The following is a 57,671-nucleotide window of genomic DNA, read 5'->3' as shown; positions in this document are numbered from 1 at the left end:
GGATAAAGCCCCCAAAAGGGCCCGATAATACATGATGTAGCCCTTACCTCCCCGACGCCAAGCCTCAATCGCTCCGTTCCTTAAAGTTTTTGTTTTATCGGGAATTATAAAATCAGGATCAAACTCTAATTTTATACCCAAACCATTACAGGTTGGGCAAGCTCCGTAAGGTGAGTTAAATGAAAACATTCGTGGTTCCATTTCTGGCAAAGAAATTCCGCAATGAACACAACTTAACTTACTATTAAAAAAAATCTCCTGTTTAGTCGTCTCATTGTAAACTAATAAATAGCCGCCGGAATATTTAAGAGCCACTTCCACTGAATCGGCAATTCGCTTTTTATACTTTTCCGATATTAAAACTCTATCCACAACGATCTCAACGTTGTGCAACTTATGTTTATTAACTACTATCTTATCGCTTAGCTCATAGATATTTCGATCAAGGCGTATCCTGGCAAAACCCTCCTTTAACAAACGGCTAAAAAGATTATGATGACTGCCCTTCTTACCCCTGACCACCGGCGAAAGAATAAAAACTTTATGATTCTTCGGTAAAGAAATGATTTTTTCGATTATTTCCTGAGAAGTTTGTTGGGTAATCACTCGGGAACATTTATAACAATGTGGCTTACCGATTCGGGCAAAAAGTAATCTTAAATAATCATAAATTTCAGTCTGGGTAGCTACGATTGAACGCGGTGATCCTCCGGCCGTCCTTTGTTCAATAGCAATTGACGGAGATAAGCCTTCGACATGTTCAACATCGGGCTTCTGAAGTTGCTCAAGAAACTGACGAGCATAACTCGATAAACTTTCCACATAACGCCGCTGACCTTCAGCATGAATAGTATCAAAAGCTAATGAAGACTTGCCAGAACCAGAAAGTCCAGTCACAACGACTAACTTATTTTTAGGTATCCGTAAGTTAATATTTTTAAGGTTATGCTCTCGGGCACCCTTTATAACTATATATTCATTCATAATATCTACCTGACCTTAATTTAGATCACTACTAGTGAATCTTATTATTTTTTAGCTTCCTATTTTGAAAGGAGAAAAAAGTTTCTTAAGAAGGTACTGTGTGGAAAGAATCGCTAAAGCGCTAGTTTTTGGATTTATTTTTGAAGGGGCATTTTGAATGCTCATATCTAGGTTTCCTTCCTCAGCCTCCACTCTTATGCAGTGAATGTTACGCTTCAATTTTGGATCGGCCTTTATGCAGACCTCAACATTTTTAAAAGCAGTTGAAATAAGTATCGTAGCGGCAACATTTATGTTCTTCGGAAAATGTTTAATTGCTTGACGAACATTACCTCTAAAGATCACTTTTTCCTTCTTTAGCTTCTTTAGATTAATATTTCTATCCTTTAAGTAATCCGCTCCAATAAGACCCTTCGGAGGCTTAGATGTTGTAAGTGTTACCTTTTTTATTTTTGCTAGGCTCAATGCCCCCAAGCCATCGACGCCAGAAATAGCACCAGATGAAAGATAAATATTAATTTTTGCCCGCTTAATCTTCTGCAGTAGAGAAAAATCTTTAATCAAAGCACCGACGCTTAAAATTACTACATCTTTTTTATATTTCAAAGCCTTAGATAGTACCAACCGAGCACCATCCACTGAGGCCGCTTCAATAATCAAATCAACTTTTTTAATCAAATTGTCAATATCACAAACTTGTGGGTTAGGTCGTAACTTTTTACTTAGTTTTTTTGCTTTAAGCTCGTCCATATCAGCTAAGGCTGAAAGTTTAGCTTGGTGCTTTAAAGTTTTGTTGATAAATAAAGCGACGCCTTCGCCAATAGCCCCGCAACCAACAATACCGATTTTTACCTTTTTTTTATTTAACATCTAAAATAATATTATCGATCAAACGAGTCCTTCCAATATACACTGCTAAAGCAATTAGAATTCTGCCTCTAATCTTATTGACTCGCTTTAAACTTTTAGTCTCAACTATCTCGACATAATCTATCTTGGCTGATCTTACTGAAGCAATTAATTTTCTTATACTCTGAGTCACTTGAGCTGAATTTCTTTGGCCTTCAACAATCTTCTTCTTAGCAAGCTTGAGAGCTCGATAAAGCACTACCGCATCCTTTCGTTCTTTAAAGGTTAGGAGTCGATTTCTTGAGCTTAAGGCTAGTCCGTCCTTATCTCTGATAATCGATAATACTTTAACTTTGGTTGAGAAATTTAAATCTCGAATCAGCCGCCGAATAATCTGAGCTTGCTGATAATCTTTTCGGCCTAAATACATTATATCTGGTTGGACAACATTAAGCAACTTAGAAATCACCGTACAAACTCCCTTAAAATGACCTGGACGCGAAAGCCCACAAAGATTATTACTTAAGTCGTGCTCTTCGACGACCGTAGAAAAACCATCCGGATAAATAGTTTTGATTGAAGGATTAAAAACTAAATCTACCCCTTGGGCCTGAAGTAACTTTTTATCGCCCCTGAAATTACGAGGATACTCCCTAAAATCATCTCCACTAGGAGAAAACTGAATTGGATTAACAAAAAGACTCACTACTAAGAATTCACACTGATTTCGGGCAGCCTTGACTAAAGACATATGTCCAGCATGTAATGCACCCATAGTAGGCACAAACCCTACAGTTCTTTTTTTTGTTTTGGCTAAATTTAGCGCTTTACGTACTTTTTTTATATCACCGCTTACAAACATCTTTAAATTTTTCTCTAAACTTTGGTTCGATTTCCAAAAGTGGATTTAAAACAAAATCCCGCTCCAACATTCTTGGATGAGGAATGATAAGTTCTGGACTGTCCACTATTCTGTTACCATACAAAAGAATATCTAAATCAATCGTCCGAGGAGCATTCTTAAACGGCCGTTGACGTCCTAAAAGCTGCTCGATTTTCAATAAAACGCCTAGAAGCACCTGAGGCTCTAAGTCAGTTTCTATCTTTGCTACTGCATTGAAATAATTAGGCCCACAAGCTTTCTGGGGCTGAGTTTCGCTAACTGACGACATCGCTACAACCCTAACTCCTGAAACTGAGCCCAAATTATCCAAAGCGCTATTTATATTCTTGGCCCGATTGCCTAAATTTGAACCAATTCCAATAAAAGCAACTACCATTTTATTGAGAAAACTTATTAGTAATTGGCATACGTCGATCTTTACCAAGAGCCCGCGGGGTAATCTTTATGCCTACCGGAGCCTGACGCCGCTTATATTCATTCGAATCAACCATAGTAATAACTCGCCGGACCACAGCCTTGTTGTAGCCTTTAGCAACTATTTCTTCCAAAGATAAATCATCCTCAACATAAAACTTTAATATCGCATCAAGTAATTTATAATCGGGAAGGCTGTCAGTATCTTTTTGATTGCTTTTAAGCTCAGCCGAGGGTGGTCTCTTGATTACCGAATCTGGAATAACTTTTTTTGAACTAATTTTATTAATTTGTTGCGCCAATTTATAAACTAAAAGTTTTGGCACATCCTTCAAAACACCAAATCCTCCAACCATATCTCCATAAAGAGTGCAATAACCACAAGAAACTTCACTCTTATTCCCAGTATTGAGAACAAGATAATCAAACTTATTCGAAAAGGCCATTAAAATATTACCACGAATCCTGGCCTGAAGGTTCTCCTCGGTAATGTCCGGCTTTTTCCCTTTAAAGTGAGCTGAAAGATCCTTAAAGTAAGCATTTAGAATGTCATTAATTTTGACAATATAGTATTTAATTCCTAAACTTTCGCATATTTTTTTAGCATCACGATAAGTAGCATCTGAGGTAAAAACCGAAGGCATAAGCAATGCTGAAACATTATCTTTACCCAAGGCTATCACCGCTAAACTAACCACCACTGCTGAGTCAATTCCGCCACTTACCCCAACAACAACTTTCTTAAAACCATTCTTATTAACATAATCATAAAGACCAAGCTTTAAGGCCGAGAACGCCTCCACCGCAGCTTCTTCCTTGATTTTTTTGGTTGGATAGTTTTTCTTACGGTTAAGATTAAAGACCAACAAGTCCTCTTGAAATCTTTTTGCACAAGCTATTAGTTTGCCCTGCGGGGATATAACCTTACTTGTGCCATCAAATACAATCTCATCTTGGCCTCCGATTAAATTAGCATAAAATATAAAACTCTTTAAGCGCCGGGCAGCCTGTGCTAAAACCTTTTCTCGCTGAGACATCTTGCCTAAATTAAACGGTGAAGCAGAAATATTAATAACAAAATCTAAATCACAGTTTTCTAATAAACTAACAGTCTCCTTCTGCCAAATATCTTCACATATAGTTACACTAAACTTATAGTTGCCGAAATTATATACAGACAAGGCAGTTCCGGGACTAAAATGCCTTTTTTCATCAAATACACCATAATTAGGAAGGATAACCTTACGGTAGACGTCACAAATCTTGCCATCCTGGATTAAGGCTGAGGCATTATAAAGATTTAACCCCTCTTGATCGACAAACCCAATAACTGCTATCAACCCTCGCGAGTTCCTTACGATTGAACTCAAAAACTGTTTGCTTTTTGAAATAAAATGGTTTTTTCGTAATAAATCTTCCGGGGGGTAGCCAATCAGGGATAATTCCGGAAAAACAACGATATCAGCACCTTTGGCTCTTGCCCGTTTTATATAGCTGATTATTTTTGCGCAATTTTCGGCTAAGGCCCCCACCGTAGGGTTAATTTGGGCTAAAACTACTTTAAGCATAGGCTTATTATACCTTCTTTTATTTACTAATCAATAATTCCGCCGCCAACGATAAAACAAGAAACCACTCAGCGATATCACTAAAAGAGAAATCAACTGCGAAGTTGAGAGAAAAATAATCTCACCGCGCGGATCTCCACGAAAAAACTCGACAACAAAACGAAAAATCCCATAAATAAAACCATAGGATAAAAATATCTCTCCGGAAAATCTTTTCTTTTTTGCAATTCGCAAAAGAATTAAAAAAATAATAACTAGCGAAACAACTGAAACTAATTGTATAGGGATAACTTTTAAACCACTTAAACCAGCCGGAGACTCTTTAGGAAACGATATTCCGCACCAAAGCTTAGTCGGCTTTCCATAGCAACAACCGTAAAAAAAGCATCCTAACCGCCCCAGGGCATGAGCTAAAGGAATGCCAATTACTATAGAATCAATTAATTTTAAAAACTTTATTTTATATCTTTTCGCTAAAAAATAAACTGTCGCTAAACCAGCAATGATCCCACCGTAAAAAATAAATCCACTTCGAATGAGTGCTAAAGGATTTTTTAAAAAATATCGCCATTCAATTAAGAGATAAAGCAATTTTGCTCCTAAAAAACTAAAAACAATTACCCAAAAGAAAATATCACTAAACTCGTCCTTAGCAATGCCCTCTTTTTTGGCCTGGGAGCTGCAAGCAAAATATCCACAAAGCACACCGAGAAAAACAAAAAAACCGTAAGTATATATCGTTAGTGGGCCAATTTTAAAAAGGATTGGAAACATATATTTTATTTTTTACTATCAAGCACTATATTCACTGGTCCGTCCAGCCCTAAATTTATATTCATATGAGCGCCGAAAACTCCTTCTTCAACCTCTAAACCATAAGTTTTGAGAACTAAAACAAAATCATCGAAAAACTTTTCAGCTAATTGATAAGGCATCGAATTATCAAAAGAAGGCCGACGACCCTTGTCAGCGCTGGCACAAAGGGTAAAGTTAGGTATCGCTAATATTGCATAGCCCTTATCTTTAGCTGAATAGGCTAACTTACCCTGATTATCCTCAAAAATGCGCAAATTAACAACTTTTTCAGCCATTGCCGATAAGTTTTCTTCAGTGTCACCATTCTCAAAGCCTACAAAAACAGAAATACCTTTTAAAATTGAACCAATCGGCTCATCGGCAACAACGATTTTACCTTCAGTAACTCTAGCTACAAACACTTTCATAACGATAGCCTTGCCTAGTCCCCCTATTTTCTAATTCTTTTCTTATCTGCTCTATCACAGCATGTTTATTATTAATCCAAGAAGGAGCAATCAAATAATCAGGATGAGCATTAGAAATAAGCCTTAAAACTACTAAAGAGGTCGGCATTAATTCTAAAAAGTCACAAATATTTTTTACATATTCATCTTGAGTTAAAAAATTAAAGTTATTTTTTTTGTGTAGTAGCTCTAGTTGAGTTCCCCGTAAAAGATGAAAAATGTGAAATTTTATTCCTTGAATATCCAACTTAGCAAGACGGTTTGCGTCTTCAATCACATTTTCATAACTAGATGTCGGTAAACCCATTATTAGATGTACACCGACATTAATTTCATAATCTCTGGCTAACTTATAAGCGCCGAGAAAATCTTCATAGCTGTGATTGCGATTTATTAACCGTAGAATAGGCTCTTGCGTAGTCTGCAGCCCATATTCGACCCAGACCAAATAATCCTTCTTGTAGCTAGCGATGAGCTTCATTTTCTCTTCATTAACACAATCAGGACGAGTAGAAATAAACAAACCGACTATCTGAGGAAATTTCCTTATAAGATCATATCGCTTACTTAACGTTTCTTGATCAGCATAAGTATTGGTGAAAGATTGAAAATAAGCAATAAATTTATTTGCTCCTAAACGCTTTTTATAAAACTCAACAGAATTTGCTATTTGGTCTTCTAAAGGTAAATTACTGCGAGCAAATTTAGAAAACCCCTTATTGTTGCAATAAATACAGCCCTGGGTACTTAGGGTCCCATCAATATTAGGGCATCCAAAACCAGCGTCGAGGCTTATCCGCTGAACTCGTTCACCAAAAATATTTTGCAGATAGCTATTGAATGAGTGGAATCTCTCTTTCATTCTTACTGTATACACACCCGCAGTAGCCTTGTCGATAAATACCTAATTTTTTAGCCTGACCAATAGTTCTCTTAAAACCATCTTTTTTCTTAAAATCAATAGCTAAAAATTTATCCTTACCGATATCACTACCAACCTTAAAAACAACACTACTCTTTTTATGCGGACTAATTGTTAAAGTTGTCGTAAAGTAATCGTAATTTTTATCACAGCATAAAGCCATTGTTTTCTCTAGGCGCATTCGATAGCAAGACTCACACCTGAGACCGCCCTCAACGTCTTCATGGTAAGGTTTATGAATTTTGAACCAATCAAAAATGCGATAATTTCCTTCCTGCATTAAAATACCGGAGTTTTCAGCTGCAATTTCAGCAGCCCGTCGACGCTTTAGATATTCAAAATAAGGGTGGATATTAGGATTAAAAAAGAAACCTTCTACCGAAAAACCATCTTTGCGCAACCTCTCGAAGCAATAAAGAGCGCAAACGCCACAACAAATGTGCAATAAGACCTTCTTCATTTATTAAGTCTAAGGCTTAAAATATTCTTTTATGGTAATAAAATCTACTTCTTCCTTTAGCGCCGCTACCCTTTGCTTAAGAAATTCTATTGTGCCTGCTCGCGGATGAGCAATGATGATTATTTTTCCCTTTTCTTTAGCTTTTTTTAACAATTGATCTATTTGCTTCTGCATATGATCCAAATCGTTAACAGCGTCTAGGAAACCTTCGTTATAACCACAAGGCAAACCGACACGATGAGCTATTTCGTAGGCAACTGAATCTAGCGAAGTACGACTATCAACAAAAATCAACCCCTTGTTCTTTACTGCCTGCACAAAAATACTCATTAACTCCCTATCCTCAGTAGCCATTGAGCCCATGTGATTGTTAACTCCAATCGCAATTCTTATCGAGTTCAGATAATTACGCAACAAAGATTTATTTTCACGTTGGCTCAAGCTACCGCTAATAAACCGATATTGGTCGGTTCTATAATTCTCACTTTTTTTTGGCTCCATTGGCAAATGGATAAAAACACTAAACCCGCAACGCGATGCGATATGGGCGATATTTTTTGAAAACTTCAAATTGGGTATAATCGAAACCGTAAGTGGAATATCTAAAGAATATATTTCCCGTAACTCAGTTAAGCTACCGCCTAAATCGTCAAAAATTAATGCTATTGACGGTTTGAGTGACGGTTGATCTTTGCCTAAATCAAGTAAAGACTTGGAGTGATCCCCACTTTTATTTAAAGAACTATAAAAGACTATTGGGATAATAATTAAAACAATAAAAATAAAAATTCGTAAAATTTTAGCCATAAGCTACGTTAACAAACTCCTCATATGCTTTTTTAGGAAAATCACTCTTTAAAATTGCACTTCCCACACAGATATCGTCAACACCAGCCTCTTTGGCCGCCTTAACATTGGATAATTTGATGCCTCCGTCAATTCCGATTTTAATATTCTGATTAGCAGACTTGAAACTTTTTACTTTTTCCAAAACTTCAGGAATAAAATTAGCTCCATAAAATCCGGGATTGACCGACATAAAAAGAACTGAATCAATATCAGATAATATCGGTTTAAGTTCATCTATATTTGTTGGTGGATTAAGCGCAACCCCTACTTTAAAACCCTCTTCTTTAATTTTGGAAATTAAAGCTTGCTGATCTCCACCAATTTCAAAATGGTAAATAATTTTTTCGGCACCGATTTTCCGAAAAACGTCCAACCAAGCTAAAGGATCAGAAACCATAAGATGGGCCTCGGACCTAACTGGGAATTTTACTCCTTTTAAATCTTTAATAGTTATACTCCTGGAAGGAACAAATACTCCATCCATGATATCAACTTGAACATAATCAGTAAACTCAGAACAAATCTCAGTCATCTCAATAAGCTTATCTTTCTGATCAGTAAGTAATGCTGGTACTATCATTTTTTAAAATAGGTTTTTAGTATTTTTATAATATTTTCGTTGGGCCGATAATTTTTTGTTTTCCAGAAATTAATAACATCTTTTTTATTTTTTCCCCAATGCCTTAGATAGGTTTCCCAGCCATACTCAGGGCCCTCCCTCTGAAGATATGGAGAATTATTAACATATTGATAAATCCCATCAGGAAATGCTGCTTGAGAAACTGCCTTATAAGTCCAGTAAGTATACTCGAAACCAAAACTTTCAAAAACACCCAAAATGACCTTGAGCCACTCTCGTTCCCCAAAAAAACCTCCCCGCCAGTTAATCCCAAACTCTCCTACAAAAATTTTAACCTTATTTTTTAACGAAAACTTATAGTAAGGCTCTAAATATCTATACATTCTATCTTTATTCCACAGCTGCCCGTCTATCTTTCCCGGAAACTTATTAAAAGGCTCAAAATTAAACGTGTAACTTAATGGATGATAGGTGTGAATACTAATTGCCGTGTTAGCATCTATTAAATCAACCAAAAAATTAACTTCCTGTGCCCAATTATTACCCTCTAAATATATCGTGTGCTTTTTGTCAACTCTTCGGATATGTTTTATAACTCCCCGATAAAACTCTTTAAGAACCTGGTTGCTCCTTTTTCCTAACACCGGTTCATTCAAAACATCGTACCCAATCAGAGACTTATCATCCTTAAATCTATCTGCTATGGCTTCCCAAAGGCAAAAAGTTCTCTGGCGATATTGCTTCTTATCCCAAAGCAAAGCCTGACCGGCACTATCACCATGCCAATCGCAATTCTGAGCACCAGGGGCAGCGTGAAGATCTAGGATTATCCCTAAACCGTATTTTTTGGCCCAAGAAAATGCTCTTTCTAAATAAGCAAAGCCACGCTCACAATAGCAATATGGTTTTGACTCTATCAAGCGATAGTTAAAGGGTAGCCGAACAACCCTAGCCCCAATATCAGAGATATTCTTAAAATCTCCTTGAGTTATAAAATTATCTCTAAAGCAAACTTCGAATTTCCTAAGTTCTTTTTGACCATATATGTTTTGAAACTTTCTCTTAAAAATATGTTCAGCAATATTTCGACCACCGAGGATGTAACCTTCCATAAGAAGCCAGCTACCTAGATTAACACCTTTTATTGCTTTAGTTTTTGACATTTTAAATGTTTTTTTTTGAATCAGACGTCTTCCAAGGCATCTTCAGGTACTGCTTGTACGCACAAAGATGATCCTTCTTCCAGTAAGTATGTAATATTTGCTTAACCAAAACACAGTCAAATGCCTCTCCGCTTACGGTTTTCTGGGTGCCGAAACGTTGGTCGTAAACTTCACAGTAAAACGAACCAGTTTCATCTTCCCTTAGATGTTTGCAAGGATCATCGTATGCCCCACAACAGCCACCACAGCGTATACAGAGCTCATCCCACTCTCGCTCTTTAAGCTTCAAACTATCTTGATAGTGAATATAACTCTTATCCATAAGGGGCTTATTATATCAAAAATTTAGAGGATTTCAAAGGAAGGTAAAATTAAGAAATTAGGCCAAAAAACCCGGAAATAAGAGTCTGCCCCAACTTTGCCTGGCGTTTATTTAGAAAAAAATCGCCCAACTTATTTAAAAAAACTGTAACTAATGATTAATCCACTAAATACTATAGAGACCATCGACATCAACTTAATAAGAATATTTAATGATGGTCCAGCCGTATCCTTAAAAGGATCCCCCACTGTATCGCCACAAACTGCAGCCTTATGGGAATCAGAACCTTTACCGCCGAGGTTTCCGGCTTCGATATATTTTTTTGCATTATCCCAAGCACCACCGGAATTAGCCATAAAAATAGCTAAAACAAATCCCGAAGATAAAGCTCCAACTAAAAGGCCAACCTCGCCTCTTACCCCCAAACATAACCCAACCACGATAGGAGCAATAATCGCTAAAAGCGATGGAAGTATCATCTGACGCTGGGCAGCTTTAGTAGTTAAAACAACACAGCGTGAATAATCAGCCTCTGCTTTACCCTCAAGTAAACCTTTTATCTCACGAAATTGCCTTCTGGCCTCTTCAATAATTGTCCCAGCAGCTCTTCCTGCTGCTTGCAGAGAAAAAGCGCAAAATACAAAAGGCATCATCGCACCGATAAAAATTCCAATAATCACATTAGGGTCAAAAAGGCTTATATCCATTGACACATTTACCCCCAAACGCACTGCTTCGTGGATAACGTGGTCACGATAAGCAACTATTAACGCTAGAGCAGTTAAGGCTGCTGAACCAATAGCAAACCCTTTTCCGGTTGCAGCAGTTGTATTGCCTAAAGAATCAAGCTGATCGGTTCGATCACGCACCTCTTTAGGTAATCCGGCCATCTCAGCAATCCCTCCAGCATTGTCGGCAACTGGGCCATAAGCATCGGTAGCCAAAGTTATACCTAAAGTAGAAAGCATCCCAACCGCTGAGATACCTACACCGTAAAGACCCATTCCAAAATTGCTAAAACCGCCACTAACAGCAAAACTTCCCAAAATAGCACAACTGACAGTAAAAACTGCCCCTACCGGTGAAAGCATACCTAAGGCCATTCCTTCAATAATCATAGTAGCTGGACCGGTTTTTGAAGATTCAGCCAAGGCCTTAGTCGGGCCATGTACAGCTGAAGTAAAGTACTCAGTAAATTGACCGATAAAAACTCCAGCCATAAGACCAATTATAACTGAGCCAAAGATTCCAATGTAGCTTTTGCCTAAAACAAAAATAACTACTAAAAAAGAAAATACAATTACCAAAGCGGATGCCGTCCAAACTCCCTTGCGGAGAGCCCGCAATAATGTTTTCTGAGTAGCATTTTCCTTAGTCTTCACAAAGAAGAATCCAATCAGAGAAGCGACAACTCCACAAGCGGCCATAAGTAACGGAGTAATTACACCATTTATACCCAAACCGGCAGCTGCGGCTAAAGCCATAGTGGCCACAATTGAATCAACGTATGATTCGTAAAGATCAGCTCCCATTCCAGCAACATCACCAACATTGTCACCTACCAAATCGGCAATTACGGCTGGGTTTCGGGGATCATCTTCGGGAATCCCGGCTTCTACTTTTCCCACCAAATCAGCACCAACATCAGCCGCCTTAGTGTAGATACCTCCGCCCAAACGAGCAAAAAGAGCATAGCTAGATGCACCCATCCCAAAACAAAGCATGGTTGAAGTGATAGCGGTTAAAAGATCGCTTCCTTGAGGTAAGGCATGACTGGCATAGTACCATTTCAAAATAACAAACCAACTGGCCATCTCAAGCAAACCAAGACCTACGACCATAAAGCCCATAACCGTACCAGCACTAAAGGCAACTCGCAGGCCTTTATTTAAACTTTGCTGAGCGGCATAAGCAGTACGGGCATTAGACTTAGTTGCTACATACATCCCCAACCAACCACAAAAACCACTAAATAAACCACCAGTTAAAAAAGCAAAAGGAACAAATATAACTAAAAAACCTTTAAGTGCCATTGCTAGAAGAACGACGAAGACCACAGCAAAGAAAATAGAAACTACCTTATACTGTTGTCTCAGATAGCCCTTGGCACCTTTAAAAATATAACCCGAGATGGTTTTCATAGTCTCATTACCTTCGGGCTGACTAAATATCCAACGAATAAGATAGCCACAAAAACTAATTGCCAAAAATGCCCCAAAGAAAACTACTAAAATCGAATTCATAAACTCACTCCTTTATCGTTTTAAAATTGCTGATCTTTTTTCACCAACTGAAATAAATGTGGACTTTACCCCCAAAAACTGTTCGATAAACTTTATATAACTTCTGGCCTCTTTAGGAAGCTGTTTGAAGCTACGAATATTATTTGTCGGAGACATCCATCCCTTAAATTCCCTATATATCGGTTTAGAACCAGATAATTCATAAGGAAACCTTTTGGAAACACTAGAATTATTTGAATACTTAACACAAACTTTTATCTTATCTAATCCGTCTAAAACATCAAGTTTCGTGAGAACCAATTCACTTATATTGTTAATCCGAACCGCTTGCCGCAACAACACTAAATCTAGCCAACCACAACGACGCGGCCTTCCAGTAGTTGCTCCAAACTCAACACCCTCTTTTCTAAAATAGTTTAAAAACTTTCCTTGCAGCTCAGTAGGAAAAGGCCCTTCACCAACTCTAGTAGTATAGGCTTTAGCAACACCAATGGTTTTATCTACGCGCACGAATCCAAGACCAGAGCCTAGAAGAGCATTCGGAGCAATCACCGATGAAGAAGTTACAAATGGATAAGTCCCGAAATCAATATCCAAAAAAGTACCTTGAGCCCCCTCAAATAAGAATCTTTTACTTTTTAAATTGTAAAAATAATCAGTTAAATCGCAAACATAAGGCTTTAAAACTTTGGCTAACTGCCGATACTCTTTATAAACATCGGAAACTGAAAAACCAGCTTTAGCGTAAACTTTTCGAAAAATAGTATTTTTCTCGACCAAATTGCTTTTTAACTTTTCAAGAAAAACTTTATCGTCAATAAAATCAATCATTCGGATGCCGCAACGAGCTATTTTATCGACATAACAGGGTCCAATTCCTCTTTTAGTCGTACCGATTTTCTGAAATCTAGCCTGCTCACGCAAAGCATCCATGATTCGATGATAAGGCATGATCATATGGCAAAAAGGCGATATTTTAAGGTTGCGACTAGATACAACTACTCCCGATTTCTTCAAAGAAGTAATTTCTTCAATCAAAACTTTTGGATCGACAACAACTCCATTACCGATAGCGCAAATTTTATCTTTATGTAAAATACCTGAAGGTATCAGGTGAAAAACAAACTTTTTTCCACCGATAACTACTGTGTGTCCGGCATTATTGCCACCCTGAAAGCGAACAATTACATCGCTATGGCGACAAAGATAATCAATTATCTTCCCCTTGCCTTCATCTCCCCACTGTAAACCGACCAAAACTGAATTCATTAGCTAACTCCTAGCAAATTTTAAACTTTGGCTAATCCTAAGCACAAAGTACCCCTTAAGGGTATTATCTTTTTAACACTCTTCATCTAACCCAATCAATTGCTAAACTATTATTTTTTCTTAGATTGTTTTGTCGGATTTATTACTTCATCTACGATGCCATATTTTTTTGATTCATCTGCGCTCATGAAATAATCCCGATCAGTATCTTGCTTAATCTTGTCTAATGATTTTCCAGTATGAAACGATAATATTTCATTAACTTTTGACCGAAGACGTAAAATCTCATCGGTTTGTCTTGAAATATCCTCAGCCGTTCCCTGAACTCCACCCCAAGGCTGATGAATCATAATCCGTGAATTAGGCAAAGTGTAACGTTTACCCTTTGCTCCAGCACAAAGGAGCAAAGCCCCCATCGAAGCTGCTTGGCCTACACAATAAGTCGCAACATCGCATTTAACAAACTGCATTGTATCGTAAATGGCCATGCCAGCAGTAATAACCCCTCCCGGAGTATTAATATATATTCCGATATCCTTATTGACATCTTCCATCTGTAAAAATAACATTTGAGCAATCACGACATTGGCTATGTTGTCATCGATTGGCGTACCGATAAAAATAATCCTGTCTTTGAGGAGGCGAGAATATATGTCATACGCACGCTCGACTCTTCCTGTCTGTTCAATCACCATTGGAACATACATTTGGTTTTTCATCCTTGCTTACCCCCTTCTTGTCTTATTCGTACTTAGCTTGACTTAAGATAAACCCAAATACGACCTCAATTAAATTAGCCTCAGTTTTGATATTCTCTTTTTTAGCTACCGCCTCTAAAACATAAGTTAATTTTATCTCCTCTTCAGCCATAGGTAATAATTTCTCTTTCAAATCATCTTTATATTTATCTATATCTTTTTCAGGAATCCCCTGACGCTGTAAATTATAAATTTCACGGTCAAGCAACTGCTTATGGTAATATTCGACTTCACTTTTAGGTATATCTATTTTTACCGCCTTTAAAAGATGGGTCCTTATTTGCTGCTCGACTTTTTGCTTACGCTCGCGTAATTTTTCAACAAATAGCTGGCCCTTTATAGCTTCACGCAAAAATGAACTATCCGGATAAGAAGCCCAACGTGACAACTCCTCATCATCAAGACTCTTTTGAATAACCTTTTTAACCCCGTCTTGCAAGTTAGTGATAACCTTCTCTATGTCCTGAGCCTTAATCTCAATTTTTTTATCCTTAATCTTTATTCCTTTATAATTAGCCTCAGTAACCTCGATTTCCGGTCTTGCCTCGAGTTCTGCCGAAAACGACAAAGCATCTTTGGTTAGCTCGACATCAGAAATCTCAGGATAGCCAGCTGGAGATATACTTTCCTGCTTTAAAGCTTGACCATAAAAAATCGGCAAGACTCTCTTTAATAACTCGTCCCTAAGAAGTGCTCCATGATGCTTTTCAATAATATCTATTGGCGCAGCTCCCGGCCTAAATCCCGGAACCTTGAGACTTTTTAGGTGTGGCTGATAAGCCTCTTTTTTTTCCTTTAAAAATTCCTCGCCGCTAACTTTAATTTCAAGCTTTCGTTTCAGCTTATCAATTTTTTTTACTTCTACTTTCATTATTCACCCCGTTATTTTACATGCGAAAATCTTTACCTAAATAAACTTTGCGAGTCTCATCGTGATTGATTAGATCATCGGAACTACCGGAAATTAGAATCTTCCCTTCGGAAATTAAGTATGCCCGATCAGTAATAGAAAGAGTCTCTCTCACATTATGATCAGTAATAAGAATACCAATACCTTTATTTTTAAGCTCAGAAATTATCTCTTTGGCTTCGCCAACAACAATCGGATCAATGCCCGAAAAAGGTTCATCCAAAAGAAGAAATGAAGGATTAGTTACTAAAGCCCTAGTAATCTCAAGCCGCCGCATCTCGCCACCACTCAAAGTATAAGCCTTACTTTTACGTAAATGGGCTATGTTTAATTCTTTCAATAAATCTTCTAGCCGCCTGCGACGCTCTGCCCTTAAAAGTGGTAAGGTTTCTAAAACCGCCATAATATTATCTTCTACGCTGAGCTTACGAAATACCGAAGGATCTTGTGAAAGATAACCGATCCCGAATTTTGCCCGAGTATGGATAGCAAATGAAGTTATCTCACGATTATCAAATAGAATATGCCCTTTATCCGGAGCGATTATCCCAACAACCATATAAAAAGTCGTAGTCTTTCCAGCTCCGTTTGGTCCGAGCAAGCCAACGATCTCGCCTCTCTTAACTGAAAGCGAAACTTCGCGCACTACGGTCTTAGGTCCGTAAGACTTTGTTAAACCGCTAACCTCAAGTAACCTCATAGTCCGCCTAAGCTACTGTTTCCTTCTTCAATGTAATAAATTAATCTCGGTCTTCCCTCTAAAACAAGTTTATCTTCCGGACCAAAATAAGTTGCTTGCTCAGCATAAGTTTCGCTACCGTCACGAAAAATCTTTACATTACCTTCAGAAACTATTTTAATTATTGCCTTTGTCTCAGTATTAAAAAATAAAGTACACTTATCCGAATAAACCTTACCTTGAACATGAGTAACCACCACGTCATCATGAAAAATTGCTTTTCCCTCACTATATTCAATCTCTAATGGTCCAGTACAATTAGCAGTGATCGGGATTTTAGTCTCCTGATCAGGAAAACTAACTTCAACGTCTTTTTTAAAATCAGCGCTTTGCATCTCGGTATCAGCGCTCATCCCCTGTGCAGTTATCTGCATTTCATCTCTGGTCGCTTTTACCCAATCTTGAGTATGAATAAGGTTTTTACTATTTTGCCAATCTAAAGAATCAGTAATTATCCTTGCTCCTTCTTTATTGGTAATGTTTACGTTGTTTTCTAGATGAACGTCCATATTTTCCTTATTCAAGCGGGCGCTATCTGAAGTTATTTGAATCGTATCGTCCTCAAGGTAATAATGAGCATTCATTTTCTCAATATCAACATACTCATCATAAACCATCGCCTCAACCCCACGTACTTCCCAATCATGAGTACCATCCTCTTTAAAGTTAGAAAGATAGAAATCATTAATTTTTTGCTGCGAATAGGCTTGTGTATTCACAGCTATAGAAATAAAAATAATTGCAATAAAAATGCTTTTCATAAACAGCCTACTATATCAAATTACCTCATAAAGTCAACCGCAAAAACTAAAACTTACCTCGGATTTTCTAAAATTCTATAGATTTTTTTCTCTAATTTTTGATATTTAATAATTAGATCAACTACTTCTCTAACCGCACCCTCACCACCATTTTTTGCAGTGACGTAGCTGGCGGCTTTTCTTACTATTGGCGGCGCATCGTTAACGGCAATACCTAAGCCTACCCTGTTAATCATTCCTAAATCGATTAAATCATCGCCAATAAAACAAATTTCTTTTTCGCTTACCTTATATTTTCTTTTAATTCCACCAAGTGTTTTCTCTTTAGGCATGATTCCGCCTATTACTTCAGCCACCCTCATATCTTTAGCACGCCTTTTAAGCATTTTTGAATTTCGAGCTGAAAGAAAAATTGTCTTAATCCCTAATTTTCGTAAAAGAAAAACGCCTAAGCCATCTTTAACGTTAAAAATCTTAAGTTCTCTGTCCTCATTATCATAGATAATCTCACCTTTAGTCAAAACTCCGTCTACGTCAAGAATTAACAGTTTAATATTTTTAAATAACTTGTTGACTATTTCCTTTTTCGCCATATATAATTTAATCCTTAAATAATTCCGGCGGCGATTAAATCCTGGATATCAAGCATGCCTACCGGCCGATATTTAGCATCAACAACCGGAACTTCATCAATCTTCTTTTTCTCTAGTATTCGCAAAGCCTGGGAGGCTAAATCCGTATCTTTCACCACTGTCGGATCCTTAGTCATGACTAAAGCTACCCGTTTCCTTAGCAGTTGTGGATAACGCTCTAAATTACGCCTTAAGTCCCCATCGGTAAAAATGCCAACCAAACGACCAGTCTTGTCTACTATCGAAGCTGCTCCAGCATGGAGAGTGGTTATTTTTAAAAGTACGTCTTTAACTAAAGCATCTTCAGAAACTACCGGGTTATATTTTCGAGTACGCATTGCATCTTTGACACTCAAAAGTAATTTCCTGCCCAAAGATCCCCGTGGGTGGAAAAGAGCAAAATCTTTCTGTTTGAATCCCTTCATCTTTTGTAAAACTACCGAGAGAGCATCGCAAACCGCAAGCATTGCCGTAGTAGAAGTCGTCGGGGCTAAACCTAAAGGGCAGGCCTCCTTGTCCACTTTAACGCTGATAACACTATCCGAATAACGAGCTAAGCTAGATGAAACTCTTCCGGTAATTGCAATTGTTTTTGCGCCAATTTTCTTTATGAAAGGAACTAGATGTTTTATCTCGTCGGTCTCTCCACTATAAGATAACACTACCACTACATCGTTATCTTTTATTCGGCCTAAATCTCCGTGAACTGCCTCAGCAGCATGAAGCCAAAACGATGATGACCCAGTTGAAGAAAGAGTAGCTGAAAATTTTTGGCCGATTATACCGGCTTTGCCCATTCCAGTAACTACGATCCTGCCGCGACAACCATAAAGAATGGCTACCGCATCGAGAAATTTCTGATTTAAGCTCTTCTTAAGTTTGTCAATGCCGGCTATCTCGGTCGATAGCACTTCATCGGCCCAATCTAATATTTCCTTACTTTTAAAACGTTTCATCTTGCTACCTTTCCTTCACTACCGCTCTCAAGCCCATAGCCTTTTTTATTAACCCACTCAGATTCTTTAAAGAATAAGAAGTGTATTTATCCGACAAGGCTTCTTCAGGGTCCGGGTGAACTTCCAAAAACAGACCATCCACTCCACAAGCAACCGAAGCCAGACTCATCGGTTGAACAAATTCCCGATCCCCGCCAGAAATTCCACCACGGGCCGATGGTCGCTGCAAAGAATGTGTTGCGTCGAAAATTACCGGATAACCAAACTTCTTCATAATTAAAAATGATCTAAAATCAACTACTAAATTATTGTAGCCGAAACAACTTCCTCTTTCGGTAATAATAATATTTTTGTTACCGGTAGATTCTATCTTTTTTAAAATATGTTTAACATCGGTTGGCGAAATAAACTGACCTTTTTTAATATTGACGGTTTTTTTAGTTTTAGCCGCCTCAATAACTATATCCGTCTGCCGACACAAAAAGGCTGGTATTTGAATAATATCCAAAACATCTTTTACCTGCCCAACTTGTTCAGGAGTGTGCACATCGCTAAGAATTGGTAAGCCAAGCTTCTTTTTAACCTCTTCCAATATTTTTATGCCTTTTGCTAAGCCCGGCCCCCTAAAAGAACCCAAGGAAGTACGATTTGCCTTATCAAAGGAAGCCTTAAAAATAAATTCAACCGGGTAGTCCTTTAAACTTTCCTTTAAATAGCTCGCAATCTCTAAAGTTGAACTTTTACTTTCGATTACACAAGGACCAGCGATAACTACAAATTTCTTGTTTAGTTTCATTCGGATTTCTCCCAAATAACCATCTACCCCTACTTTCCCTCAATTAGGATACGTTCAACCTGTTGTAAATCCTCTTCAGTATCAACTCCCCAAGAGTTAAACTTAGTCTCAATAACCTTTATCCTGTATCCAGACTCTAGAACTCTAAGTTGCTCTAGCTTCTCAGCCTTCTCTAAGGCTGAAGGTTCAAGATTCTTAAAAGTATAAAGAAAGTCTTTCGTGTAAGCATAAATACCTAAATGCTTATAATAATTCCTATCTGTGCTCTGACCACGATAATAAGGAATTGCAAAACGTGAAAAGTATATTGCCCAGCCATCCTTATCGCAAACAACCTTGACTGCGTTTGGGTTATTTATTTCCTGATCTTGATCTATTCTTGTCTTTGCCGTGGTCATTGAGATATCCGGATTAGCTAACATCTCTTGAACCAAATTATCAATTATCGAAGGGTGAATCAACGGCTCATCAGCCTGGATATTCACAACTATTTTTACATCCAAATCAGAAACTGCCTCAGCAATTCGGTCGGTACCTGAAGGTTGAGCCGGAGAAGTTAAGACAACTTGAGCGCCAAAACTCTCGGCGCAATTTTTAAGTTCAGAATGATCGCAAGCAATAATAAGCTCATCAAGCTGATGTGCTTCTTTGGCTGCCTCCCAGGTCCACTGGATAAGAGGCTTACCTTTTAAATTACGCAACAGCTTATGAGATAACCTAGTTGACTCATAGCGAGCTGGTATAACTCCAATTACTTTAGTTGCTATATCCATCTATTTTTTCAAAAAGCTCTTTTTTACTCGTTGTAGCTGCACCAAGCTTTCCAACTACAATTCCGGCAGCGAAATTAGAAATTATGGCTGCCTCCTTATAGGTAGCGCCGCAGCTTAAAGCAAGAGTGAAAACGGCAATCACTGTATCACCGGCCCCAGTGACATCAAAAACCTCATGAGCCTGAGTTGGTATATGGTGTGGGGTTGACCCAGTAAACAACATCATCCCATCTTCGCCAAGAGTCAACAGTAATGCCTTAGGGTTTAATTTCTTCATAATAATCTCACCTAAAAACTCTATATCCTTTTTCTTGCGTATCTTAGTATTAACTGCTGCCTGAGCTTCATTAAGGTTAGGGGTAAGTGCAGTCACATTTTCATAATAATCAAAATGCTCTTCCTTGGGATCAACGGTAATTATCTTTTTTTTCTTCTTGCAAAGTTTCACCAGCTCTTCAACCAAATTAGGATTTATAACACCCTTACCATAATCTTCAATAATGACTCCATCATAATCATCAATATTACTTTTAATTTTGCTTAAAATTGCCTGATTAATTCTAGAAGAAAGAAATTCTACCGACTCCCAATCTACCCTAACTACCTGCTGATGATGAGCCATTATTCGCGTCTTTAAGGTGGTGGGCCGCTTACTATCCTTAACAATAAGATCAGTACCAATCATTCTACTTTTAATATGCGAAAATAGGGTCTTGCCAAAGTGATCCTTTCCGATTACCCCAGAAAGGCTCACTCCCGAATCAAAAGCCCTTAAGTTAAGGCCGACATTGGCTGCGCCACCACAGGTAAAGCTCTCCTGCCGGGCCCAGACTACCGGAACTGGAGCTTCCGGAGAAATACGGTCGACCTTGCCAAAAATATGGTGATCGAGGATAAGATCCCCTACTACCAAAATATTCTTTTTGGCAAAACGCGAAACAATGCTTTTTAGCTTTTTCTTATCTACTTTCATAAAAATAGCTTAATTGACTGATTTCAAGCCAAATAATTATACCATTGGATTGAAAAAAATCTACTACAAAAAGACCAGTTAAATATTATATATAATGGCAACGGTTTTGAGCTTATTTCTTCAAATTTAAAGAAAAGCCGAAGAAACTCTATCGGCAAACAAAAAACCCTTATCAGTCAAAAATATTGTTTTTGACTTACCCCTGCCACCCCGATAAGCCACCAAACCTTCTGTATTGAGCTCCGCCAAAACCTTAGCTTCTAGGGCAAAAAAGTCAAAACCAGTTTTTTGCTTAAACCAATCAGACTCTATACCCGTCCTGGTTCTTATCTTTATGGCTGCTGTTTCCTTTGCTCGAAACTCAGGGTTAAGTTCTTCGCTAGTAGCCACTATCTGCTTGGCCGATTCAAAACCATCAACGTAAGAGCAAAGATCCGAAATATACTGCTTACGACAGCCATTGTGATAGGCGACTGCCGAGGGTCCAAAAGCTTGATAAGGGCCATTATCCCAATAGTTAAGGTTATGTCGACACTCATAACCGGCTTTTGAAAAATTAGACACCTCATAACGCAAAAATCCTTGCTCGGCTAGATAGTTAACACTGTCGCTATACATCTCGGCGATAATATGATCATTTAACGGTTTTATCTGATGACTTTTTAATTTTCTAAAAAGGTCGGTATTTTTCTCATAGGTTAAGCCATAAAGTGAAATGTGATCCACCGAAAGTTTTACTGCCCTTGCCAACTCCTTCTGCCAACCCTCTAAGCTCTCGTTCCAGACTCCAAAAATCAAATCAATACTTATATTACGAAAACCTCTAGCCCTAGCTTGTTCGACTTTTTTAACTGCCTCAGTTGCCGAATGAATTCTACCTAATTTCTTAAGCTTTCGATCATCTAGGGATTGTAAGCCAATACTTATTCGATTAACTCCCATTTCAAGAAATAAATCAAGCTTAGCGCTATCTAAACTTTCAGGATTTGCTTCTAAGCTGAACTCCTGACAATTTTTAGACACCTTTCTTAAACTAATTAAAAGTTTCTGCCATAACCGGAGATCTAAAACGCTCGGAGTACCTCCGCCAATATAAATAGTCTTAAAATCAGCACTAGCATTTTCAATTTGCTGACACAATACACCAATATATTTCTGAGCCAGTTCAGACTCATAAGTAATACTGTAAAAATCACAGTAGAAACATTTATTCTTGCAAAAAGGAATGTGGATATAGAGTGATTCAGGCATTTTGTGTTATAATTATACAGCAATGAAAAAATTAGTCTATATCATTCAGGCTCCGCCATTTTGGTTAAAAAACCCTCCACTTTCACTGATCTATTTAAGAAACTATTTAGAAAAAAAAGGTATTGCTACCGGAATAATTGATTTAAATATCAACCTGTTTACACGAACCAATCAAACAGTAGCAAATTGGCTAACTCTGAATAAAGAATTTGAAAAGAACCTTTTTGCCTTAACTGAAAAACACTATCCGGAAATACTAGAAGATGTGTATAGCAAAATAAAAAGTGCTGACTTTGTTGGTTTTTCACTCACCAAACGAAATAGCCATTTCTCATTCTCGTTGGCTGAAAAAATAAAAAGTAATTTCCCTAATAAAAAAATAATCTTTGGCGGACCGGAAGTTTTATCTTTAGAAAGAAAAGGTAAATTAGACCCCCGATACTACTGGGTTATCGGCGAAGGCGAAATGGCCTTTGAAAATATAATTACTGACGGAAAAAATAAAATATTACGCTATCAAGAATTAGCTGATCTTGATCATCTGCCATTTTACGATTTCGCAGGTCTTGATGCCTCTAACTATTCTAAAACCTTACCACTGTTTTCCTTGCGCGGTTGCCCCCACCAATGTAGCTTTTGCTCGGAGCGTTTACTTTACAAAAAAGTACGTCAGCATTCAGTGAAATATATGCTTCGTCAAATCAAGCTACTTAAAGCTAAATACCAAACTAATTCCTTTGTATTTTTAGACTCATTAATAAACTACCGAAAAACTTGGTTAAAAAATTTCTGTCAAAGTTTAATAAATGATAACTTTCAAATAAACTGGGAAGCCCAAATTAGGGTTGACAAAAAAATTCCCCTAGAATTGGCTAAATTAATGAAGTCTAGCGGTTGTTACAATCTTTTTGTTGGCCTTGAAAGTGGCTCAGATAAAATGTTGAAAAAAATGAACAAGGGTTTTGATTCAGCGAATGCCCTGAGCTTTTTCGAAACTCTTAATAAAGCCGGATTACATTTTGAAATCAGCCTTATTTTTGGCTACCCCGGAGAAAATGAGCAAGACTTTCAAGAAACCCTCAGCTTTATTAAAAAACATAAAAAACTAATTCCAAAAATTGCTCAAGCCAACCCCTTCTCTGATTATCTTAACGCTTATCCTGTTCAGGGAGAATCTCTAAAACAAGCAAAACAAAGAGTAGAAAAATTCTTAGCCCTCGTTAAGAAAGAAAAAATACGTTATACCAAAAGCTTCATTAATAACCTTATCTACTAACTAATGAAAATAATAACCGTCAACACCCAAAAGGTCCTATCACCAACCCAGATAGCTCTCGCTGATTATACAATTAACCCCTATAAAGGTTGCGAATTTGGATGCCTCTACTGCTACGCTCAGGAAAACAAAAACATAGCTAAGGAATCATTTTTTAACTCTTTAACCGTAAAAATTAATGCCCCCCAGATACTTGAAAACGAGCTGGCTTATAAGAAACCAAAAAGAGTACTTCTTGGATCAACCACTGAATGTTTCCCCTATCAGGAATTAAATTACAAAGTAACCGAGAAAATTCTGAAAATTCTCAACCAAAACCGCATCGCCTACACCATTCTTACTAAATCTCATCTAATCGCTGGTTACTTATCCTTAATTACTCAAAATTCAAAAAATAAGATATTTTTTACCTTAAACTTTTCAACTGACGAGATAACTAAACTATTTGAAAAAAAATCCCCCTCGCTTAATCAGCGACTTTCAGCAATTAAACAAATTATAAAGGCCGATGTACATTTACGAATTCATCTCGGGCCTTTCATACCTTATATCTCAAACCTTAAAGAAATTTTAAAATTAATACCAAAAGAAATTAAAGAAATCGATGTTGAGTTGTACCATAATAAACAAGGTAATTTCAGCAAAATAACAGAAATAATTAAAGAAAATATAAGCAGTGAATTAGCAAAAAAAATAGAGCAAGTATATAAAAATGAAAAGAGTTATAAAGCTTACGCTGATAAGCTACTGTCTGAAATAAAACAAGCAGTTAAGCAATACCCTTTTAGCTTCTACTATATTGCTCCTGACTTTAATCAGTTCTACGGCAAAAAGATTAACTACGAAAACCCTTTATTCGGTAATTTGGAATGAATTAACAATTGATTCTAGTAACTTCTGATAACCTGCAAATTCCTTTACTGGGGCTTCAAGCAATAAATTAATTAAATCAAAATCTTTTTTAATAAAATAAGTAATGATCCGAGAGTCTTTACTTTGAAATTCAATTTTTAAGGACGGATAGGTTGAAACCATAGTATCAACGGCAGAAAAAATTACACAACCCTGCTCTTTTAAACTAGTAAGATAAATGTTTTTCTGTTCATCCCAGTTTGGAACATAATGCACGCTTTTAGCTCCTTTGCCCCACTCTGAATCTGGTGAAGCTGTCCGAAAAAAATAATTTTCTAAATAATAAATCCCAACTCCGGTTTTATATTGATCCTCTACCTTAAGCACCGGTTCACGACTGATGAATAGCCCCGACATTAAGCCAGAAGTCTCTTCTCGAACATACCACTTAGCCGGATATTTAATTATAAACGGAAAATCGACCAGCTTCTCTTCAAACGATACTAAGTCTAGGTTGCTCCCTTTTGGCTCCTGAACCATAAAGGTAAGCTTACCCTCAGAGCAAAAAGCCGTGCTATTTGCAACAAAAATTATTAATAAACCAAGGATTCTGTAAAATTTCATTTTATTGGTTTGGTTTAGGTTTTCTCCTGCTATATATAAGCTGTTGCAAGCCATTAGAAAAAATGCTCTTTATAGAATAAATTTTATCAGATATGTTTACTAGAGTGCGGTCTCTCAACTTATGGATCTCACCTCCATCGAGCCAGATACCACTACATTCAGGGCAAGCATCCACAGATACTCCTTTAGGATATCTTTCCTTTACTAGCTCAATGTCGCTTGTGCATCTAGGACATTTACTAATCTTTTTATCAAGCTCATCATGCATTTTTTTAGCTTCTTGGCCGTCAAGAATATCACGATCTACATCAATTTTGTTAAAATCTGTTGAATCAGCGACAAGAACCTTTTCAAGTTCACCCCGATCAAACCATACTCCTTCGCAAACCCAACAAATATCTACTTTTACATTCTCTACGTTCTTCTCTTCTAATTTACCAAGGCATTTAGGACAATTTATCATTTACTACCTCCATTTTATTATTTTAAATAATTACCCTTTTTCTAATTTAAATAGCATAAAACCTAACAAAAAAATTGCCACAATAACCGCAATAAGAAAAACTAGCCCCAACGGGTTACCAATATTTGGGGTTGCTTTCTCTAGCCCCAGGCCCATCCATCGTATCTGCTTAGGTACTAAAACTCGGCTGTCTTTTTTGCTGTAGTATACAGAAATCCAGCTTGGACCGTGCCAATTTTTTTGATTTTCCCATTCAGCTTTGTTGATTTCGCCTTGATTCATATATACTCTCTTTGCTTAAGCTGGGTAAAAAGCTTGCTTTTTACCCTACGCTAATTATAATAACAGAAAATACTATGGAACAAAAACCTTTTTTTAGTATAATTATCCCTACCTACGACCGAAAAGATTTCCTCAAGATTGCTCTAGGTTCCGTCCTAAAACAAACATTCTCTGACTACGAAGCAATTGTGGTTGATGACGGCTCAACTGACAATACCAAAGAAATAGTAAAAGCTTTAAAAAACAAAAAACTCAACTATTTCTATCAAAAAAATAAAGGTCCGGCTGCCGCCCGAAACAAAGGCATAAAAAAAGCAAACGGCAAATTTATTTGTTTTCTTGACTCAGATGACCGTTTTTGTCGCGAAAAGCTAGAGATTACTCACCAATATATAAAACAATACCCTAACTACAAGGTATTTCATACTGAAGAAATATGGTATCGTAACGGCCGGTTACTTTCGGAAAAAAAATATCATAAAAAACCAGCTGGTCATGTCTTTACGCAGGCTTTAAAACTATGCTGCATAAGTCCTTCAACAACAGTAATCAAAAGAAGTGTCTTTAGCAAAATAGGTCTTTTCGACAGCAACCTCCCGGTTTGTGAAGATTATGACTTATTTCTGAGGCTTACTTCAAAATATCCGGTATTTCTCATACCAAAACATTTAACCATAAAAGAAGGCGGTCACTCTGACCAACAATCAAAAAAATACCCTTCAATAGACACCTTTAGAATTTATGCCCTTGAAAAAATACTTAAAAATGGTAAGTTGAGTAACACTGACTATTTGGCAACCTATCGAGAATTAAAACAAAAATGCACAATTTACATCAAGGGGGCTATAAAAAGAAATAAACTAAAAGAAGCAAATGAATATCGAAGACTTATTGCTAAATATAAAAAAAACCTTTAACTTCCAAGTAAATCAGAACCAACTAAGGATAATCAGTCGGTTAATTTTTGAAATTAGCCGACGTGAAAATATCCCGGAAACCGAAATAATAAGAATACTTAAAGCTCACCCTGAAATTAATAATATTTCTGGACGCGATAAGTTTTTTGGCTTAAAAAAAGTTCTTACTGAGTGGCGGTTTCCGCTTAGTTCAAAAAAGCAAAAAATTGAAGCTAATAGCTTATTCCTGAACAAATTAGGCCAACCGATTGATGCTAACTGGAAACCGAAAAGTAAATTTAAACCCCTAAAAATATTAGTCGAAAAAGAAGTAAGAAATAGCTTTCTGGTTGATAACTTTAGAAAAAAATTTCCCAAGGTAGCTATTGAAGAAATCAAACAAACCAGTGACTATTTAAAAAATCACAAATTCACCGTATCAGAGCTAAAAAAACCTTTCGTTTTCATCGTCAAAGAAAAGTGGGACTTTTTAAAACCTTGTCCCTGCACAAAAAACCACCTCGGTTGCGGTTATTGGATATTTAATCTTGGCTTTGGCTGCCCCTTTGACTGCTCTTATTGCTTCTTACAACATTATACTAACTTTCCGGGAATAACTTTGCCGGGTAATTTAGATGATTTTTTTGAAAAATTTGATAGCTTTTACAAAAAACTTAAAAATCCAATCAGAATTGGGACCGGAGAATTTTGTGACTCACTCGCCCTAGATGAAATTACCGAGTATTCAAAAAAACTAATTCCCTATTTCAAAAATAAAAACGTCCTCTTTGAATTAAAAACTAAAAGCGCATCTATTAAAAATCTTCTTAAACTAGAATCTTCACCAAACATCATTATCTCCTGGTCACTTAATCCCTCTGACTTAATCGTCTCTGAAGAAATTGCTACTGCCAGTTTAGTTCAGCGCTTAGCCGCTGTCGAAAAAGTTAAACAAGCTGGTTACGGACTTGCTTTTCACTTTGATCCAATAATCCACTATCCTAGCTGGGAAAAAAGCTACCAATCACTGATTAAGGCTCTCTATACCCAGTTAAAGCCACCCTTTGCCTGGATAAGTTTAGGGACCTTACGTTCAAATCGTCAACTGAAAACAATATCTGAACTTCGTTTTCCTAAAAGTAATGTTTTTTATGGCGAGCTATTTGTCGGCGATGATAAAAAATTGCGCTATCCTAAATTTCTACGAACTGAAATTTATCAAAAAATGGCTGGTTGGATAAGAAATTACGACCAAAAAACCCCGCTTTATCTCTGTATGGAAAGTAAGGATATTTGGAAATCTTTAGGCGAGTTCGACTCTAGTAAAAAAGTAGAAAAATATCTCCTAGGGCTATAAGATTTAATAAACCGTATTTATCTTTGTCTTGGGATAATAATGATGCAAAATTTCCTGATAGTTATAACCCTGATCAGCCATACCAATTGCACCTTCCTGACAAAGACCGGTTCCGTGACCAAAGCCAGCCCCCCAAATAATAAACATTTCAGAAAGTTTATTGGCCGATGACTTAATTTCAACCATAAAAGCGCTGCTTCTCAGTTTATCCAAATAATCTCTTATCGCCAAGCCCCCGCTTAAACTCTTTTTTTTCTTTGTGCTGATCAGCTCAACCTTTTTATGATGAGAACATTCTCCGATTTCATGCGAAAAGAAATTTTTTACCTCTTTTAATTCAAAACCAAAAGCAATTAGAAAATCTTCCGAATCATAAATTCTTTGCCAGCGGTAGCCGCTAGAATTTTTAGAACAAAAAGTTTCTGGTGATTCGATAAACCACCTTTCTCGTTCATAAGCAAATCTCGGAAGATTAGCTTGATTAAAATCAATTTTATTAACTAGGTATTCTTCCTTGCCGAAAACATCACTAGCCAGGCAGCCACCGCAGTTAGAGTGATAAAAAGTCTCAATTGGCTTATCATTAAATTCAAGAATCTGTCCTCTAGTTTCCTCAACTGCTGAAGTTGTTGGTAGGGTCTCCGCACTCATCCCCTGATATACCTGACAATGCACATCAGCGCAAAAATCAAAACCATCGTGTCGGTGACGACCACGATTTCTAAACACAAGAGTTCTTGCAGCAACTGCCTGAGCTTTTAAAGCTTCCTTACCAGAAGCATACGGTATTTCAGCTGACAAGACGCCATAAAGATACTCCTCGATGCTCAAACGGTTAACTAGGGTCAGGGTCCCTTTTTTAACTAAAACCTCTATAGCCCCCCGATAGGCCCGATCAACTGTCTTATGCCAGAAATTTCCCTTACCATAGGTGATATCAAACAAATAAAAAGGATATACTTTATTAATACTATCGAAATAAAAAATACTTAGTGAATCACTAAATACTGCATATTCCTTTTTATCCTGATAACCTTGCAAAATTAACTTTTTATCCCGAAGAGTAACAGTATAGATAACATTAGCCTGACCGGAAAATGTAGCCCCCTTGCCACTAATAACAAAATTACCTCTCGAAGAGAAGGAAAACTGTTTTAGCTCCTTAGCTAAACCGATCGCGATATCAAAAGTTCCATCTTTCGGAACATAACTAGGAGATTCGACCCTCTTTCTCTGTTTATCCTTTAGATTCTTCTTAGCAATAAAAAAATCTTTGCCTAGGGCCTGCTTTGACTGATCAAATAGCTTAGCCACCGACCCTGACTCAGGATAAAACTTTATTGCTTTGGATAAATATTTATAAGCCTCATCATGCTTAGCCTTCTTCAATAAACATTCACCAAGATAATAATAGCTAAGCCTAATGCTGGAATCAGCTTTTATTAAGCGTTTAAAATAGCTAATCGCTTCTCGATAGCGTTGTTGCTTTCGATAAATTTTGGCTAAACGAAATAAAGCAATACTATTATCTCTGCTCTTTAATGAAGCCAAATAACTACTAATTGCCTTATTAATTTGACCTAAGTCTTCATAGATTAGCCCCAAATAAATAAAATCATCCCAGTTTTTATTTTTAAGCTCAGCGAAGATATCTAAAGCTTTCTGAGAATTACCTAAAAGGTAGTTAAACCTAGCGAGATAAGCAACAAAACGCCGATCATTTCGAAACTGGCTCTCAGCCTTAGATAAAACTTCAAGTGCACGTTCATTCTCACCGGAAGCTTTAAAAAGAATTGCCGTATTAAGATAGTACTCCAGGTCAAGCTTTGTGTCCAAAAAAATTAAAGCCTCATCGGCAGATTCTAGACTACTATCTTCAGCAATAGCATAAAAAGTATTTGCCGAAAAAATTAAAAATAGACAGCAAAAAAATACAATTAAAGGTTTCATCTAATTATTAGGGGCTGATTATTTACGGACACGACCGAGGACGGGAATCTTCCACTTTTTTGCTAATGATAAAAAGCGCGGCTTCTCAAGGATTATAACCTTTTCCTTCTCTAGAACTAAAGCTTCGGCTTTAATGCGTTTTAGAAGTTTAAGAGTAGAAATTCCCACCACTGGAACATCAAAACGTAAATCTTGATTCGCTTTTGAAAATTTCAATACTACACAGCCGGATCCGGCCAAACGGTGAGCTCGCTTAATAGTTCTGTCAGTCCCTTCCAATGACTCAAGACCGACAACGCTGCCCTTCTTAACAACAACTGTCTGACCAACATCAAGCTCAACAAAACGGGATATAACCTCTAAGCCAAAATCAATATCTTTGGTTATGCTGGTTTTAAGCCCTAAATCGTTCATTACTCTATTTTCAGCCAGGTCCTCTCCCAAATAGGCCGTAGAATCAAGAAAAGAAACTCCCCCAGCCTCGAGGCTATTGACTATCGTTTTAAATATTGTGTGCGGGCGAAAATCTTCAACTTTACCGACTAGGCTTTTAAGCTCAGCATCCCAAGTCTTACTGCGAAAAATATGTAGGGGGTTGATCTGGCCAGCCATAATGCATTGCTTTAGGCCTTCGAATTGAAGAATTTTTTTAAGCTCACTAAGTTTTCCGACATCTAGCCAATAAGTTTTATCGACATAACGCTTGATTGTCGAATCAGTTTCCCCTTTAAAGCAAATAGCAATTACTTGCAGCTGACTATTATTTTGCTTAATTCTCTGGGCGAGAAGTAAAGGTAAGAGACGATTTCCAGCAATAATTCCTATTTTCATTTACTCATTCCTCTCCTAGAGGAAGAAATAAAGTTAATAAGGTATTCTAATTCTTTTTGTTGCGGTAGGCTTTCGCTAATTAAGACTTTTGCTCTATCAAAAGTGTGATTCTCAAAAAAGAGAATTTTAAATGCTTTTTTTAAATTGGCTATGACTGTTGAATCTAATTTAGCCCGACGTAACCCTATCAAATTTACCCCACGAACAGAAGCCGGATGCCCGTCACTAGTTGAATAGGGTGCAATATCTTGGACAACCTTTGAGCAACCGCCAACTATCGATAAATCACCAAGACGACAGAATTGATGCACAGCAACCAGCCCTCCAATGACAACCTTATTTCCAATTGTCACATGTCCGGCCAAAGTGGCAGCATTTGCAAAAACATTATCACTGCCAACTAAACAATCATGAGCTATGTGAGAATAGGCCATGATAAGATTGTTATCCCCAACAACGGTCTTAGAGCCTTCCTCAGTTCCAGGATTAATCGTTACGAATTCCCTAATACAGTTATTGCTGCCGATTATCAGAAAACTCTTTTGACCATTATACTTTAAATCCTGAGGAACGTTGCCAATTACCGCATAAGGAAAAATATGACAACCCTCGCCAATCTCAGTGTATCCGAGAATTTGGGCAAAAGAATCAATAATAGCATTGGCGCCAAGCTTTACATTTTCACCGATTACCGCAAAGGGACCGATTGTAACATTATCAGCTAACTGGGCACCAGGGCTCACCAAAGCTCTAGGGTCAATTTTACTAGTCATAGGGTGATTATTATATCAGAAATTAAAGGTAGGGCAAAGAAAACTCTTTAACAGTCAAGATTATGACTCAACAAGCGCAAACATAAGGTCAGCCTCAGCAACAACTTTATTGTCAACAAAAGCCTTCGTGCTTACTGCTCCGGTTTTGCTACGTACCTTACCAACCACGACTTCAATGCGTAGTTGATCTCCAGGAACCACTGTTTTTCGAAATTTTATATTATTTGCCGCCATAAAGTAAGCTAATTTACCGCTATGCTCCTCACAAGCAAGCATGAGTACGCCGCCCACTTGGGCCATTGCCTCAACTATCAAAACACCGGGCATAACTGGCCGGCTGGGAAAATGACCTTGGAAAAAGTACTCATTCATAGTAACGCTTTTGATCCCAACGGCTCGCTTCCCTTTATCTAAATAGGTTATTCGATCAATCAAAAGAAAAGGGTAACGATGAGGAAGTATTTTCATAATCTCTTCGGCATTTAGCTCGGTCTCCTTGGGAATATAGGCTGTTTGAGAGGCAACGCCAGCACTTTTTGCTCTTTCGCGATAGCGACGTAGCTTCTCCAACAATTTTATATTCAATGAATGTCCACCACGGATTGCAATTATATGACCTTGTATCGGTCCAGCTAAATATAGATCTCCGATTAAATCTAAAATTTTATGTTTAGCAAATTCATCAGAAACTCTTAACTTATTATCAACAATACCCTTTTCAGAAACTACCAAGGTATTTTTATAATTAGCACCTTTTCCTAAACCCATGTCAAGTAAAGACTTAACTTCATTCTCTAAACAGAAAGTTCGCGCCTCGTAAAGATTATTATTTAAACTTCCATTAATCACAACATCAACATAGCCAGAACCAATAAGCGGGCTATCGTAATTGAGCACATAAGAAATACGAGACGTATGGTAAGGTAAAATTACTACACTGGCTGAGCCCTCCTCCACCCAAAGCGGCTCCTTTATAATTAACCTATCACGAGCTACTGACTCTTCAATGCAGCCCACTTTCTGTATCTGCTCAACAAAATCCTTAGCGCTCCCATCTAAACCAGGAACTTCTTCACCCCAAATATTTATTTGAAGATTATCAATACCAAGAAGATGCAACGCGGCCATCAAATGTTCAACCGTATGGACACATACCTTGCCTGATCCAATCGAAGTCCGACGAGGAAACTTTTCCGGATTTAAAACCGAGTAAGGACTTACCTTAATCAAAGTCGGAGAATCAATATCCTGCCTTAAGAAAGTTATCCCCGAATCTACTGCCGCCGGCAGCATCTCTAATTTAGTTTTTACACCGGTATGCAGACCAACTCCCTCAAAAACTATTTTTTTACTAATTGTTCTCTGATTATCCATTTTTTATTTATCCAATTTTTTCTCTAGCCCTTTTATTTTATCCTCTAGTTCTTTTATCTTTTTATACATATCCGGAAGACGCTGGAGACAGGCATTTACTCGCTTAGCTTCTCGATGCGGCTTTGCCGGATACCCAGAAACTTTTGTTTCAGCCGGAATACTCTTTGTAACTCCGGCCTGAGCAGCAACTATTGCCTTATCGCCAATACAGATATGACCAACGATACCGGCCTGACCAGCCAAAATAACCCCTTTACCTAAAACCGTACTCCCGGAAACACCGGCTTGAGCTACAATAATACAGTTTTCGCCAGTAACTACATTATGAGCAATTTGAACAAGGTTGTCTATCTTAGTGCCTTTGCCAATGATTGTCTTATCAAACCTTGCTCGATCAATAGTAACATTTGCGCCAATCTCAACATCATCATCTATTAATACTGTTCCAATTTGAGGAATTTTCTCCTGAACCCCCTTGACCATAGCAAAACCAAAACCATCACTGCCAATAACTGCTCCCGAATGAATAATTACTCGATCTCCTATCTCTACCCTATCCCTTATTGATACGTGTGGATAAATGAGGCAATTTTTACCAATTTTCGTATTGCTACCCAAATAACAACCACTATAGATAATTGTCCCTTCGGCTATCGAAACACCCTTCTCAACTACCGTATAAGCCCCAATAGCAACACCCTTAGCAATCTGCGCCTCTTTAGATATAATTACGGTTGGATGAATATCTTTAGGATGTTCAACACCGTCAGGGGCAATCAATCCGACAACTGCAGTAAAAGCTATTGAAGGATTGTCAGTTTTAATAACTGGCTTTTTCGTTTCCAGAGGTTCGCGTGAAGTAATAACCGCTGAGGCACAGGTCGCCTGCATCAAAGAAGAATACTTAGAATTAGCTAAAAAGGTTATATCCCCTTCCTTAGCTTCCTTAATGCCTGAAATACCAGTAATGAGAGTATCCGGCGAGCCGACTAGCTCTCCGTTGACTAGACGGGCAATTTCCCCAAGAGTGAATCTCATTTACTTTTCTTATGTTGCTTATTGGCAATTTTTAAGATGTCTGAGGTTACATCCATAACCTTATCACCATAAAGAACAGCATTTTCATTAACAATTAAGTTAAAGCTACCTTTTTTTGCGTAATCATCAATAATTTTATTGATATCTTCAATTATTTCCTTCATCTTCTCATCTCTTGCCTTTTTAATATCAATAAAACCTGTACGCTCTAATTCACGGTACTCTTCAACAACTTTAGCTATTTTTTCCTGTTCCTTAGCCTTTTCTTCTTCTTTAATCACGCTAAGTTTCTTTTGCATTTTTTCTAAAATGTTTTTCTTTTCTTCAAGTTGTTTTTCTATATCCTTCTTCCTTGCTTCCAAGGTTTTGTCATATTCCTTGGTCTTCTGGTATTCATTAAAAACCTTAAAAATATCAACATAACCAATTTTTAAATCTTCTGAAAAAGATGTAAAAGCAAGGCTAGTCATAACCCCAAGAGCAATCAAAAAAACTAAAAACTTCTTCATTTTGTCCCCCTTTTTAAAATGTCAACAGCTACTAAATTAGCTTCCTTTTATCAAACTAAAGGCTTTCAAAAGCCACGACTTACACTAAAATGAAATCTTCCTTCTTTCTCCTCTTCTCCCGGCTCAAGGTCAAGCGGCCAGCCATAATCAACACTTACCGGACCAATCGGAGTTTTGACTCTTAAGCCCAAACCAACACTTGATTTTAAATTTCCGCTCATAAAATGACTATTTTTCTGCCAAACATTACCAGTATCAAAAAAAGTGGCAACTTTAAGAAAATTAATTAAAGGGTAAGTATACTCTAGGTTTCCTACAAATAAAGCCTCTCCACCAATTGGATCTTCACTTTTCTCGTCTATCGGTCCGACCTTTCGTTCACGATATCCTCTAATTGAAGAAGATCCGCCGGTAAAAAACCGCTCATAGATAGGGACCTTATCAGTATCTGAGAAAGGATTGCTAAGGCCAGCCTGCATGCGCACCTCAAATACTGATTTTTTTATGCTCGGAATGTAAAAACTAACTCTTCCGAGATACTTTACAAAGTCGCGATCTCCGGCAACCGGGCCGCCAAAAAGCTGCAAACTATTTGACCAAAATAAACCTTTTGTCGGCGAAAATACATTATCTCGACTGTCAAAGTTAAGATGTGTTTCAATACTACTTAAATCGGTAATTCCAGTCTCTTCTCTAAGGTCTTCACTAGCCTCATCAATAACATTAGTTATCTCAACCCTTTCAAGTCTATAAGCTACACCGCCGTTCCATTGATCGTTAAACTTTCGTCCCAAACGCAAAGCTCCACCGCGCACATCTTCTTCATAAGCATAACCAACATTATCGTCGCGATCGTGTCCTTTTTTATACCCATCAAAACCAAAAGAAACCGGTTTATCAAATATCCAAGGATTAGTAAAACTTAACTGATATTTATTAGATAATGTCCCCATGCTTAGCTGCAAAGTTAAATCTTGACCGGCACCGGTAAAAGTAGACCAATTCCGATAATCAAAGTTACGCTGCTTAAGCTCGACAAAGCCAACAAACTGTTCTATTGACGAATAGCCGCCACCAAAACTAAAATACCCAGTCTTAGCCTCTTTAACGTCAACTACTAAATCAACTTTATCGTTTTCGGAACCAGGTTCGGTACCAAATCTTAGCTCTTCAAAAAATCCTAAATTCTCTAAACGCTCCTTACTTTTTCTTACTTTTTTGCCGTCAAACCTATCACCAGGATAGGCCCGAATCTCTCGGCGAATAACTTTGTCTTTAGTCTTTACATTACCTCTGATTTCGACGTCTTCAATATAGGCAATTTCGTTCTCAGAAATAGCATAGGAAATATCAACCTTTTCAGTTTGAGAATTAAAAATACTTTCAGGCTCAACCTGAGAAAAAATATAGCCTCTATCTACATAAAGTTCCCTAATTCTTGAGGCGTCATAATAAACCGCCTGCTCGCTAAAAATGCTGTCAGTTTTTAGAACCACTTTTTTATAAATGTCTTCGGAGGTAATCTCATTATTTCCTTCTATTTTGATTTGACCGACATGATAACGCTTGCCTTCCTCAATCACTACATTAAGATAAACCCCTTTACGCTTATAGCTTGTGTTTATTTTGACTACGACATCAGTAAAACCCTGTAAGCGATAAAAATCAGATATCCGATTAGAATCATCTTCCAAAACATCTTCCTTAAAAATACCCCTATTGAATAGCCAAGCTTTTCGGGTTTTCATAATTCTAGTAATCTTCCTGGCTGAAAAAGAAGAATTGCCAATTACTGCCACATGTCTTACCTTAAGGATTCCCTTTTCATTTATACGAAAAATTACCTGAATCTCATTTTTAACTTTAGAAATTTCTGATTCGTGCATAACCTCTGCCTGAGAAAAACCCTTAATATCGTAAAGACCTTTTATTTTCCTCTCAGCCTCTTTTAAAGAGTACTCATCAACAAACGAACCTTCATTTATATCAAGAGCAGCCAAAATTTTGTCTTTCCTGATGAAACGAGCACCCTCAATAGAAATTTTCTTCAAGACCGGCTTTTCTTTAACCTTAAAAGTTATGACCACCCCTTCAGAAGAATCCTCTTTCTTAGCCTCAACGGTCTCAAAAAAACCGGTTGCGTAAAGGTTTTTAACATCTTCGTTGATAATATTTTCGTTGTAAACTTGGCGGGCACGAATCTTAATCTTAGAAATAATCGTAGCATCACTCACAATTTCATTACCCTGAATATCAATGCGGGCAGTTTGATCTTGTGAATAGCTAAACAAATTAAAACCTAAAAAAAATAAACTTAGAATCGCTATCTTTTTCATTATTTGAATCATTATAAATCTATTCTCAGTTAAAGTCAACCCTCTGAATGCCGGTTGAAGACAAGAATAAGGCTAAAATTACATATCTTTTTCATCTCTGGCCATATCGGCAAACCGAGTAAACTCCTTTAAAAATGTCAAATGAATACTTCCTACTGGACCATTGCGTTGCTTTGCAATTATTACTTCGGCTGTACCTCGGTTAGCTTCAGTGGGATTATAATATTCCTCTCTAAACAATAAAACAACAACGTCAGCATCCTGCTCAATTGCTCCCGACTCTCGTAAATCAGAAAGTTTTGGACGATGGCCCTCTCGAGATTCAACAGCCCGAGACAGCTGGCTTACGGCAATAATTGGCACGCCGAGCTCTTTAGCCAGGGCCTTTAAACTTTGCGATATGTCTGAAATCTCCTGTTGGCGGCTATCACCACGCCGCATACCTCTAACTAATTGCAAATAATCTACTAAAAGCAACTGAACATCGTGATGGGCCTTTAGACGACGGGCTCTTGCCCGTAATTCAAAGACATTTATCGCCGGGGTATCATCAATATAAATCGGAGCTTCCGAAAGCTTACCAGCAGCACTGGTTAGAATCGGCCATTCCGAAGGAGCCAGGAATCCGGTTCTTACTCGATTAACCTCTACTTTGGCCAAAGAACACAAAAATCTTTGCATTAACTGTTCTTTGGACATTTCCAAACTAAAAATAGCGACCGGAATTTTTTCCTCAACTGCCACATGGGCAGCAATCGAAGTCACAAAGGCACTTTTACCCATTGATGGCCTTCCAGCGGCAATTATCAAGTCGCCTTTTTGTAATCCAGCAGTTTTTAAATCAAAATCCTTAAATCCGGTCGGTACCCCGGTTACATGAGACTTCTTATGGTAAAGAGATTCAATTAACTCTATTCCATCCTTAATAATATCCTTTATGTGAACATATCCACCTTCAACTCTTCGATCACTAATTTCAAAAATACGTTTTTCGGCTTCATCCAAAAGAGAACTAACCTCAGCTCCTCCCTTGTAAACCGAAGCAATAATATTAGTTGAGCTATCAATTAGCGAACGCAAAATACCTTTTTCTTTCACGATCCGAGCGTAACTGGTTGCTCCAGCAGAGGTAGGGATAAAATCAACAAGCGTAGTTAGGTAGGCTGAGCCTCCGGCTCGCTCAAGTAACTTATTTTTATTTAACTCTTCAGAAATAGTGAGGATATCTACTTTCTTGCGGACATCAAAAAGAGAAACAATACTATTATAAATTATTTTATGTTCGTTTTTATAAAAAGATTGCTCATCAACTAGCTCAATTATCTCAGGTATTGATTTTTCATCAAGCAGCATTGCCCCTAAAGTAGCCATTTCTGCTTCAATATTTTGAGGCGGAATTTTATCGAGATGTTGGGTAGGACTATCTACGCTCATCACTAAACCTAAAATTTAGCAGGACAACCTATTTATTTTTTAACAACCCAAAGACGCAAAATAGCTTCCACTTCAGGATGAAGCGATATTCTGACCTTATAAACACCAAGTTTACGTATCGGCTCATCAACCATAAACTTATTTTTTTCGATCTTTATACCTTCAGCTTCAAGAAGTTTAGCAATTTGAGATTCTTTAACTGCACCGTAAAGTTCTTCATTTTCCTTTGCTTCCGACGGAATCGTTAAGGAAATCTTTTCAATTTTCTCTTTAAGCTCGGAAAATTGTTTCTTTTGAATATCAACACTCTTTTGCTTGGCCTTCTTTAAATCTTCAAATCTCTTTAAACTGCCAGCATTAGCCCGCAAAGCTAATTTACGTGGAATAAGAAAATTGCGCGCATAACCGTCTTTGACCTCTTTGGTCTGGCCCTCTTTACCGAACTTACCTAAATCTGCAAGAAGTATTACTTTCACCTAATGCTCCTGTTTAATTTAAACCTGATTATGATTTTAAATTTTAAGAAAAAACTCTGCCGACGTAAGGAAGCAGATTCATAAAACGAGCTCGTTTTATTTCTCGAGATACCTTACGTTGGTGCTTCGCACAGTTGCCGCTAATCCGTCTTGACAAGATCTTGCCCCGTGAAGAAATATGATGCGCAAGTAACTCTATATTTTTGTAATCAATATCAAGAGTGGCCTTACAAAAACCACAATCCTTCTGGACTCGTACCCCCCTTTTAGGTAGGATTTTTTTATCTCTTGGTTTTCTTCTCAACATGTTAAATTGCTCCTGTATTCTTTGAAGTTTCACTTTCTAAATTTACAACCTCTTCCGGTGAATCCCCTAAATCAATCTCTTGAGAATTTTGAGTTTCCTGACGTTGACCACCAGACATGAATTGCACACGAGTAGCGATCACTTCCAGAGTACTACGATTTTTGCCCTCAGCATTCTGCCAATTACGTGACTGCAAACGCCCCTCAACCAAGACTTGCCTTCCTTTCTGTAAGTACTGATTGCAAACCTCGGCCATCTGACTCCAAACCACAACATTGACAAAACAAGTATCTTTCTGTGCCTGACCGGTTTTATCTTTAAATGTACGGTTTGAGGCTAAACGTAAGGTAGCCACAGCTGTCCCTTGAGGAGTATAACGCAACTCAGGGTCTTTAGTTAAATTGCCAACCAAAAATACCTTATTAAAACTTATCATATTCGCCTCCCTTTCAAGAATTCTCAGTCTTTACAATAGCTGCTTTAACCTGATGCTCTTTGTTAATTATAACACTGCGCAGTATTCGCTCTTCTAGGCGGATGGCTTCTTTAAGCTCATCGACCTTGTCATTAGCTAAAACGAAATTAATAAGCCAGTAACAACCTCGATCATATTTCTTCTTCTCGGCCCCTCTTGACTTTAAGACAAAATAGAAATTACGCTCCTTAGCCCATATCTTTGATACAGAAACCTTGCCTCCAAGGTCTTCTATCTTTTTAATAATCTTATTAAAAATTTCTTGCTGCTGATCCTCGGATATATCCGATCTAACAATCATCATACTTTCGTAATTTCGATTCACTTTTTTCTCCTCCTTAATGAGACTAACCTTGGCATCTAAAAAGCCTAAGACTTAGTCGAATTATACTTCTGCATAACAAACTCAGCATCTTTGCTGACCCAATCGCAACAAGCAAAAGCAGCCTTATTAATAATTTCCGGTAGAAATTTTAATTCCGAACCAGAAAAATCAGAAAGAACATAGTCAGCAGTATCGATCCTTGAATCTCTTCCGATGCCAACTCTTAGCCGATTTATCTGATCTGTTCCTAATGTCTCTACTATTGACTGCATGCCACGATGTCCTCCGGAAGAACCACTTTTCTTAAATTTAACCACTCCCAGCTCTAAATCGACATCGTCATAAACTACCAAGATATCGTCTAAAGAAAAACCATACTTTTTTTTAGCCGCCTTAAGGCATCGGCCTGAATTATTCATAAAGGTAGTTGGCTTAATGAAACAATAACTTTCCCCCGGTGTCGTTATCTTTGTAATCGCTATCAGCCCTCCAAGGCCAAACTTTCTTTTAAAAGAACTATTCTCAGTTTCAGCTATTTTCTCAACTATCCGATACCCTATATTATGTCTATTTTGTTTATACTGTATTCCGGGATTACCAAGGCCAAAAATGAATTTCACTTTATTTCTTTTCTTTATCTTCCTTGTCTTCTTTCTTGCCTTCCTTAGACTGATCTCCAGCTGCTTCCTTCTTTTCCTTAATAACCTCTGGCTCACCAGGTGGTGCTGCTTCAACTAAAGGCTCCTCTTCAACTTCTTCCTTCTTAGCCAAAGCTGTAACTATCGTAGCCTGAGGATCGGTAATTAACTTAAGTTTATCGGAAACAGCTAGGCTCTCGACATGAATAGATTTACCTATTTCTAAGCCAGAAATGTCTAAATCGATATGTTCTGGTATATCTAAAGGCAAACCTTCGACTTCCAGCTCACGCAAGATTTGCTCGATAACTCCATTCTCTTCTTTGACTTGCTTAGACTCACCCTTTAAAATAATCGGTATCTCAACTTTAATTTTTTCAGTCAAGGATACTTTAAGAAAATCTATATGTATCGGTGTCTCGGTCACTGGATTAAATTGAACGTCTTTTATTAAAACCGGTAAAGAAACTGATTCCTTACCTCCTTCTATCTGCATATCAATTACCGTGCTTTCTGAGAAATGTATTGCTCGTAAAATCTTCAAACTTTCAACCGGTACGGTTAAGGTAGCGTTCATATCTGAACTATAGACGACAGCCGGGACAAAACCCTCTTTTTTTAATCGCTTAACTATCTCTTTTCCTTTACCTTCCCTATTGCTTACTTTAATTTTTACTCTTTCCATAATTATTGCTTCTCCAATGAATTAAACAGGCCACTAATTGACTCTTCAAAATGAATTCTCTTTATCGCTTCAGCAAAAAGATTGCCTACAGAAATAACTTTTATTTTTTTACTTTTTTTAGCATCATCTAAAGGAATAGAGTCGGTAATAACCAAACCATCTATAGTCGACTTGTTAATTTTTGAAACTGCATCCCGAGATAAAATTCCATGAGTAATCGCTGCGAATACTTTATTGGCCCCGGCTTTTTTTATAGCCCTGGCAGCTTCAACTATTGAAGAACCAGTAGCAATTATATCATCAACCAAAATAACGTTTTTATCTTTAACTTCACCTAATATATGCATAACTTCTGTTGCTTCCGGTGAGTTCCTTCGCTTGTCAACGATAGCCAACCCGGCCTTAAACCGCTTAGCATAAGCCCTGGCCATCTTTATTCCTCCGACATCAGGAGAGACTATAACCAAATCTTTGATTTTTTTTCTTCGAAAATAATCAACAAAAACATTAATACCATATAAATGATCCAAAGGAATATCAAAAAACCCTTGAATTTGGCCAGCGTGTAAATCAAGCGTTAAAACTCGATCTGCTCCGGCGCCGGTCAAAATATTCGCCACCAACTTTGCAGTTATCGGTACTCGTGGCTGATCTTTCCGGTCTTGACGAGCGTAACCAAAATAAGGAATGACTGCAGTGATTCTTTTAGCGCTAGCCCGACGAAGAGCATCAAGCATGATTAATAATTCCATTAAATTTTCATTAACTGGTGGGCAAGTCGGTTGAATAATAAATACATCTTTTCCTCTTACGTTTTCACCAATTTCAACTCTAATCTCGCCGTCACTAAAATGCGTAGTAATAGCTTTAGCTAACTTTACATTAAGTTTCCCGCAAATCTTATTAGCAAGCTTCTTATTGACGCTACCGCTAAAAATTACCATTTTATCCATTAATCATCCTCGCTTCTTTAATTTTTTAGCTGGAACTCCCACAACCACCGTTCCTGACTTAACATTCCTAGTGACTACGCTTCCGGCCCCAGTTGTGCTATTCTTTCCTACTTCCAAAGGGGCAACTAAAATAGTATCTGAGCCGATAAAAGAACCTTTCCTAATGTAAGTTTTCTGCTTAAGTTTGCCGTCAAAATTAGCAGTAACTGTTCCGGCGCCGATGTTTACGTTATCCTCAACTACGGCATCGCCAATATAGCCAAAATGCTTCATTCTTACATTACGGCCAATCTTGCTACGATTAAGCTCAATAAAGTCACCGATATGCGAATTATCACCTATAGACGTACCTTTTCGCAGACGGGCAAAAGGTCCCAAAGAACAACAGCTGCCGATTATAACACCTTTCTCAATAAAGGTAAAGGGATAAATTACAGTGTTTTTACCAACTTTTACCCCGGCCTCAATGAAGGTAGTTTCCGGATCAATAACGTTAACTCCCCTATTTATAAGGCTTTCAATAATTCTTCTTTGCATAAGTCGTCTAGCCAAAGCTAGGTCTTGTTTGCTATTTATGCCTGTTATCTCTTGAAAGCTAGGCAAAAGGTAAGAACCTAAAATGGCTTTCTGCTGATAAAGAATTTCAACTATATCAGTAAGAAAATACTCTTTTTTCCGTTTATTCATTTTAATCTTCGCTAAATTTTTAACCAAGGTCTTACGTTCAAAACAATAAATCCCACTATTGACCTCTCCGAAAATCAAAAGTCCTCTACGACTATTTTTTAGCTCTATCTTTTCAGTAATACTTTTTAACTTTCCAAACTTATCATAAACTATTAGGCCAAGGGAATTCTCTCTTTCCATAACCGCAGTAAGCACGCAACAAGCAAGTTTTTTTCTTAAGTAAGAAGCAATAAATTTTTTAAGCGTTAGGTTAGTTATAAGCGGCGTATCGCCACAGACAACTAAAATATTACCATGCTTTGCTTTTTTACTCCCCAGCTGAACTGCTTTAGCTGTTCCATCTAATTTTTTCTGATTAACAAACTCTAAGTAATGTAAAACTTCCGGGAAGTTATTCCTTACTTCTTTTTTAACCAGCTCACCCTTATACCCAGTAACTACTACTATCTGTTTAACCTGTTTCTTCAAAAGCAGTAATTCAGCTATCACGTAATAAATTAACGGCTTCCCCATTAAACTCTCTAAAACCTTGGGCTGGGCAGAATTCATCCGCTTTCCTTTTCCTGCCGCCAAAACTATCGCCGTAAATTGTTTCATGTTTTTAAATTTCCTTAATAATATCTGCCCGGCCTGGACTCGAACCAGGAAGGGCAGCTCCAAAAGCTGCTGTGTTGCCAATTACACTACCGGGCAAAAATTAATCTATTAAATAAATAAAGATATGTTTAAAAGCTATTTAAAAAATCTGCGATTTAAGCTGTCTCTTCCGCCTTTGGTTCTTCTTTATATTCCCTCTTAGTCGGTGATTTCTTTTCCTGCTGATAGGCATCTAAAACCTTGGCCTGAAGATAATCGCGAAACTCTTGATTAATTGGGTGGGCTAAGTCCTGATGAGTCGCTTGTCGATTTTCTTCCATGCCCCTAGGAGCAGGCGGCAGCTGTACCCCACAATGGCTACAATGCTGACTCCCTACGTCAACTTTTTTTCCACAACGAGGACAGAACTGCTTAAGTTTTCTTGCTGGCATAGCAACAAATAAGCCGCTGTTTCCTTCAATCACTTTGATGTTCCTCACGACAAAAGAATTATCAAAAGTAATTGTTGCGTAAGCCTTGAGCCGCTTTCCCTCGCTTTCTCGAAGAGAAACTCTAACTTCTGTGATCTCCATCTCTTGCTACCTCCTTTTCACGATACTCATAGCTGTTTGGCACAAATATTCTAAAGATCAAAAACATCTATTCAAAAGGTCTGTGCCTTAAACACAGTCCAAGAAGACGGCAATCCTTTTTTAAAAATTCTCAGAGATGAAGAAGCCCCTATCGTGTAAAGCGCGCTACCGCTTCCGGTAACTTTAGTGAAAATTCCTTTATTGCTCAAATATTGCTTTGCTAGCTTTAATTCTCGACAAATATTACAAGCCTCTTTTTCTAAAACATTAAAAATGTTTTTCTTTATCAAAAAAATGTCACCCTCTGCGAGTGCGTACTGCAATATCTTAACACTATTGAAAAACTTTGTCAATTTCGCTTTCTGGCGGTCATAGACCTCTTTAGTTGATATGCTTTTTTTAGGCCAAATAATAAAATGAGAAAACTTTTTATCAATTTTCAATGGCATTAACTTTTCGCCCCTTCCTTTAAGCAAAGCAAACTTACTTTCGGAAATAAAAAAATTTACATCACTACCAAGCCTTGCCCCTAATTTATATAGCTCAGACTTATCTAATTTAAGGTCAAAAAGAGTATTTAAGACTATCAAGGTGCTGGCCGCATTAGAAGACCCTCCACCTAGGCCAGAGCCAACTGGGATATTCTTTTCTAACTTTATCGATAAGCCAAAAGGAATCTTGTAATGTTTTTTTATTAATTCGGCCGCCTTAACAATAAGATTATCTTTTGTCTGGAGGCTTTTATCATTTGAAAAAATTTTAATTTCCGGATCAGATTTAACGGTAATTTTAATTCTATCGTTTAGAGAGATACGCTCAACAATGCTTTCGATGCAATGATAGCCACCGGGATACTTACCTAATATATTAAGGTATAGGTTTATTTTGGCAGGACTTAAAATGCAGGCCTTACTGCCGCATGAGTTTTTTCGCTTTTTCAGCGATACAATCAGAGGAGAGACCATAAAAATCCATGAGCTCCTTAGGCGATCCTGATTGCCCAAACGAATCTTGGACCCCAATGCATTCGGTCTGAATCGGTTGTTTGCGAATTAAAACTTCGGCCACTGCTGAGAACAGACCTCCACGAACTTGATGTTCTTCGCAAACAAGAATCTTGCTATGACTTTTAGCTATATCTATAAGTAACTCTTCGTCAATCGGTTTTATCGTATGCATATTAACTATAGTTGGCGATATTTGATCTTTTTCAAGAATCTGACGGGCAGCCAATGCCTCTTGAACCATGGCTCCGCAAGCAATAATCGCCAGGCCTTCGCCGGAAGCGAGAATCTGGCCCTTACCAAGAATGAACTTACTTTTATTCTCTAAGGTAGGAACTTTTGAGCGTCCCAAACGAATATAGATTGGACCCTGAGCCTCATAAGCGGCAATGACCGCTTCCCTTGTCTGAGGTCCGTCAGCCGGAACCACTATCCGCATATTCGGAATAGCCCTGAAAAAATTTACATCTTCTAAAGCTTGATGAGATGCTCCGTCCTCACCAACACTTATCCCGCCATGAGTGGCGACAATCTTAACATTAAAGTTATTACTACAAATAGAATTTCGTACCTGGTCCAAAGCCCTAGCCGTAGCAAACATAGCAAAAGTTGAAGCGAAAACAATCTTTCCGCAACTGGCCATACCAGCTGCGGCAGCCATCATGTTTTGCTCAGCAACGCCAAAATTAAAAAACCGTTCAGGAAATTCTCGCTGAAAAAAAACGGTTCGAGTTGATCCGGAAAGATCAGCATCAAGAACAATTAAATTTTCGTCTTTATTACCCAGCTCAACTAAAGTTTGGCCGTAAACGTCTCGTGCATATAGCTTTTCCATATTATAACTCTTTTTCGTCCTGTTCAATATCTTGAAGTTCCTTAAAGGCAACTTCTTTTTCTTTCTCAGTCGGAGCTCTTCCGTGAAAATCAGCAACATGCTCCATGAAAGAAACCCCTTTACCCTTGACCGTATGAGCAACAATTATCGTTGGCTTTAAAGTAACTGTTCTTGCCTTACCAAAAGCCTGGACCAGTTCTTCAACATTGTGACCGTCACATTCAATAACATGCCAACCAAACGACTCCCACTTATTTACTAAGGGCTCAAGCGCCATCACCTCTTCTATCCGACCATCAATTTGAAAACGATTAAAATCGACAATCACACATAAATTATCCAACTTAAAATGAGCCGCAGCCATTGCTGCCTCCCAAATGTTTCCTTCCTGGCTCTCTCCGTCACCAATAAGACAATATGTCCGCCAGCTCTTCTTATCAAGCTTAGCAGTCAAAGCCATGCCTAAAGCTACCGAAATTCCCTGTCCGAGGGATCCACTGGCCACCTCAATGCCAGGAGTTCTTCGATCAGGATGCCCCTGTAAAATAGAACCGAATTTTCTCAAAGTAAATATCTCTTGCTTAGGAAAATATCCACTTAAAGCTAAGGCTGCATAAACTGCCGGGCAACAATGCCCCTTAGAAAGATGGAATCGATCACGATCAACCAAAGCAGGATTCTTAGGGTCATGGTTTAAAACCTCAAAATAAAGACAAGCAATTATGTCAGCTGAAGAAAGCGATCCTCCGGGATGGCCAGAGCCAGCCTCAGCCAACATTTGGATAATAAGCTTTCTGATATCGTTAGCTTTATTCTTTAAAAACTCAGTTTTATTTTTCATAGCGCTCAATCTTTTTCTTTAAAGAGCTGTGATTGGGAAAATGAGCTAAACCTTCTTTATAGTACTCAAGGCCTTTAGCCGGTTCTCCAGTCTCAGCATAAAGATCACCTAAATGTTCGAATATTTCCGGATCCTTGATGTTGGCTATTGCTTTCTCTAGATATTCTTTAGCTTTTTCTAAATTACCCAGTTTAAAATAAACCCAACCTAAGCTATCAAGATAAGCGCCATTTTCCGGTTCTTGTTCTAAAGCTTTTTCGATCATTGTTTTTGCCTGATCGAGATTCTCACCCTCAAGGGTATAAACATAACCTAATGAATTTAGAATCGGAGCGTGTGACTCATCAATTGCCAGCCCCTTTTTCCAAACATCAATTGCCTCTTTACGTCGGCCAGACTCATCATAAAGATAGCCCAACCAAAAAATTGCTCCGACATGATTCGGGTTGCTTTCAAGAATCTTCTCATAAACCTTTATTGCCTCGGTAGGTTTATTTTTGTAAAAATAAAACTGAGCTAAATATTCAGAAATTCCGAGATCTTTTGGTTTTAATTCGTGAGCCTTCTTTAAAAAATTTTCGTATTCGACTTCAAGCTGTTGATCGTCGTGAGTTAAAGAGTAAATAAAAATTAAAACTAAGGAGATATCAAGATTATCAGGGTCAGCCTTTTTTGCTTTGAGCAAAACTTCTTCGGCTTCATCCATTCGTTCTAAACGGATTAACGCTGCGGCTAGCTTCAAAGAGAGATGAACCGAATCAGGATCCTTATCTTTAGCAGCCCTAAAACTATCCAATGCGGTCTCATACTCCCCTCGCTGGAAATAATGAAGACCATTTAGATAATCACTATAAAGCTTAGTAACATTTTTTCGGCTTTTAGAAAAACAAGGAGAAACTAAAAAGGAAGGCACAAGAAATACAGCCAATAAGCAGACCAGAAGATGTTTTGGGTTAAGTTTTAACCCAGTTATAGGCTTCACTTTTATTCCTTGCTTTAACTCCAAGTAAGGTGGCGTTTTTTAAATATAAAATAGAAAAAGAGCATGGAACCCAAGATAAAAATAAGCTATTATTTAGACTTGTGTCTTTGCTGTTTTCTTCTTTTTTTAAACCAATGTCTTTTAACTTTCTTTAGCTTTCTTTTTTTTCCGCAAGGCATACTATCCTCTTAATAAATAACTTTATTTAAGGGGTATTCGATAATTCCTTGGGCTCCTTTTTCTTTAAGAAGCGGCAGAATTTCGCGCACCCGGCTTTCTTCAATAATTACTTCACAAGCAACCCAATCTTTTAAAGTTAAAGAAGAAATAGTTGGCTTCTTTAAGGCTGGCAAAAGCGCTAATATTTCTTCCAAATTTTCTTTCCTAATATTAAGTTTCAAACCCACTTTATCACGAGCCTCTAAGGCTCCTTTCAAAAGTAAAAGTATATAGTCAATTTTCTTTTTCTTCCAGCTATTCTTTACTGCTAATTTATTAGCGATAAATTGAGTACTCGACAAACAAATAGTAGCGATTTCCTTTAAACCATTGGCTCTAAGCGATTCACCGGTCTCAGTAAGCTCAACAATCGCATCAACTAGACCGCTTTTTACCTTAACTTCAGTTGCCCCCCAACTAAACTCAACATCAACCGGTATTTTTTTAGCTTTAAAAAACTTTTTAGTATAACCTAAAAGTTCGGTGGCGATGCGCTTGCCCTTCAAATCGGCTAGCTTCTTTATTTTAGAATCATCCTTTACTGCAACTACCCAACGTACCTTATTAAGCGTGCGTTTTGCATAACGCAGTTCAGCCAAACGTAAAACGTCCGATGAATTCTCTAAAACCCAATCTTCTCCGGTGATCCCGCAGTCAAGTACTCCTTCTTCAACATAGCGAGACATCTCCTGAGCCCTAACCATAACCACCTTTACCTGAGAATCGTCGATAGTCGGAAAATACGACCGACTGCTAGTATAGATATTAAAACCGGCCATCCGAAAAAGCTCGACGGTTTTTTCCTGTAAACTTCCCTTAGGTATGCCTAACTTTAATACATCCATAATCTTATACTATTTAATAGTTTATGTCTCAACGAGGTTAGATTATACACTGCACTAATTAAATTGTAAAGAAAAATGTTAGCTGAATAAGATAGAAATAGAGATACCCGGTTTTATTGAGTTATTTTATAAAAAACAGCAACTATATTCAAATTTAACCCTTGTAAGCGTTTTCACGAATACTTTCATAACCTCTTGAAACACAAGGGAAAAAGATGTTATCCTTTAGTGAAGGCTCTCTGTCCTAGAGAGTCAAAAGCCACGGACCCTCTCTCCGTTTTCGGGGAGGGGGGTCTTCTTAATGAATAAGGCGTTTCTCGTATTAGGAGAAACGCCTTATTCATTTATAATCGATTTTTTAACCTAGTTTACTTTGTTTGGCAACCTGTTGAACAACTATTTTGGTCGCAGCTCTTTGATCCTGGACATTCACCGGTCCAGCAGTAAAGACAAAGTTTCTCCTTAGGTAAGCCGATTGCCTCAACCATATCGTCTACGGTTTGATACCTAAGAGTGGTAACTTGTAAATCCTTGGCAATCCAATCCAACATTTCCTTATATTTTTGAGAATTCGGATCAAGGTACTCGGATAAGTCTTTTATATCGCGACCCTCCAAGCTTCGGATTGCCCGACGAGCTACAAGCTCGTCACTGCTGCGAGTTGAAAGGTTAAATCGACAATGAAACATAAGCGGCGGACAAGCCGGCCGAACATGAATTTCCTTAGCTCCTGAATCCCAAAGTTTTTTTACGGTAAAATTCTTCAATTGAGTTCCCCGAACAATTGAATCTTCACAAACAACGATTCGGTTGCCATCAATAATTTCCTTAATCGAAATTAGTTTCATCTTCGCTATTAAATCGCGGGTAACTTGAGAAGGTGGAATATAACTACGGCCATATCCGGGAGTATATTTAACTAAAGGTCTGCGGTAAGGTTTACCACTCTCGATAGCATAACCAATAGCATGAGCTGCCCCAGAATCAGGAACTCCTGAAACAACATCTACCTCTATATCTTTATCGCCACGGGCAAGCTGACGACCACAACGCTCCCTTACGATTTCGGTATTGATACCTTCGTAACTTGAAGCCGGAAATCCAGTGTAAATCCAGAAAAAAGCACAAATTTGATTAGTGCTGCCACCGGGTTTCTTCTGCTCCATTCCCTTTTCGGTAACTAAAACTATCTCGCCCGGTTCTAAATATTTAACTATTTTAAAATCATTATTCACAAAACTACAACTTTCTGATGTAATTGCCATAGCATCAGCACGCTGGCCGACTACAAGCGGAGTGTAGCCGAACTTGTCTCTAGCAGCATATACACCATCCTTATTAAGCAATAAAAGAGAACAAGATCCTTGAATTTTAGCAAACGCTTGCTCGATACCATCAATTAAATCTTTACCTTGATTAATTAACTTTGCTACTAGTTCAGTCTCGTTAACTTCATATTTGCTTATCTCGGTAAAAGAAACCCCCCCCCTAAGAAGATCTTTTGCTAATTCAGAAATATTCTCAATTAATCCATTAGTAACAATACAAAAAGGGCCAAATTTAGAATTTAAATACATCGGCTGCTCTTCTAGAGCACTTATAACACCAATGCCCTTATTGCCCTTCATCTGCTTATATTCATCATAAAATTTAGATTTAAATTGAGTTTGGGCAATATTGTGTATTTGCCGCTGGAAGGTCTCACCTAACACTGCCATGCCACCGTATTCAGTTCCTAAATGCGAATGATAATCTGTACCATAAAGTATAATCTCTGCACAATTATTTTTAGAAACTGCTCCAAAAATTCCACTCATAGCTTTACCTCCTAATCAAATCGTTTTCAGAACTTAGTTGTACTTATACAACAAAAAGACTCTTAGAAGAAAAATTAGGGTCACTAGTAAGATTAACCCCTAAACTCCTTAAACCGGCTTCATCGCCGGGGGCCGGAATATGCGTCGTATGAACTTCACAGCCTTTTAATTCTTTTAACTTTTCTATAGCTAACTGGGTAGTTGGATTAGTAGTCGCGCTTATACTTAAAGCAATAAGTGTCTCCTCTAAATCTAAGCTCAAATCAGCACTACTAGATAAACTCTTCTTTAAATCTTCAATCGATTTAAGTATTACCGGTGATAATAGATGAATCTTATCAGGAATTTCGGCCAATTCTTTTATCGCATTTAAAATTAAACTTGAAGGAGCATTCATTAAAGAAGAGTTCTTTCCGGTTACGATTGATCCGTCTTTTAACTCGATAGCTGCACCGCAAAAGATATCTCCGTTAACTTTACCCTTGCCCTGTGCTTGCTTAGCAGATTCATGGGCCGGGGCAACTACTACTCTGTCTTGAGGATCAAGTTTAAGCTCTTTCATTACCAATTCGCATCTTTCAACTGTTCCCTTATCAACAAAACCCATTACATATTCACAACGATAGCGAAAATATCTGCGAATAATCTCTTGTTTGGCTGCTTCCCTAACGACTGCATCGTCAACAATCCCAAATCCAGCTCGGTTCACCCCCATATCAGTCGGAGATTTATAAAACGATTCGTCCTTAGTTATCTTTTCTAAAATTCTCCGCAACAAGGGAAAAGCGTCTACGTCGCGATTGTAATTGATTGATGTCTCAGCATAAGTTTCCAAATGAAAAGGATCTACTAAGTTAAAATCTCTTAAATCAGCAGTAGCTGCCTCATAGGCAATATTTACCGGATGTTTAAGCGGGATGTTCCAAATTGGAAAAGTTTCAAACTTAGCGTAGCCAGCCTTTACGCCTCTTTTGTACTCATGATAACACTGAGAAAGGCAGGTAGCTAACTTTCCACTCCCTGGGCCAGGTCCGGTGACCACGACCAACGGCTTTTCGGTTTCAATATAGGCATTTGCACCATAGCCTTTATCACTAACTACCAAATCTACATCAGTAGGATAGCCCTTAGTAAATCGATGAGTATGAACCTTTACTCCTCTCCGCTCGAGTTTATTTTTAAAAATTATTGCTGAAGGCTGATCTTCAAAACGAGTAATCACTACTGCCGCAACATTGATCTCCCAAGCTCTTAAATCATCTATCAGCTTAAGCGCGTCGACATCATAGGTAATGCCAAAATCGGCTCGCACTTTTCTTCTTTCAATATCGCCAGCATAGATACAAAGAATAATATCGGCCTTATCTTTCAACTTTTGCAAAAGCCGCATCTTCACGTTAGGATCAAATCCCGGTAAAACTCTTGAAGCATGATAATCAAAAACGATTTTTCCACCAAACTCTAGATAGAGCTTATTATTAAACCTTTCCACCCGCTCAAGAATTGCCTGGCTCTGTTCTTCTAAATACTTCTCATTATCAAAACCGATTTTTTTTACCATTATATTCTCCAAATTAAACAAGCAACCGGTAATAATCCTGTAAAGACTTTGGCGGACACTTCGCGCCGATAGCAGATTCTATTCCCTCAACGCTGGCTTGAGCAGCAGCCATTGATGTTATATAAGGAATTTTCTGTTGGATAGCTAGCATTCGAATATAGCTATCATCATGCTTGCTGTTACGTCCAGCGGGAGTATTGATAACTAAATGAATCTCTTTATTTTTTATCAAATCTGCAATGTTCGGTCTTCCTTGATGCAACTTTTTTATCAAAATACTCTCTACGCCCCCTTTTTCCAAAAAGCTACTTGTCCCCTCAGTAGTGTAAATATTGAACCCTAACTTTTTAATTTTTTTAGCAATCGGTAGCAGCTCCGACTTATCCTTATCATTCACGGTCAAAAGAACATTACCAGCTAAAGGTAAAGCAGTACCGGCTGCAGCCTGAGCCTTATAAAAAGCCGCTCCAAAAGTTTCGCCAATGCCCATAACCTCCCCAGTTGCCCTCATCTCAGGACCTAGCAACGGATCTACTTCAGGAAACATATTAAAAGGAAAAACCGCTTCCTTCACTCCGACATAAGGTAACTTTCGAGTTTTTAGTTCAGGGAAATCTGCAATCTTTTTACCAAGCATAAGCTGAGTAGCGATCCTAGCCATAGAGGTTCCAGTAATCTTAGAAACAATCGGAACTGTACGTGAAGCTCTAGAATTTGCCTCTAAGATATAAACTTTATCATCACAAATAGCATACTGTATATTCATTAATCCAATTACCTTAAGTTCTTTGGCAATCTTAACCGTATATTCGTCTATTGTCTTTAGCTGCTCCTGAGTAACAGTTCTAGTAGGTATGGCACAGGCCGAATCTCCGGAATGAACTCCAGCTAGCTCAATATGCTCCATAACCGCAGCAACAAAAGCATCTTGACCATCAGCCAAGGCGTCAACCTCAACTTCAACCGCATGCTCTAGAAACTTATCAATAAGCATCGGATGCTCCGGGCTAACCTTTATTGCTTCCTTGGCGTACTTTTGTAAAGCTTCTTCATCATAGATAACCTCCATACCTCGACCACCAAGCACATAGGAAGGTCGAACCATCAGCGGAAAACCAATTTCTCTAGCAATCTTTAAAGCTTCTTCGAGTGATCTTGCTGTGCCGCTTTCTGGTTGAGGAATTTCCAATTTTATCATCTTTTCTCGAAAACGCTCTCGGTCTTCGGCCAAATCTATACTCTCCGGTGTTGTACCAAGAATATTTACCCCATTTTCTTTTAACTCTTTAGCCAAGTTTAAAGGAGTTTGACCTCCAAATTGAACAATTGCTCCAATCGGCTTTTCTTTATCGTAGATTGCTAAAACATCTTCAATGGTTAAAGGCTCAAAATATAACTTGTCAGAAGTATCATAATCAGTAGAGACTGTCTCGGGATTGCAATTGACCATTATCGATTCATAGCCTTCATCACGAAGAGTAAAAGCCGCATGCACACAGGTATAGTCGAACTCAATACCCTGGCCAATACGATTAGGTCCGCCACCCAAAATCATTATTTTTTTATTATCGGAAACTTCAACTTTATCTTTAGCATTATAGGTTGAATAGTAATAAGCGGCATTTTCCACACCACTGACCGGAACTGGCTCATAGGCAACTTTTTTTCCAATGGCCAAACGTTTAGTTCTAACTTCTTTTTCCTTAATATTAAACAATCCGGCTAGATAACGGTCAGAAAAACCCCACTCTTTAGCTTTAGCTAATTTTTCATTAGGTAAGTCTTTCCATGAACTTTTAAGTAATTCCTCTTCAAATTGAACTAACTCCTGCATCTCCTTAAGAAACTGACGACCGATAAAGGTTAGCTGATAAAGCTCTTCAACGCTCATCCCTTTACGCAAAGCCTCATAAATAATAAACACCCGCTCACTGGAAGGCTGAGCTAATTTTTCTTTTAGTTTGTCTAAAGAAAGTTCTTTAAAATTCTTTGCTCCGCCTAAACCATACCTTTTACTTTCTAAAGAACGAATCGCTTTTTGAAACGATTCCTTAAAAGTTTTGGCTATGCTCATTACCTCTCCAACTGCCTTCATCTGTGTACCCAAAACATCTTTTGCCGCCGGAAATTTCTCAAAAGCCCAACGGGCAAATTTAATTACCACATAGTCGCCCCAAGGCTCGTATTTATCAAGAGTCCCTTTTCTCCAATAAGGAATTTCATCCAGGGTTAATCCGGCTGCTAATTTGGTTGAAATCCGGGCAATCGGAAAACCAGTAGCTTTAGAAGCTAGGGCTGAGGAACGTGAGGTTCGAGGGTTAATCTCAATTACCACCAGACGATCATCAACTAGATTATGAGCAAACTGAATATTAGTACCGCCAACAACCTCTATCGCATCAACAATTTTATAAGAAAGCTCTTGCATCCGCTTTTGTAGCTTCTCCGGCACCGTAAACATTGGTGCAGTACAAAAACTATCTCCAGTATGTACCCCCATCGCATCAATATTTTCGATAAAGCAAACAGTGATCTTTTTATTATTAGCATCACGGACCACTTCCAGCTCTAGTTCTTCCCAACCAATAACTGACTCTTCAACCAAAACCTGATTAACTATGCTTACCGCCAAACCTCTAGCCACTATCGTTCTTAACTCTTCAACATTGTAGGCAATTCCTCCTCCGGTTCCCCCCATGGTGTAAGCTGGACGCAAAACTACCGGATAGCCCAACTCTGAGGCTATTTTTTCAGCTTCTTCAACTGAATGACTAGGAGCAGAACGAGCCATTTCTATGCCCAACTTATTCATTGTCTCTTTAAAAGCAATACGATCTTCGCCTCTTTCAATAGCGTCAGCCTTAACCCCAATAATCTCAACACCGTACTTCTCTAAAATACCGGTTTTAAAAAGACCTGATGAAAGATTAAGCCCGGTCTGACCACCCAAATTAGACAAAAGACCATCAGGCCTTTCAATTTTAATAATTTCCTCTAGACTTTCTATAGTCAGAGGTTCAATATAGGTTTTATCAGCTGTACCAGGATCGGTCATGATCGTGGCTGGATTAGAGTTAACTAAAACTACCTCATAGCTCTCTTCTTTTAAAGCCTTGCAAGCTTGAGTGCCAGAATAGTCAAATTCGCACGCCTGGCCGATGATTATCGGACCAGAACCAATAATTAAAACTTTTTTAATATCTTTGCGTCTTGCCATTTACTTTTACCTCCCAGTTGATTAAACGCTGTAAAAAAAGTGCCCAATTTTTGTGCATTCTAAGTCAAAAAAAATGAACCCCTCAAAAATAGTGAAAGCGCCCCTTCACTTCGCTGTAAGTAAAAAGGACGCCTTTGTCATCTCCACCATAAATACTTAGAATAAAGGATAACAAAATTATAAAAAATGTCAAGATTTTTTTAGAAAAATAGAAACTATCTTTAAAAATAACTTCGGGCTAGACGAAAAAAGAAAATTCTGTTATGATTAATATCATGAAACACCAAATTAAAACCGGAGTAAGCTTTGGCCTAACTTCCGGCATTATTACTACTCTCGGACTTATGGTCGGACTACATTCAGGAACTAACTCGAGATTAGCGGTTATCGGCGGGATAATAATCATTGCGATAGCTGATGCTTTCAGTGATGCTTTAGGCATACATGTCTCTGAAGAGGCTGAAAACAAACATAGCCACAAAGAAATATGGGAAACAACTATCTACACCTTTCTCTCAAAATTTATTGTTTCTCTCAGTTTTATAGCCCCCCTATTACTCTTAAAGCTTAAAACCGCAATCACCCTGAGTGTATTTTGGGGGATTCTGCTTCTAGTTGCCTTTAATTTTTATATTGCTCGAGGCCAAGAAAAACGCCCCTGGAAGGTTGTCGCAGAACACCTTTTAATAGCCCTAGTTGTAATTATCCTCGCTCACCATATCGGTGATTGGGTTCATTCAGTCCTTGGTTAACCTTTAACCACAATGCTTTCTTCGGGATGCTCAGTAACCGTAAAATAAACATCTGGCTTCTCGGGATTCAAAGTTATATCTTTTTTTAAAATCTTTGCAATCTCTTCGCAAGCTAACTCCTCACCCAAGCTAACTACTTGAAAAATTCTTATTCTCTCCTCTTTGTTTTTTAACATTTCGCACCTCCTTTCTACCTACTATTATTCTATCGCTAGCAATGAAACGAATCAATAACTAGGAGGTGCCTGACTGTAAACGCTTCCAATAAAAAAAGGGAACGGGTCTATCAACAGATCCGTTCCCTTTGCATATGCAACTTATTTCCTAAGCAGCGTAGATGAGCAAAACTCCAAAAGCTAAAGATAGTATCGCAAACCGGCGCAAAGCTTTTGGCGGACGTTTAGTAAACTTTTCGGCGAAAGCAATTACCTTTTTAGAACCTAAGGCAAACAAGGCCACACCCTTAATTAAGCTCATAATGCTGAAAACAACAATAATCCAAGGAATGCTACATCTAGCAGCGGCAATCAGAAAAACAATGCCAACTAAAATGCTCAACAACCCACCCATGTAAAGATGGTTCTCCTGCATCCAAAAATTTAACCATTTCTTTATCTGGTCTGGTTTTAAGAAAAAAATTACTCCGAGAGCAAAAACAGCCATACCAACTAACTTAACCAATCCAACCATACCCACCTCCTAACTTAACCTAACGACCAGCCTTACCTTTTCTTTTTTTAACCTTGAATTCACTACTAGACGGTAAAAAATCATAACTTGAAGAATTAAAACTCGAAGAGCTTACCGACTCTGAAAGGGCAAACTTTCCACTCGATACAGAACGTCTTTTTCCAAACAAATAATATTTTCGATCAATGACAACAGCCCGATACTTATAATTCATTAACTCCTTTGTTGATGGCTTAACTTCGACTGAATCAAAACCAATATCACTTGAACTGCCTAAAAACTCTTTTTTTTCTAATTTTAAATCCTTAGAACTTTCCTTAAACTTACCTTCGGGACCTAAAAACTCCTCACTCGAAGGTAGAAACTTACCTTTGCTCTTAGCCTCTGCCAAACTAAAACTCAAAAGCAGGGTTATAACCGACAATAAACAGCCTGTAACCACGATCTTCTTCAACTTATTCTCCAATCATTTCCCTTTTTAACTACTTCTAACAGCCCTATTATAGCGGTTTAACTGAGTATCGGCAAGGAAAATAGTGCTAATTTGCATTTTGTCAATGAAATTGGACCTTTTTTTTCGACAAAATATTAAAATTTATACTTGACAATTGTCAAATAATGTTTTACAATTGTAAATGAGACTTGTACTTGACATTTCGAATGTCAAGGATTTAGTCGAATTTACCCTTGATAAATTAACATTTATCAAGGGTTTATGCAATATTAAAGGAGATGATACGATAATTGTTCAATGATAGTTGGTGAAAACTCTGGATTATCAGTAGAATAAATAGATAGTCACAGAGTAGATAGGTTATAGGTTGTATTGTTTTTCTGGGGCTTAATTGACCCCGTAAAGG

General features: G+C 37.9%; 61 protein-coding genes and 1 tRNA gene (1 of these 62 running past the window's edge). 5 read left to right on the top strand and 57 right to left on the bottom strand.

Annotated elements, in window-relative coordinates; all coding sequences use genetic code 11:
• The 25 genes from uvrA to hemW all read right to left on the bottom strand — a co-directional run.
• Window positions 1-987, bottom strand: the 5' portion of a protein-coding gene (uvrA, locus tag K9L86_07510; protein MCF7908697.1) for an excinuclease ABC subunit UvrA. The gene continues 1,812 nt to the left of window position 1, outside the view; the window shows 987 of its 2,799 coding nt (coding positions 1-987); it begins with the start codon at window positions 985-987; its stop codon lies beyond the left edge, outside the window.
• A gap of 48 nt (window positions 988-1,035) precedes the next feature.
• A complete protein-coding gene (locus K9L86_07505; protein MCF7908696.1) occupies window positions 1,036-1,854 on the bottom strand; it encodes a DUF108 domain-containing protein in 819 nt (272 codons plus the stop codon).
• Window positions 1,844-2,695 (bottom strand): pantoate--beta-alanine ligase, encoded by an 852-nt coding sequence (panC, locus tag K9L86_07500; protein MCF7908695.1) that lies wholly within the window; start codon window positions 2,693-2,695, stop codon window positions 1,844-1,846. Before panC ends, K9L86_07505 begins: the two co-directional genes overlap by 11 nt.
• Window positions 2,679-3,113, bottom strand: coding sequence for a 2-amino-4-hydroxy-6-hydroxymethyldihydropteridine diphosphokinase (gene folK, locus K9L86_07495; GenBank protein ID MCF7908694.1), 435 nt, complete (start codon window positions 3,111-3,113; stop codon window positions 2,679-2,681). Before folK ends, panC begins: the two co-directional genes overlap by 17 nt.
• A gap of 1 nt (window position 3,114) precedes the next feature.
• Window positions 3,115-4,719, bottom strand: a complete 1,605-nt coding sequence (locus K9L86_07490) for an NAD+ synthase (protein ID MCF7908693.1) — start codon at window positions 4,717-4,719, stop codon at window positions 3,115-3,117.
• Window positions 4,720-4,749: 30 nt separating this feature from the next.
• Window positions 4,750-5,493 carry a prolipoprotein diacylglyceryl transferase gene (gene lgt / locus K9L86_07485; protein ID MCF7908692.1) on the bottom strand — a complete coding sequence of 248 codons (744 nt, stop codon included), beginning with the start codon at window positions 5,491-5,493 and terminating at the stop codon, window positions 4,750-4,752.
• A 5-nt stretch (window positions 5,494-5,498) separates the two neighbouring features.
• Complete coding sequence (gene dtd / locus K9L86_07480) at window positions 5,499-5,942, bottom strand: D-tyrosyl-tRNA(Tyr) deacylase (protein ID MCF7908691.1); 444 nt, start codon at window positions 5,940-5,942, stop codon at window positions 5,499-5,501.
• Entirely contained in the window at window positions 5,923-6,843 is a 921-nt protein-coding gene (locus K9L86_07475) for a TIGR01212 family radical SAM protein (GenBank protein ID MCF7908690.1), read from the bottom strand. The genes dtd and K9L86_07475 overlap by 20 nt, the downstream gene beginning before the upstream one ends.
• A complete protein-coding gene (locus K9L86_07470) occupies window positions 6,815-7,363 on the bottom strand; it encodes an epoxyqueuosine reductase QueH (protein ID MCF7908689.1) in 549 nt (182 codons plus the stop codon). The genes K9L86_07475 and K9L86_07470 overlap by 29 nt, the downstream gene beginning before the upstream one ends.
• Window positions 7,364-7,372: 9 nt before the next feature.
• Window positions 7,373-8,170, bottom strand: a complete 798-nt coding sequence (locus K9L86_07465) for a divergent polysaccharide deacetylase family protein (protein MCF7908688.1) — start codon at window positions 8,168-8,170, stop codon at window positions 7,373-7,375.
• Window positions 8,163-8,792 (bottom strand): ribulose-phosphate 3-epimerase, encoded by a 630-nt coding sequence (locus tag K9L86_07460; protein MCF7908687.1) that lies wholly within the window; start codon window positions 8,790-8,792, stop codon window positions 8,163-8,165. The genes K9L86_07465 and K9L86_07460 overlap by 8 nt, the downstream gene beginning before the upstream one ends.
• Complete coding sequence (locus tag K9L86_07455; GenBank protein MCF7908686.1) at window positions 8,789-9,955, bottom strand: glycoside hydrolase family 5 protein; 1,167 nt, start codon at window positions 9,953-9,955, stop codon at window positions 8,789-8,791. The genes K9L86_07460 and K9L86_07455 overlap by 4 nt, the downstream gene beginning before the upstream one ends.
• A gap of 1 nt (window position 9,956) precedes the next feature.
• Window positions 9,957-10,277, bottom strand: coding sequence for a hypothetical protein (locus K9L86_07450; protein MCF7908685.1), 321 nt, complete (start codon window positions 10,275-10,277; stop codon window positions 9,957-9,959).
• 131 nt (window positions 10,278-10,408) lie between these two features.
• Window positions 10,409-12,520 (bottom strand): sodium-translocating pyrophosphatase, encoded by a 2,112-nt coding sequence (locus K9L86_07445; GenBank protein MCF7908684.1) that lies wholly within the window; start codon window positions 12,518-12,520, stop codon window positions 10,409-10,411.
• Window positions 12,521-12,532: 12 nt separating this feature from the next.
• Window positions 12,533-13,789, bottom strand: coding sequence for an adenylosuccinate synthase (locus K9L86_07440; GenBank protein ID MCF7908683.1), 1,257 nt, complete (start codon window positions 13,787-13,789; stop codon window positions 12,533-12,535).
• A gap of 110 nt (window positions 13,790-13,899) precedes the next feature.
• Entirely contained in the window at window positions 13,900-14,496 is a 597-nt protein-coding gene (clpP, locus tag K9L86_07435) for an ATP-dependent Clp endopeptidase proteolytic subunit ClpP (GenBank protein ID MCF7908682.1), read from the bottom strand.
• Window positions 14,497-14,530: 34 nt separating this feature from the next.
• Entirely contained in the window at window positions 14,531-15,418 is an 888-nt protein-coding gene (locus K9L86_07430) for a hypothetical protein (protein MCF7908681.1), read from the bottom strand.
• A 16-nt stretch (window positions 15,419-15,434) separates the two neighbouring features.
• On the bottom strand, window positions 15,435-16,157 hold the full coding sequence (gene lptB, locus K9L86_07425) for an LPS export ABC transporter ATP-binding protein (GenBank protein ID MCF7908680.1): 723 nt from the start codon (window positions 16,155-16,157) through the stop codon (window positions 15,435-15,437).
• Window positions 16,154-16,957, bottom strand: a complete 804-nt coding sequence (lptC, locus tag K9L86_07420) for an LPS export ABC transporter periplasmic protein LptC (GenBank protein MCF7908679.1) — start codon at window positions 16,955-16,957, stop codon at window positions 16,154-16,156. Before lptC ends, lptB begins: the two co-directional genes overlap by 4 nt.
• A 53-nt stretch (window positions 16,958-17,010) precedes the next feature.
• On the bottom strand, window positions 17,011-17,550 hold the full coding sequence (locus tag K9L86_07415; GenBank protein MCF7908678.1) for an HAD-IIIA family hydrolase: 540 nt from the start codon (window positions 17,548-17,550) through the stop codon (window positions 17,011-17,013).
• 14 nt (window positions 17,551-17,564) lie between these two features.
• On the bottom strand, window positions 17,565-18,545 hold the full coding sequence (locus K9L86_07410; protein MCF7908677.1) for a KpsF/GutQ family sugar-phosphate isomerase: 981 nt from the start codon (window positions 18,543-18,545) through the stop codon (window positions 17,565-17,567).
• Window positions 18,546-18,549: 4 nt separating this feature from the next.
• Entirely contained in the window at window positions 18,550-19,341 is a 792-nt protein-coding gene (kdsA, locus tag K9L86_07405) for a 3-deoxy-8-phosphooctulonate synthase (protein ID MCF7908676.1), read from the bottom strand.
• A gap of 29 nt (window positions 19,342-19,370) precedes the next feature.
• Window positions 19,371-20,114 carry a 3-deoxy-manno-octulosonate cytidylyltransferase gene (gene kdsB / locus K9L86_07400; protein ID MCF7908675.1) on the bottom strand — a complete coding sequence of 248 codons (744 nt, stop codon included), beginning with the start codon at window positions 20,112-20,114 and terminating at the stop codon, window positions 19,371-19,373.
• The gene (gene rfaE1 / locus K9L86_07395) at window positions 20,098-21,087 is read right to left on the bottom strand and encodes a D-glycero-beta-D-manno-heptose-7-phosphate kinase (GenBank protein MCF7908674.1); all 990 of its coding nucleotides are present in this window, start codon (window positions 21,085-21,087) and stop codon (window positions 20,098-20,100) included. Before rfaE1 ends, kdsB begins: the two co-directional genes overlap by 17 nt.
• Before the next feature lie 126 nt (window positions 21,088-21,213).
• Window positions 21,214-22,338, bottom strand: coding sequence for a radical SAM family heme chaperone HemW (gene hemW, locus K9L86_07390; GenBank protein ID MCF7908673.1), 1,125 nt, complete (start codon window positions 22,336-22,338; stop codon window positions 21,214-21,216).
• Window positions 22,339-22,360: 22 nt separating this feature from the next.
• Here hemW and K9L86_07385 point away from each other — a divergent pair, with 22 nt between their 5' ends.
• Both K9L86_07385 and K9L86_07380 read left to right on the top strand, forming a co-directional pair.
• Window positions 22,361-23,614 carry a B12-binding domain-containing radical SAM protein gene (locus tag K9L86_07385; protein MCF7908672.1) on the top strand — a complete coding sequence of 418 codons (1,254 nt, stop codon included), beginning with the start codon at window positions 22,361-22,363 and terminating at the stop codon, window positions 23,612-23,614.
• Window positions 23,615-23,617: 3 nt separating this feature from the next.
• Entirely contained in the window at window positions 23,618-24,487 is an 870-nt protein-coding gene (locus K9L86_07380) for a DUF5131 family protein (GenBank protein ID MCF7908671.1), read from the top strand.
• Here K9L86_07380 and K9L86_07375 read toward each other — a convergent pair.
• From K9L86_07375 to K9L86_07365, 3 genes are read right to left on the bottom strand one after another with little or no spacing between them, the layout of a single operon-like run.
• Window positions 24,467-25,090 carry a hypothetical protein gene (locus K9L86_07375; GenBank protein ID MCF7908670.1) on the bottom strand — a complete coding sequence of 208 codons (624 nt, stop codon included), beginning with the start codon at window positions 25,088-25,090 and terminating at the stop codon, window positions 24,467-24,469. The genes K9L86_07380 and K9L86_07375 overlap by 21 nt on opposite strands.
• A gap of 1 nt (window position 25,091) precedes the next feature.
• A complete protein-coding gene (locus K9L86_07370) occupies window positions 25,092-25,553 on the bottom strand; it encodes a zf-TFIIB domain-containing protein (GenBank protein MCF7908669.1) in 462 nt (153 codons plus the stop codon).
• 30 nt (window positions 25,554-25,583) lie between these two features.
• Window positions 25,584-25,835, bottom strand: coding sequence for a hypothetical protein (locus tag K9L86_07365; GenBank protein MCF7908668.1), 252 nt, complete (start codon window positions 25,833-25,835; stop codon window positions 25,584-25,586).
• Window positions 25,836-25,909: 74 nt separating this feature from the next.
• On the opposite strand from K9L86_07365, the gene K9L86_07360 reads away from it, so the two are divergent.
• The gene (locus tag K9L86_07360) at window positions 25,910-26,752 is read left to right on the top strand and encodes a glycosyltransferase (GenBank protein ID MCF7908667.1); all 843 of its coding nucleotides are present in this window, start codon (window positions 25,910-25,912) and stop codon (window positions 26,750-26,752) included.
• On the top strand, window positions 26,709-28,088 hold the full coding sequence (locus tag K9L86_07355; GenBank protein MCF7908666.1) for a radical SAM protein: 1,380 nt from the start codon (window positions 26,709-26,711) through the stop codon (window positions 28,086-28,088). Before K9L86_07360 ends, K9L86_07355 begins: the two co-directional genes overlap by 44 nt.
• 3 nt (window positions 28,089-28,091) lie before the next feature.
• On the opposite strand, the gene K9L86_07350 is transcribed toward K9L86_07355, so the two are convergent.
• From K9L86_07350 to carB, 26 genes are all read right to left on the bottom strand, one after another.
• The gene (locus K9L86_07350) at window positions 28,092-30,038 is read right to left on the bottom strand and encodes a SpoIID/LytB domain-containing protein (protein MCF7908665.1); all 1,947 of its coding nucleotides are present in this window, start codon (window positions 30,036-30,038) and stop codon (window positions 28,092-28,094) included.
• A gap of 18 nt (window positions 30,039-30,056) precedes the next feature.
• Window positions 30,057-30,869, bottom strand: a complete 813-nt coding sequence (lpxI, locus tag K9L86_07345; GenBank protein ID MCF7908664.1) for a UDP-2,3-diacylglucosamine diphosphatase LpxI — start codon at window positions 30,867-30,869, stop codon at window positions 30,057-30,059.
• Complete coding sequence (gene lpxA, locus K9L86_07340; protein MCF7908663.1) at window positions 30,866-31,642, bottom strand: acyl-ACP--UDP-N-acetylglucosamine O-acyltransferase; 777 nt, start codon at window positions 31,640-31,642, stop codon at window positions 30,866-30,868. The genes lpxI and lpxA overlap by 4 nt, the downstream gene beginning before the upstream one ends.
• Window positions 31,643-31,702: 60 nt before the next feature.
• Entirely contained in the window at window positions 31,703-33,016 is a 1,314-nt protein-coding gene (gene lpxC / locus K9L86_07335) for a UDP-3-O-acyl-N-acetylglucosamine deacetylase (protein ID MCF7908662.1), read from the bottom strand.
• Window positions 33,017-33,019: 3 nt separating this feature from the next.
• Window positions 33,020-34,054: a UDP-3-O-(3-hydroxymyristoyl)glucosamine N-acyltransferase gene (gene lpxD, locus K9L86_07330; GenBank protein MCF7908661.1), complete on the bottom strand. Its 1,035-nt coding sequence runs from the start codon at window positions 34,052-34,054 to the stop codon at window positions 33,020-33,022.
• Window positions 34,051-34,563 (bottom strand): OmpH family outer membrane protein, encoded by a 513-nt coding sequence (locus K9L86_07325; protein MCF7908660.1) that lies wholly within the window; start codon window positions 34,561-34,563, stop codon window positions 34,051-34,053. Before K9L86_07325 ends, lpxD begins: the two co-directional genes overlap by 4 nt.
• A gap of 65 nt (window positions 34,564-34,628) precedes the next feature.
• Entirely contained in the window at window positions 34,629-36,899 is a 2,271-nt protein-coding gene (gene bamA, locus K9L86_07320; protein ID MCF7908659.1) for an outer membrane protein assembly factor BamA, read from the bottom strand.
• Between the two features lie 78 nt (window positions 36,900-36,977).
• Window positions 36,978-38,333: a replicative DNA helicase gene (gene dnaB / locus K9L86_07315; protein MCF7908658.1), complete on the bottom strand. Its 1,356-nt coding sequence runs from the start codon at window positions 38,331-38,333 to the stop codon at window positions 36,978-36,980.
• Between the two features lie 32 nt (window positions 38,334-38,365).
• Window positions 38,366-38,809, bottom strand: coding sequence for a 50S ribosomal protein L9 (rplI, locus tag K9L86_07310; protein MCF7908657.1), 444 nt, complete (start codon window positions 38,807-38,809; stop codon window positions 38,366-38,368).
• Between the two features lie 43 nt (window positions 38,810-38,852).
• Window positions 38,853-39,116 (bottom strand): 30S ribosomal protein S18, encoded by a 264-nt coding sequence (rpsR, locus tag K9L86_07305; GenBank protein ID MCF7908656.1) that lies wholly within the window; start codon window positions 39,114-39,116, stop codon window positions 38,853-38,855.
• Window position 39,117: 1 nt separating this feature from the next.
• Window positions 39,118-39,552 carry a single-stranded DNA-binding protein gene (ssb, locus tag K9L86_07300; GenBank protein MCF7908655.1) on the bottom strand — a complete coding sequence of 145 codons (435 nt, stop codon included), beginning with the start codon at window positions 39,550-39,552 and terminating at the stop codon, window positions 39,118-39,120.
• Window positions 39,553-39,565: 13 nt separating this feature from the next.
• Complete coding sequence (rpsF, locus tag K9L86_07295) at window positions 39,566-39,916, bottom strand: 30S ribosomal protein S6 (protein MCF7908654.1); 351 nt, start codon at window positions 39,914-39,916, stop codon at window positions 39,566-39,568.
• Between the two features lie 44 nt (window positions 39,917-39,960).
• Window positions 39,961-40,536, bottom strand: a complete 576-nt coding sequence (gene pth / locus K9L86_07290) for an aminoacyl-tRNA hydrolase (protein ID MCF7908653.1) — start codon at window positions 40,534-40,536, stop codon at window positions 39,961-39,963.
• Window position 40,537: 1 nt separating this feature from the next.
• Entirely contained in the window at window positions 40,538-41,239 is a 702-nt protein-coding gene (locus K9L86_07285; protein ID MCF7908652.1) for a 50S ribosomal protein L25, read from the bottom strand.
• A gap of 2 nt (window positions 41,240-41,241) precedes the next feature.
• Window positions 41,242-42,192: a ribose-phosphate pyrophosphokinase gene (locus K9L86_07280; protein ID MCF7908651.1), complete on the bottom strand. Its 951-nt coding sequence runs from the start codon at window positions 42,190-42,192 to the stop codon at window positions 41,242-41,244.
• A 3-nt stretch (window positions 42,193-42,195) separates the two neighbouring features.
• A complete protein-coding gene (locus K9L86_07275; GenBank protein MCF7908650.1) occupies window positions 42,196-43,476 on the bottom strand; it encodes an NTP transferase domain-containing protein in 1,281 nt (426 codons plus the stop codon).
• A gap of 24 nt (window positions 43,477-43,500) precedes the next feature.
• Window positions 43,501-43,572: transfer RNA gene (locus tag K9L86_07270), tRNA-Gln, on the bottom strand.
• Between the two features lie 59 nt (window positions 43,573-43,631).
• Entirely contained in the window at window positions 43,632-44,048 is a 417-nt protein-coding gene (locus K9L86_07265; protein ID MCF7908649.1) for a septation protein SpoVG family protein, read from the bottom strand.
• Between the two features lie 71 nt (window positions 44,049-44,119).
• A complete protein-coding gene (gene ispE, locus K9L86_07260) occupies window positions 44,120-45,013 on the bottom strand; it encodes a 4-(cytidine 5'-diphospho)-2-C-methyl-D-erythritol kinase (protein MCF7908648.1) in 894 nt (297 codons plus the stop codon).
• On the bottom strand, window positions 44,958-45,887 hold the full coding sequence (locus K9L86_07255; GenBank protein MCF7908647.1) for a transketolase family protein: 930 nt from the start codon (window positions 45,885-45,887) through the stop codon (window positions 44,958-44,960). Before K9L86_07255 ends, ispE begins: the two co-directional genes overlap by 56 nt.
• A 1-nt stretch (window position 45,888) precedes the next feature.
• Window positions 45,889-46,728: a transketolase gene (locus K9L86_07250; protein ID MCF7908646.1), complete on the bottom strand. Its 840-nt coding sequence runs from the start codon at window positions 46,726-46,728 to the stop codon at window positions 45,889-45,891.
• Complete coding sequence (locus tag K9L86_07245; GenBank protein MCF7908645.1) at window positions 46,718-47,710, bottom strand: tetratricopeptide repeat protein; 993 nt, start codon at window positions 47,708-47,710, stop codon at window positions 46,718-46,720. The genes K9L86_07250 and K9L86_07245 overlap by 11 nt, the downstream gene beginning before the upstream one ends.
• A gap of 188 nt (window positions 47,711-47,898) precedes the next feature.
• A complete protein-coding gene (hisG, locus tag K9L86_07240; GenBank protein MCF7908644.1) occupies window positions 47,899-48,774 on the bottom strand; it encodes an ATP phosphoribosyltransferase in 876 nt (291 codons plus the stop codon).
• A 368-nt stretch (window positions 48,775-49,142) separates the two neighbouring features.
• Window positions 49,143-50,591 (bottom strand): amidophosphoribosyltransferase, encoded by a 1,449-nt coding sequence (locus K9L86_07235; protein ID MCF7908643.1) that lies wholly within the window; start codon window positions 50,589-50,591, stop codon window positions 49,143-49,145.
• Window positions 50,592-50,634: 43 nt separating this feature from the next.
• A complete protein-coding gene (locus K9L86_07230) occupies window positions 50,635-52,152 on the bottom strand; it encodes a DUF1846 domain-containing protein (protein ID MCF7908642.1) in 1,518 nt (505 codons plus the stop codon).
• Between the two features lie 13 nt (window positions 52,153-52,165).
• Window positions 52,166-55,369 (bottom strand): carbamoyl-phosphate synthase large subunit, encoded by a 3,204-nt coding sequence (gene carB / locus K9L86_07225; protein MCF7908641.1) that lies wholly within the window; start codon window positions 55,367-55,369, stop codon window positions 52,166-52,168.
• Between the two features lie 275 nt (window positions 55,370-55,644).
• Between carB and K9L86_07220 the strand changes: the two genes are divergently transcribed.
• On the top strand, window positions 55,645-56,121 hold the full coding sequence (locus K9L86_07220) for a hypothetical protein (GenBank protein ID MCF7908640.1): 477 nt from the start codon (window positions 55,645-55,647) through the stop codon (window positions 56,119-56,121).
• On the opposite strand, the gene K9L86_07215 is transcribed toward K9L86_07220, so the two are convergent.
• The 3 genes from K9L86_07215 to K9L86_07205 form a co-directional block, all read right to left on the bottom strand.
• Window positions 56,118-56,297, bottom strand: coding sequence for a hypothetical protein (locus K9L86_07215; GenBank protein ID MCF7908639.1), 180 nt, complete (start codon window positions 56,295-56,297; stop codon window positions 56,118-56,120). The two genes, K9L86_07220 and K9L86_07215, sit on opposite strands and share 4 nt — an antisense overlap.
• Window positions 56,298-56,445: 148 nt before the next feature.
• Entirely contained in the window at window positions 56,446-56,811 is a 366-nt protein-coding gene (locus K9L86_07210; protein ID MCF7908638.1) for a hypothetical protein, read from the bottom strand.
• A gap of 19 nt (window positions 56,812-56,830) precedes the next feature.
• Window positions 56,831-57,265 carry a hypothetical protein gene (locus K9L86_07205; GenBank protein ID MCF7908637.1) on the bottom strand — a complete coding sequence of 145 codons (435 nt, stop codon included), beginning with the start codon at window positions 57,263-57,265 and terminating at the stop codon, window positions 56,831-56,833.
• Window positions 57,266-57,671: the final 406 nt, after the last annotated feature.

This window comes from Candidatus Omnitrophota bacterium, from assembly GCA_021735655.1.
In the GTDB taxonomy this organism is placed as follows: Bacteria; Omnitrophota; Gorgyraeia; order Duberdicusellales; family 4484-171; genus JAHKAJ01.
This window is presented reverse-complemented; position numbering and strand designations above follow the sequence as displayed.

Coding starts and splice junctions, on each gene's coding strand:
- K9L86_07440 (MCF7908683.1), bottom strand. CDS start 13,789: ATGAATTCAGTTTTGGTCGGTTTACAGTGGGGAGATGAAGGCAAGGGG.
- bamA (MCF7908659.1), bottom strand. CDS start 36,899: ATGAAAAAGATAGCGATTCTAAGTTTATTTTTTTTAGGTTTTAATTTG.
- K9L86_07415 (MCF7908678.1), bottom strand. CDS start 17,550: ATGGCGAAAAAGGAAATAGTCAACAAGTTATTTAAAAATATTAAACTG.
- K9L86_07230 (MCF7908642.1), bottom strand. CDS start 52,152: ATGGTAAAAAAAATCGGTTTTGATAATGAGAAGTATTTAGAAGAACAG.
- K9L86_07280 (MCF7908651.1), bottom strand. CDS start 42,192: ATGGATAAAATGGTAATTTTTAGCGGTAGCGTCAATAAGAAGCTTGCT.
- K9L86_07430 (MCF7908681.1), bottom strand. CDS start 15,418: ATGAAAGTAGAAGTAAAAAAAATTGATAAGCTGAAACGAAAGCTTGAA.
- K9L86_07465 (MCF7908688.1), bottom strand. CDS start 8,170: ATGGCTAAAATTTTACGAATTTTTATTTTTATTGTTTTAATTATTATC.
- K9L86_07475 (MCF7908690.1), bottom strand. CDS start 6,843: ATGAAAGAGAGATTCCACTCATTCAATAGCTATCTGCAAAATATTTTT.
- K9L86_07385 (MCF7908672.1), top strand. CDS start 22,361: ATGAAAAAATTAGTCTATATCATTCAGGCTCCGCCATTTTGGTTAAAA.
- ispE (MCF7908648.1), bottom strand. CDS start 45,013: ATGGTCTCTCCTCTGATTGTATCGCTGAAAAAGCGAAAAAACTCATGC.
- lptB (MCF7908680.1), bottom strand. CDS start 16,157: ATGAGGTTACTTGAGGTTAGCGGTTTAACAAAGTCTTACGGACCTAAG.
- K9L86_07275 (MCF7908650.1), bottom strand. CDS start 43,476: ATGAAACAATTTACGGCGATAGTTTTGGCGGCAGGAAAAGGAAAGCGG.
- K9L86_07360 (MCF7908667.1), top strand. CDS start 25,910: ATGGAACAAAAACCTTTTTTTAGTATAATTATCCCTACCTACGACCGA.
- K9L86_07255 (MCF7908647.1), bottom strand. CDS start 45,887: ATGGAAAAGCTATATGCACGAGACGTTTACGGCCAAACTTTAGTTGAG.
- K9L86_07365 (MCF7908668.1), bottom strand. CDS start 25,835: ATGAATCAAGGCGAAATCAACAAAGCTGAATGGGAAAATCAAAAAAAT.
- panC (MCF7908695.1), bottom strand. CDS start 2,695: ATGTTTGTAAGCGGTGATATAAAAAAAGTACGTAAAGCGCTAAATTTA.
- lpxI (MCF7908664.1), bottom strand. CDS start 30,869: ATGAAAATAGGAATTATTGCTGGAAATCGTCTCTTACCTTTACTTCTC.
- K9L86_07250 (MCF7908646.1), bottom strand. CDS start 46,728: ATGAAAAATAAAACTGAGTTTTTAAAGAATAAAGCTAACGATATCAGA.
- K9L86_07460 (MCF7908687.1), bottom strand. CDS start 8,792: ATGATAGTACCAGCATTACTTACTGATCAGAAAGATAAGCTTATTGAG.
- K9L86_07355 (MCF7908666.1), top strand. CDS start 26,709: ATGAATATCGAAGACTTATTGCTAAATATAAAAAAAACCTTTAACTTC.
- K9L86_07235 (MCF7908643.1), bottom strand. CDS start 50,591: ATGAGTGGAATTTTTGGAGCAGTTTCTAAAAATAATTGTGCAGAGATT.
- dnaB (MCF7908658.1), bottom strand. CDS start 38,333: ATGAGCGTAGATAGTCCTACCCAACATCTCGATAAAATTCCGCCTCAA.
- lgt (MCF7908692.1), bottom strand. CDS start 5,493: ATGTTTCCAATCCTTTTTAAAATTGGCCCACTAACGATATATACTTAC.
- kdsA (MCF7908676.1), bottom strand. CDS start 19,341: ATGAAACTAAACAAGAAATTTGTAGTTATCGCTGGTCCTTGTGTAATC.
- K9L86_07490 (MCF7908693.1), bottom strand. CDS start 4,719: ATGCTTAAAGTAGTTTTAGCCCAAATTAACCCTACGGTGGGGGCCTTA.
- folK (MCF7908694.1), bottom strand. CDS start 3,113: ATGGTAGTTGCTTTTATTGGAATTGGTTCAAATTTAGGCAATCGGGCC.
- ssb (MCF7908655.1), bottom strand. CDS start 39,552: ATGATAAGTTTTAATAAGGTATTTTTGGTTGGCAATTTAACTAAAGAC.
- lpxD (MCF7908661.1), bottom strand. CDS start 34,054: ATGAGATTCACTCTTGGGGAAATTGCCCGTCTAGTCAACGGAGAGCTA.
- rpsR (MCF7908656.1), bottom strand. CDS start 39,116: ATGTTGAGAAGAAAACCAAGAGATAAAAAAATCCTACCTAAAAGGGGG.
- K9L86_07350 (MCF7908665.1), bottom strand. CDS start 30,038: ATGAAACCTTTAATTGTATTTTTTTGCTGTCTATTTTTAATTTTTTCG.
- K9L86_07265 (MCF7908649.1), bottom strand. CDS start 44,048: ATGGAGATCACAGAAGTTAGAGTTTCTCTTCGAGAAAGCGAGGGAAAG.
- K9L86_07410 (MCF7908677.1), bottom strand. CDS start 18,545: ATGAAACGTTTTAAAAGTAAGGAAATATTAGATTGGGCCGATGAAGTG.
- lptC (MCF7908679.1), bottom strand. CDS start 16,957: ATGAAAAGCATTTTTATTGCAATTATTTTTATTTCTATAGCTGTGAAT.
- K9L86_07445 (MCF7908684.1), bottom strand. CDS start 12,520: ATGAATTCGATTTTAGTAGTTTTCTTTGGGGCATTTTTGGCAATTAGT.
- K9L86_07505 (MCF7908696.1), bottom strand. CDS start 1,854: ATGTTAAATAAAAAAAAGGTAAAAATCGGTATTGTTGGTTGCGGGGCT.
- K9L86_07210 (MCF7908638.1), bottom strand. CDS start 56,811: ATGGTTGGATTGGTTAAGTTAGTTGGTATGGCTGTTTTTGCTCTCGGA.
- K9L86_07470 (MCF7908689.1), bottom strand. CDS start 7,363: ATGAAGAAGGTCTTATTGCACATTTGTTGTGGCGTTTGCGCTCTTTAT.
- hemW (MCF7908673.1), bottom strand. CDS start 22,338: ATGCCTGAATCACTCTATATCCACATTCCTTTTTGCAAGAATAAATGT.
- hisG (MCF7908644.1), bottom strand. CDS start 48,774: ATGGATGTATTAAAGTTAGGCATACCTAAGGGAAGTTTACAGGAAAAA.
- dtd (MCF7908691.1), bottom strand. CDS start 5,942: ATGAAAGTGTTTGTAGCTAGAGTTACTGAAGGTAAAATCGTTGTTGCC.
- K9L86_07380 (MCF7908671.1), top strand. CDS start 23,618: ATGAAAATAATAACCGTCAACACCCAAAAGGTCCTATCACCAACCCAG.
- K9L86_07450 (MCF7908685.1), bottom strand. CDS start 10,277: ATGGATAAGAGTTATATTCACTATCAAGATAGTTTGAAGCTTAAAGAG.
- K9L86_07285 (MCF7908652.1), bottom strand. CDS start 41,239: ATGGAAAGAGTAAAAATTAAAGTAAGCAATAGGGAAGGTAAAGGAAAA.
- carB (MCF7908641.1), bottom strand. CDS start 55,369: ATGGCAAGACGCAAAGATATTAAAAAAGTTTTAATTATTGGTTCTGGT.
- K9L86_07370 (MCF7908669.1), bottom strand. CDS start 25,553: ATGATAAATTGTCCTAAATGCCTTGGTAAATTAGAAGAGAAGAACGTA.
- lpxA (MCF7908663.1), bottom strand. CDS start 31,642: ATGACTAGTAAAATTGACCCTAGAGCTTTGGTGAGCCCTGGTGCCCAG.
- clpP (MCF7908682.1), bottom strand. CDS start 14,496: ATGTATGTTCCAATGGTGATTGAACAGACAGGAAGAGTCGAGCGTGCG.
- K9L86_07375 (MCF7908670.1), bottom strand. CDS start 25,090: ATGAAATTTTACAGAATCCTTGGTTTATTAATAATTTTTGTTGCAAAT.
- K9L86_07220 (MCF7908640.1), top strand. CDS start 55,645: ATGAAACACCAAATTAAAACCGGAGTAAGCTTTGGCCTAACTTCCGGC.
- kdsB (MCF7908675.1), bottom strand. CDS start 20,114: ATGGATATAGCAACTAAAGTAATTGGAGTTATACCAGCTCGCTATGAG.
- rfaE1 (MCF7908674.1), bottom strand. CDS start 21,087: ATGAAAGTAGATAAGAAAAAGCTAAAAAGCATTGTTTCGCGTTTTGCC.
- lpxC (MCF7908662.1), bottom strand. CDS start 33,016: ATGGATAATCAGAGAACAATTAGTAAAAAAATAGTTTTTGAGGGAGTT.
- K9L86_07455 (MCF7908686.1), bottom strand. CDS start 9,955: ATGTCAAAAACTAAAGCAATAAAAGGTGTTAATCTAGGTAGCTGGCTT.
- K9L86_07215 (MCF7908639.1), bottom strand. CDS start 56,297: ATGTTAAAAAACAAAGAGGAGAGAATAAGAATTTTTCAAGTAGTTAGC.
- K9L86_07325 (MCF7908660.1), bottom strand. CDS start 34,563: ATGAAGAAGTTTTTAGTTTTTTTGATTGCTCTTGGGGTTATGACTAGC.